Origin of the sequence: Kitasatospora sp. NPDC059462 (assembly GCF_042749955.1) — a bacterium.
Taxonomy (GTDB): Bacteria; Actinomycetota; Actinomycetes; order Streptomycetales; family Streptomycetaceae; genus Kitasatospora.
The window spans coordinates 53,550-107,816 of the sequence record NZ_JBHYUU010000004.1; the positions used below are offsets into that span (position 1 = coordinate 53,550).

The following is a 54,267-nucleotide window of genomic DNA, read 5'->3' on the forward strand; positions in this document are numbered from 1 at the left end:
CCCGGGCCCGCTGCACGGGCTGCGACGCCCCGTTCCCGGCGGGCATTGTCCACAGCCTGTGCAAGACCTGCGAGCTTGAGGCCGACCGGAAGGAGACCGGGCCCAGCGACGCGGCGGGCCTGCTCGCCACCATCCGCCAGCGGCGTGCCAGCGGCGCGCTTGCCAAGGGCGCCCGCTCCCGCTTCCTGCCGGCCGCCGCCTGAGCGCCAGAAGGGTTCGAACATGCACTCCATGCAGATGCCCTGGTACGCCCGGGTGGTCTTCACCGCCGGCCGGCCGCTCGTCCTTGTGGCGGCGCTCGTCATGAGCGTCCCCGGCGAGATCCGGATGGCACAGATCGCGGGATGGCACGGCTGGATTACCTGGCTCATGCCGGTGTCCGTCTCGGTGTACGCCGGAGCCGCAGCCGTCATCTCCGAGCACCGCCGCCGCGTCAAGGCGCCCGGCCGGGCCAGTGCCACGATCGGCGCGGGCGCCGCGCTCGGTCTGGCACTGGCAGCCCAGTTGGTGGCACACCTCTTCGACCAGGGCTACATCACCACCTCGGCCTTCCTGGTGGCGGCGGTCTCCGCGGTCCCCCCGCTCGTGGTGGCACACATGCTGCACATGGCGGCGACTCCCGAGACCGAGCTCTCCGCCGCCGAGCGGATTCACGACCTGGAGGCGCTGCTCGACGCGATGGCGCGAGAGATGGCAGAGGCCCTCGACCGCGAAGGCCGGGAGCTGGTGTCGAAGGCGGCCGGCATCGCCAACGGTTTCGACGAGCTGGCAGAGGAGGCGGCCGACCTGGCAGGCGCGGCAGAGGCCGAGCTGGCAACGGTGCTGGCACCGGGCCCGGCGGCGAAGCGGCAGACCGGCACCCGCCAGGCCATACCAATGGCAGATGTCCGAAAGGCGGTCGCCGCCATCAAGGCGGATGACGACAGGCCACTGTCCGGCCCCGAGCTCGCCATCGAACTCGGCTGCTCGATCCGCTCCGGCTACCGCTACCTCAAGCTGGCACAGGCCGCCTGACCAGCGGATGGTCAACGGCTTTACCGGTCAACACCTTGACTGGTAAAGTCGTTGACCATGGCAAACCATCCTGACCTGGACTTCTCGTACGAGCTTCGCGTTCCTGGCGCAGCAAATGCCGGCGAGGGGTGGGAGACGCCAGCAGCCTCCGAGCACGGCGTGAACTGGGAAGGCACGGTTCACGACCTCGGCAGGCTCGTCCTGGCGGTCTGGCAGCGGGACTGCCCGAAGCGCTACCGCGGCCTGCCGGCCTACGTCGAGGTCCGAAACAACCTGGGCGCCTATGCGGAGATCAACGATCCGACGCCGGCCAGCGAGCCCCTGGCCGCACTTGAGGCGGCGATCGAGGCAAGCCAGATGGCGGACCTCGCGTCGGACATGCGGAGGCAGGAGCTCATGGACGTGATGCGGGACGTGCAGAAGTTCAGCAGCTACTCGCGGAACAACATCGCCCACCGCGTTCGCGGGGTGATGTCTCGGCCGACGGCCTTGAAGGTGCTGAAGGCGGAGCAGCGCGGCGAGTGAGCGGCAGTTCAAGCGTCCGACCTCCGGCTCGCCGCCCTAACTGAGAACCCAGCAGCCCGCCCAGTCCACACCGGACTGGGCGGGCTTCTTGCTGCCTGCGACAGGTTCCGCGCAGGCGCCCTCCGGTCCAACTGTTGAAGGAGCACCATGGAAGAGCCAGCCGGCCCCAACCCGAACGAGACCCTCGGCCGGGCGCACACCGAAGTCACCACCGATATGGGCAGGGTGGAGGCGAAGGTCGCCGCCCTGCTGTCCGCGCTCGGCCTTCCCCTGGCCGTCCTCGCGGCCGTCGTGCCCAACCGCCACCTCCCGACCGCCGTCGCCTTCCTGCTCGGCATCGCGGGCGCCGGGATGGTGGCCGGCGCCGTTGCCGCGCTGGCCGCACTGCTCCCGCTCGGGGTGACCGGCGCGTCGGCGCCGGGGTCGTTCCTGCGCTGGGCCGAATGCGTCACCGCGGACCAGGTGCTCGATGACCTGGCCACCGACCGCCGAGCCGCGCGGCTCATCCAGAGGTCTCAGCTACTACGCCGCAAGTTCCGCATGCTGCGACTGGCCGTTCAGTTCGGTATGGCGGCGGTGGTGTTCCTGGCCCTGGCCCTGGCCGCAGCACTGGGAGGCGCCATGGCGAGGTAGCCCTGAGGGGAGTCCGCCGGCCCCTGAGCGACCCTGGAACCGTGGCACGATCTCAGCGGCTAAGACGTGGCGGTCCGCGAAGCCGGGCACCGGGGGTCATACCCCCACCCCTGCGGGCGGACCGGCCACCCGCTACCCTCGCGCGCGACGTGCGGGCACACTCGCCCCCCCACACCCCCAAAGAGGAACGCGCGCGTAGGGAGGCCCGGGGACCGGCCAGCAGGCCCGGGAAGAGGCCGCCAAGGCCCGTCGCGGGCACCCCCTGCACTGCCTCTGACCTGGGGAAACGTGCCTGGATTTGCAAGAGTGTGACTGGCCCCGTAATGTTCTCCCCGTCGCCACCACGGGACGCCAGCCGGAAGGCGGGCCGACCGGGCGGCAGGCAACGCAAGCGATTGCGAGAGTTGCGAAACACAAGGCCAGCCCACTAGGGTTGGAACCAACGCCGAACCGGGCAACCGAGAACGGACCGCACGAGCGGTGCCGCCGGGGATACGGCAGGCGGGTTTCGCAGCCAGCGATTGCGAGAGTTGCGAAACGGGAGAACGGCCCGATAGGGTCGGACTCGACGCCAACCGGGTCAGACCGGGAGGCACCGAACTTGAGCGTGACGCTCACCCGGCCCCACCCCTTCGGGGGTGGATGTCGCAACCGCCAGCTTGGCGGTGTGGGTGGGTACGCAGGGCGACGGTAGGCCCGAAGATGCGTGATCCGGAGGCGGGGCATCCCGCCTGTGATGGCAGCGTGTTGGAGACGACGCCGAACCCCTGGGGTACAGCCAACGTAACAGGCAGTGGCGCGGATCTTTCGTCCGCAGTCCCGCCCGTACGGCCTTGGTGAAGCCGCGAACCGCCCCGATTCCCGGGGTAGGCGCGGTGGGAAGCTGTCCACGGATGCCCGTGGATGGTGGTGTCAGGGGAACCGTGCGGACTTCAGAGGTCAGGGCTCACCGTTCACATCGAACGGGCCGGAGAGATCCGGCCGGAACGAAGCGAAGCGGCCGGATGAACCGGCCAGTCCTGAGGGTGAGGGACGGTGAGCCCGGCAGTCGGGGTAACCCTGCTGCTGAACCCCGAATCGATCACCCGCCTGATTGTCCGGCCCGTCTTGGGCCGGGGCCCCCCGGACGCCTTGGGCGTAGGTGCGAAGCCACCGGGGGGTTCTAACGGACTGATTGCGAGAGTGTGACTAGTCCGAGCCCGCGCACCGTCCGATGTCGCGGCAGTCCGCCGGTCGAACCGGCGAACCCCTACCTGAGGAGATCCCATGGACTTCATCGTGACCCCCGTCAGCCTGGCCAAGCCCGGCCGGCCGGTGCTGGGTGCGCAGGAGCAGATCGACAACCTGGCCCGGCGGAACTTTGAGCTCGCCCGGAAGTTGGACGCCGCCCGCGTCAAGCTGGCCAAGGCCGAGCGCCGGGAGCTGGTCTGGGCGGAGGTGTCCACCGGCATGCTCGACCGCATCGACACCCTGGAGTCGATGGTCGAGGAGCAGGCGCTGACCATCGCGGAGCTGGACCTGTTCACCAGGGCCCTGGAGGTCGTGGTCTACCGCATCGGTCCGGCGTGAATGCGAGAGTGTAACTAGGCGAAACGCCCCCCTGGGGGGCGTCCGCCCGGGGTGGTGCCCGGGCGCTGATGAGCCAGCCGCTCAACCCCCGAAAGTGAGACAACATGACCTCCGCACGTGCCGACGTGGGCGACGAGGTGTTGGCCGAGTATGCGCTCGGCCTCGACAGCGAGCACGCGAGCTGGCCGTCCTGGCGGTCGTCCTGGTACGACCGTGACCAGGAGCCGACCCACGTGGAGCTGTTCAGCTACACGGAGTACCCCCTCAGCATCATGGACAAGTCCAACTACCGGGTGGCCGAGAGGCTGATCCGGGACGCGGCTGACCCCGACGTCGAAGGTGCGATCGTGCTGAACGAATACGTCGTCGAGGTCGGTGGTTCCGCGGTGCACTACGGCTCGGCGACCACCCTGTACGTCCAGGTGTACGAGGGCGGCTGCGATGCCGGCTGCCCCGGCACGCACACCGACGGCTGCGTGCCGGGGTGCGATCCCCTGCTCGACTACTGCTTCGGCGCGGCCTGCGCTGGGGACTGCCACGGAACGCGCCGGTACACCTCGGCCTTCCGTCAGGGCGTCGCGTTGGCCGAGCAGGTGAAGTGGGGGTACCCGCTGCTCGACGAAGGGGACTACTCCGAGCTGGAGGACGAGGTGTTCGAGGAGAACCTTGAGCTCGCCCTCAACGACGTACGGAGGGAGTTCGCCTTCGACGACGACCACGACCACGAGGCCGTGGTCGACCGCGCCCACCGCGACCTGCGCGAGCTGAAGTACAACGCGTGGTCGGCCGGTGAGGTGTCGCACCGCGACGTGGCTGAGGTGTACGCCCGGCACCGCGCCGCACACTTCGACGACCTGGCGCGGGACTTCCTGCGCGGTGCCATCACGGGCCAGATCGAGCTGATCGCGGCGTGAATGCGAGAGTGTAACTAAGCGAAACGCCCCCTGGGGCGTCCGTCCGGGTGGTACCCGGGCGCTGATGAGCCAGCCGCATCCACACGAAGGAGTCCTTGATGTCCCCCTCCATGGCCGAGCTGATCGAAGCCGTGAAAGCCCACGCCGACAAGCACTACGACGAAGGCGGCTGGGACGTGGTCGTCGAGTGCTACACCGACCGCGAACTGCAGGAGTGGCTGGAGAGCACGGAGTACGGCGCGACCGTCCCGACGACGGTCGAGGAGGCCGTCGCCAGGGTGGCCTCCGCTGTCGGGATCTGGGCGGACTGGCAGGCGGATGCCGCCTTCCACCGACGCCAGGCGCTCGGCGACGAGGCGTAGAGCAGAAGGCGAAACCGGCCGTTGAGCCGGTCGGCCGGGGGTGGTGCCCCGGTCCTGATGATGCCAGCCGCATCCCTCATCACATCGAGGCCAACATGAAGATCCTCCTGCGTAAGGCCTACTACGTCCTCAACCCGTGGGCCGGCCGCCGAGCCGAGCGCGAGGCGTGGCACAAGTTCGGCGACGCCGCGATCGAATTCCTGGACGCCGTCGGCTGCCCGGGATGCGCGCAGGCCGAGCACGACCAGCTTCAGAGGGACGTCGACGAGTTCATCGGCGTGTTCGACGACGGCATGCTCGCGGACTCGCTCGGCGAGCGACTCACCTGCACCGAGGTAGACGCCCTGGCCCGCCTGTTCGCCCGTGCTGGCCACCCCGATGCCGCGGAGCTGTGGCTGAAGTGCCACGCCGAGGGTGACGAGTGGGGCGACCTGCACCGCGACTACAAGGACGAGAAGGACGCCGCCGGGACCGTCGTGGACCTCAGCGGGTACGTCGTCGAACTGGCCGCGTGAGCCAGGAGTTCCGAGGCGAAACACACACGCCTGCCCACAGCGGCCGGCGTGTGTGTCAGGGCGGGGTGGTGCCCGCCTTCTGACGATGCCAGCCGCATCACAACTGAGAGGTCCCCATGTCCGACCAGAACACCTCCATGCTCGCCAAGGTCCGCGCGATCTTGGCCAAGGCCGAGGACCCGGCCGCCTCCCCGGAGGAAGCGCAGGCGTACTTCGCCAAGGCCGCGGACCTGATGTCGAAGTACGGAATCGAGCGCGCCATGCTTGCCGAGACGAAGCCGGAGACGGACAGGCCCACGACCCGGGTGTTCACGGAGAGCGGTTCCTACGTCCTCGACCGCGTCGGCCTGCTCATGAGCATCAACGATGCGCTCGGCGGCCAGTCCGTCCGATGGCGGGTCTGGGACGGCGGTGCGAAGAAGTACGTTCAGCGGGTCGAGCTGCACGGGTACGAGTCCATGCTCGACCGGGTGGAGATGCTCTACACCTCCCTGATACTCCAGGCCTTCAACGGCATGAAGCACGGCTCGCCAGGCATCGGCGAGTCCCCGATCGCCTACCGCAAGACGTGGCTCGCAGGGTTCCGCAACGCGGTCGTTGAGCGACTGGACGCCGCCGAGCACCAGGCCGTCGAGGAGGCTGACCTCGCTCTGCCCTCCGGAGCACGTTCCGCCGAGGTCGTTCTCGCCTCCCGGGAAGAGACGATTCTGGCGATCTTCAAGGCCGCACACCCGAAGGTCCGCCCGGCGCGTCGGCGCCGCCTCACCGGCTCCGGATGGCGTGCAGGCCACAAGGCCGGAACGCAGGCGGACCTCGGAGGCCCCCGCCTCGGCAAGGGGCGCCGTCCCGCCCTGGCGGGGTGAGCGTCGTGACCATGCGGCACACCCTTCGCGGCCCGAGCGGCACGTGGATCGGCACCGGCTTCTTCCACCCCAGGTGGACCCTCGGTGGAGCCCGGTTCGCGTTCCGCCACACCTATCCGGACGGCACCGAACGTCACGTCTGGGTCGACCGTGACGGCCGCGCGCTGATGGTCGGCTGGTTCAAGCCCGGCTGGCGCTCGAACCCCTGACCCCCAGGCCGCCCCGTCGATCGGAGGCGGGGCGGCCTGCTCTCAAAAGGACCAATCATGCCCATCCGCTACCTACTGGCGAACTTCCTCATGACCACCATCGTGGCCGGCGTCGGCTTCTGGCTGGGCGTCGCGCTGCACCCGGACCTCGGCGGCCAGCGCGAAAGCTCCGCGGTCGTCGAGTTCAACTCCGGATTCAGCGACGCCAAGCGCGACGACTGCCAGCAGGGCTTCGCCGCTGCCTGCCGGTGGCTTGACGCCCGCTGACCACCTCCACCTGAAGGACACTCACATGGACAACATCAAGACCGACGCCCGCGAGATTCTGGCGATCCACCGAGAGGTGGACGAGTGGCGCAATGACTACGACCCCGGGTCGCAGGAGTGGTGCACCCTGGTCAACCTCGCGCAGCTGTCGGCCCGACTCGTCTTCAGCCTCCCTGTCGACATGCTCCCGGAGGAGGAGCTGCGTATCCCCAGCCCGTTCGAATACCAGGCGGCCGATGAGCTGCTCGCCGAGCTTGCGGCCTTGGAGGCCCCGGCCAGCCGCAGTTTCGACGTGGCGTTCACCGAGTTCCAGGCCGAGTTCCCCGACGTATGCCTCACCTACTGGGAGCGGTGCGAACTGGACGACGCCGTCGCCGAGGAGGGCGAGCGGCCGAAGCTCGACGCCTCCCAGTGGCTCACGGCCAAGGAGGCGCTGAGGGACGCGGTGTACGAGATCGTCGCCTCGCACTCCCTGCTGATGGACTCCGCCTCCCACGCGATCGAGAACGGAGGCGACCTGTGACCTGGTGCTACGAGCTGTACGTCTGCGAATCGGCCGGCGTCGACCACGGCGACGACTGCGCGCAGTGGACACTCGCTGGCCAGTACTTCGACCACGGCTACCGCGACGCCTTCGTGGCCGCGACTGCGGAGCAGCACGCCGAGGTGCGAACCGTGAGCCCGTTCACCGGCAACACCACCACGCCGTTCCGCCACATCGAGGGCGGCGGCCTGTGCGAGTGGTGCGGTCCGGCGACCGGCCGACGCGGTCCGTGGATGCACACGCCCAACGAGGACCGATTCATGTGCTCGGCCTGCGTCGCCGATGGCGAAGCCTCCCTGGAGGTCATGAACAAGGCCAGCGGCTGGTACAGCAGTCGCTCGTACTGGCCCGTCCTCGAAGGGCCCGGGCTGAGCTGATTGCGAGAGTGTAACTAGCGAAACCCCCGCAAGGGGGTCGGGGCGGGGTGGTGCCTGCCCCCTGACGAGCCAGCCACATCGAAACGAGGACACATGCCCACCACCCTGACCGCCGACGACCCCCGCGTCTGGATCGGCTGCCTGGCCTGCTACAACGACGGCCGCCTGACCGGCGAGTGGTACGACGCCGACACCGCCGACCTGGTCACCCCGGAAGACCTGCACCCCGGGGGGACCGACCACGAGGAGCTGTGGGTCATGGACCACGACGGCTTCCTCGGCCTCCTCGACGGCGAGTGCTCCCCGTCCGAGGCCGCCGCGCTGGCCGAGGTGCTCGCCGAGATTCCATCGTTCGAGCGCCAGCCGTTCGCGGCCTGGTTCAGCGTCTACGGCGGCGGCACCACCGACCTGACCGCCGCGCTCTGCGAGTTCCGCGACGCCTTCTGCGGCGAATGGCCGTCCGAGGCGCACTACGCCCAGGAGCACGCCGAGAGCGGGTTGGACGAGCAGGAGAAGGAGATCTTCACCCGCTGGCCGTTCAACGCCCTCGACTGGGAGCGCGCCGCCGACGAACTGTTCTCCTCCGGCTACGACTCCGAGGACGCGCCAGGAGGAGGCATCTATGTCTTCTACGTGTGCTGACTGGCGGCCCGCCTGCCTGGAGTGCGGCGACGTGCCCGAGCTCCTGGACGAAGACCTGACCTGCGGCCCGTGCCGCATCCGCATCCACCTGAAAGGCCAGACCGTGAAGAAGACCGTCAAGCTCTCGATCGAGCGGACCACCGAGGGGGAGATCGAGCTGGAGCTGACCATCCCCGAGGAGTTCCTGGACGAGGACGGAGAGATCAACGACGACGACGGCCTCTGCGAGTGGCTCAACGACAACCCGCACGAGTGGGACCTGTTGGAGCCGTTCTTCGAGGAGATCCAGGACACCAACGTCCTCGAAGTCCTCAACGCCTACTGAGCCGATCGGACAACCGCGGCGCCCGCCCTGCCTGACAGGACCACGGGCGGGCGCCAGGGCGAAACCCCGGTGGTGAGCCGGGGTCGCGGGGGAGTGGTGTCCCCCGCCTGACGATGCCAGCCGACATCAATCACTCACGAGGATACCCATGAACCACTACGTCTGGTGCGGCCCCTGCGGTCGAACGATCCTCCGCGCCGTCCCGTCCGGCGAGTTCTCCTGCTTCCGCTGCGACGCAACCACGGACCCGGACGTCGACCTTGTCCTCGACGCCGGCCAGACCTGGGGCGTCGACGAGGACGGCCGCCTGTACGGCACCGGGGCGTGGACCCGATGAACTACCGCCTCCGCCTGTCCCTCGACTTCGAGACGCCGGCCGCCGCCCTCGCCTGGTTCGACGAGGCCCAGAGCTCCGGCCTGATCCAGCCCGACGTGGACCTCTTCCACCCGGACGCGCTCGACGCCATCCAACACGGCTACACCGAGCGGGACCTGCTCGTCCGCCGAACCCGCGACCGGATCGGCACCCTGGCGGTCCGCTCGGGCCAGGGGGCACGCCGTGGCCGTTGAGTACGGGAAGTGCACCTGCGGTTGCGGCAAGAGCCGGCTCGTCAAGGTCCGCATACCGGCGATCACCATCACCGTCGACCGGGACCGCTGGGCCGAGGAAGGCGGCTCCACGCCGGACTCCGACGCAGTCCGGAAGACGGTCGTCGACTACGTGTGCAGCTCGGTGAACAGCCTCAGCTGCCTGGAGGCGGCCGAAGCCATCGTCAAGATCGCCAGCAAGTGAGCGCCAGCACGACCGACTTCCCCGACCTGGAGGAGCTGGTCGACCTCTCAATGGAGGAGCTGGAGCAGCTCGCCGCCCCCTGGCCAGCGCGGTGGCTCCTGCCCCCGAAGCCCGGCGATCCGGAACGGGCGGTCTACCTTTTCGCCGGACCCGGCGGACTCGAAGTCGGAGTGCGGGATGTCCTCGGGCGGGACCTCGACATCATCGGCGTTGAGCTGAACCGGGACGCCGCCGCAACGGCTGTCGCGGCCGGCTTCCAGCGCATCGTCGCCGACGTGCGCACCCTCGACCCGACCCACCCGGCCCTGCGCTGGACGCGAGGGCTGATCGTCACCGCGCCCTGCCAGTGCTGGACCCCCGCAGGCAAGCGGGCAGGCCAGGACCCGCGCAACCTCCAGATCCTCGACGACATGTTCGCCTGCGCCTGGGAGGCCACGATCGGCGTCTGGGAGGAGGAGCGGGATTGCGACACCTCGTGCACCGGCGACTGTGACGGGTGCTGGGAAGGATGGTCCGGTCCGATCTACGGCGTGGACGAAGTCCGCGCCATGGCCGCCGAGCTGAGCGACGACAGAATCGGATTGATCGCCGAGGTCGTAATCTGGGGCCTGGCCCTCAGCCGCACCTGGGACGGCTTCGGGTGGATCGCGATGGAGCAGTCCAGCGCGCTGCCGCAGAGCGTCATCGACGGCATCCGCGCGGAGTTCCTGTGCGCCGACTGGCTGACCATCCAGTTCCAGGTGCTCGACGCCGTGGAGTACGGCCTGCCCAGCCGCCGCAAGCGGACATTCATGCTCGCCGCCCGCCATCGGTATCTCGACACCGCCGCAACGCGACTCACCGCCGAGATGCCGGTCATCACCGCGGCAAGAGTGCTGGGCTGGCCGCCTGGCATCAGGGTCAACACGAGGGGCGTCCGCCGGACGGCCGGAGGCAACTGCTGGTCTGCCGACCGGCCGGCCACCGCCATCACCTCGAAGATCCGAGGGTGGTACTGGGAACACGACCCCGCCCGCCGCTTCAGCCTCGACGAAGCGGCCGTCCTGGTCGGCTTCCTGCCCGGCTACCCCTGGACCGGCAGCCGCAGCTCCTGCACCCAACAGATCGGCGACGTCGTCGCGCCCCCGATGGGCTGCGTCGTGATCGGCGCCCTCCTCGGCCTGGCCTGGGAGCCACAGCTCCGGGCCTACCTCGCCAAGCTCCACAACGCCCTGGTGGCTGAGCTCTCGCTCGCCGCCTGACCACGACATACCAACCGAACGGAGAACCATGTCCACCCCCAGCATTCTCACCACCGCACTTCGCCTGCCCGGCAAGCCGGAGCCCGTCGTCGTCACCACGCCGGCCGACCAGCGCGGTGCACAGGGCAAGCACACGAAGGCTGTGCAGCTCGCCCTCGACCTGCCCACCGCCAGCAGCCCCGGCCGTGCGGTGAAGATCGGAGCTAGCCCCCGGCGTGCCCCGAAGCCCAGCAAGACGCACAGCAAGGGCCTGGGCTGGCAGCGCTGGACCGAGTCCGACGGCACCGTGCGCTACGGCATCGCCAGCGACGCGCCTCCGCAGCAGGCCGGGCTCGGCTGGGCCGGGCTCACCGCCCGCACCGTGGTTCCCGCCGACGGCGGCGACGCGTTCGCCATCTACCGCACCGGCCCGGCCGGCTCGGACTGGGCCCGCGAAGGCGACCACGTGGCGATGCGCCCCGCGCTCCTCCAGGACTGCCTCCCCGGCCTGTTCATCAGCGACACCGCGCTCGCCGCCTGACCGCCGCCCGGAGGACACCATGGCCGACAACAACGCCGCTCACACCCTGACCTGCCCGAACTGCAGGTCGACCAACATCACTCTCCACGTCCGAGAGTGGGCCGTCTGCGACACCTGCAAGTACGGCGACCTGTGGGGGCGATTCATGACCTGCAACTGCTGGGGCTACGACTGCATCACCAGCGAGGCCTGACGCCCCGCCCCATTGCGAAAGTGTAACTAGCGAAACCCTCGAAAGGGGGTCGTCGCGGGGTGGCGCCCGCGGCCTGATGAGCAGCCGAATCGGAGGAATCATGAAGACAAAGCCCGTGGCCGTGCTGGAATCGGGCGCGACGACGATCAGTCGCGTCCCGGCAGGAGACGAGCTTCACACCGCCGTCGACCCGTGGGTGACGACATACCGCGTCCAGGGGCCAAGGGTCACGGGGGCCGTTGAGGTCGGCCCGGCCTTCCTGGACTTCGACGGGTGGCGGTTCATGCCCGATGGCCTGTATCTCGCCTACGGACCGGAGCAATACCGGTCGCACGGCGGCTCTCTGGTGATCAACGGCGTGCGACTGGCCGGCGCCCTCAGCGTGCCGGCCGACACCCCGACCCGGTGGGGCATGATCACGATCCGTCGCGCACTCGGGCCGTCGTCGGGTTGGGATTCGAGCGCCCCCGGCGCGACGCAGCGCCGGGCCCGGGAGATCCTCAGGGTGGCCTTTGACGCTCACCTCGCTGACGAACAGCACGCCTACGTGATGGCGGCGGAGCTTGCACGAGCTCGCCGCCCGGCGCGGCTGGGGAGTGCGCGTGAAGCCGCGGCCGGTCTTCGCCGGGAACTGGCGGAGGTCGAAGCCAGGCTGAGCACGGCGACGGACCGACTCCGCGCGATGGAGGGGGACTTCGAGCAGCAGCTCGTTGCGCACGCCCCGGCCTCGAACTGACCTGCGAAGGAGAATCCGCATGAACGGTACCCAGGTGGAGATCCGAGACCTGAAGGCCGGCGACCGCGTGAAGGCCACCGGCAACGACACCCGCGGCCACACCGTCACCAGGAGTGGCACGTTGCTCGCCAAGCCGATGCTGGTGAAGGCCCAGGACTGGGGCACCCGGGTGAAGAAGTGGCGCCTGCACATCGACGCCCCGGGCTCCGAGATCAGCCGGTCCAACTCCGTCACCCTCTGGCCGAACGAGCGCGCCACCCGGCTCGACGGCGGCCAGCATCACCGCCAGGGAGAGAACCGATGAAGAAGACGTACGCCCGCTTCGGGTGCTGGATCACCGAGAGGGCGCTCGCTGCTGGGTATGAAGTCGACCTGCCGTGGTCGGGCGCCCGGTCTCGGCTCGCCGAGGCCGTCGGAGTCGATGCGGGCACCATGAGTCAGATGCTCAACGGCACCCGCCTGCCCGCCTCAAGTCGGTGGGAGGCGGTGGCGCGAACGCTCGGCGTCGCGACTGACGAGCTTGCAGACCAGGTGAAGTGCGCCCGCCGAGAAAGAGCGATTGCTCCCGTGCGCGGGCCCCAGATCGTCGGCCTGGCCGGGCTCGCCCGCTCGGGGAAGGACTCCGCCGCCGCCGCGCTGGTGGAGGCTGGATGGACGCGCCGGGCCTTCGCCGACCCGCTCAAGCGGATGCTCTACGCGCTCGACCCTCTGGTGTTCGGCCGGCGGACTCGGTTGAGGGAGCTGGTCGACGGAATCGGCTGGGACGAGGCCAAGAAGCTCCCTGAGGTTCGGGCCCTCCTTCAGCGGGGCGGCACCGAGGCCGGCCGCGGAGTCCTCGGCGAGGACGTGTGGGTGGACCGGCTGTTCCACGACGTCGACACCTGGACGGCGCCGACCGTCATCACGGACGTGCGATTCCCGAACGAGGCAGACGAGATCCGGTGGCGCGGCGGCCTGGTGGTCCTCGTCGTCCGTCCCGGGCAGGAGCGGATCGGCGAGGCTGACCACGTCAGCGAGTCGGCGCTCGCCGGCTACCTGTTCGACGCCGTGATCGACAACTCCGGCACCCTGGAGCAGCTCGCCGCCAGCATCCGGGGCATCACACAGGGCTGATTGCGAGAGTTGAGAGTCCGCACCCATTGCGATAGTGTGACTAGCGAAAGAGAGGGAAATCCCTTGAACGACACCGTTATCTACGACCCCTTGATCCTCAAGTACCTCCCCGAGGGGACGGAGATCGAGGACGCGGACGGGGACACCGGGACCAAGATCGGGGACGGCTTCGCCGTTGCCGGATGGCGGCACCCGCTGGACGCCGACTGGTTCACCATGCCGGCCACCGTCATCGACCCCGCCCCCGAAACCGTCGAACTCGTCGCCGACCTGTCCAGTGGGCGGGAGTTGCACCCGGTCCTGAAGGAGCTGAGGAGCATCGCCGCCGCCATGCGCGACCGCCTCCGCCAGCAGGAGGACGAACTCGGCGCGCTGACCGACGGATACGGCGACGTCCCCGTCCGGAACCTGGCCCGCTGGGACGAGCTCCAGGCTGACCACCGCGAGGCTGACTCCGCAGCGCTGCTGGAGACCCTGATCCGACTGGAGACGATCACCAGCCCCCGGAGCGGCCCGTGAGGCTGACTCCCCGCAAGGAAGAGATCGACGCGGTGAAGGCGCTGCTGGAGTCGCCCGACTTCGACAGCGCCGACCAGATGGCCAAGGCGGTCATCAAGGAAGTCGGCGAGATCCTCCAGATGCGCGACTGGGTGGCCCTCGTGCACACCTGGTCCGACGGGCACCGCGGACTCAACTGGGCCCCGTTCGGGAGCGAGGTGGAGGCCAAGTCCTTCGCAGACAAGATCGCCATCGGCGGTACCGGGCGCCTCGTCAAGCTCTACTCGCCCGGAGTGATGCTTGCCAACGTGACCAGCAAGAAGGGCTGGAAGGGCTACTGCCAGGACCCCGGCTGCGGCCACGCCCCCTTCACCCACTCCACGGTGAGCGCCGCCCGAGGCGCCTGCCACATCCCCACCTGCCCTTGCGGGCAGTTCCGAAAGTAGACGGAGGTAACCGCATGACGGCCAAGCCCGTCGCCTTCCGGGCCTGCCCCTGCGGCTCGAAGCGCGCCTACGAAGACGAGCACGACGCCCTCAAGGCGCTCGGCAAGGCCCAGGCGAAGCGCGCCAGAGTTGCCGACCGCCGTGGGAGCGGGCGGGGAGTTCGCCAGGAGAACCGCACCTACGAGTGCGAGTACGGCCTCTTCCACCTGACCGCGCAGTCCCGTACCAGCTACCTCGGAGCCGCCGCTTGACCCCGACCGACACCACGAACGGCTGGGGCTGGGTCCGCGGCACCCGGGGCGAGCAGACCCGCTGCTATCCGGCCGGCGTCGTTCCGCCGCCCACCACGGCCGAGGAAACGGTCAAGGAGATCGCCCGACGCCTTGGGCTGCGGCAGGCCGACCCCGAACAGATCCTCGGTCGGCTCGACCACCTTCAGGCGAGCCACCGCGCCGCTCTGCGCGCCGCCGCGCTGGCCCGCTACGGCGGGCGACCGACCAGCGCCTGATGCAGGGCGGAAGCAACCGGCTGCTGACCCCGGAAGAAGTCGCGAAGTGGCTCAAGGTCAGCGAGATCACCGTCAAGAACAAGTACCGCACATGGGGCCTGCCGGCCCAGAAGGTCGGCAGACTGCTGCGATTCCGTGAGCGGGACATCGTGAACTACCTCGACAAGAACTACGGGTAGCACCAGCAGGCTGCACAGCCCCACAAGACAGAGAGGGGCCCATGTGGCCACCGTTTTCCAGCCGTGCAAGGTGGACGAGAAGGACCGCTTCTACCCCTGCGAGAAGGTCCGTTGCGGCCACAAATGGACCGTCCGATACCGGGAGCCGGGCGGACGGACTGCACGTCAGCGCGAGAAGAGCTTCGCCAAGAAGACCGGCCCCGATGGTGCTGACGCCTTCGCCAGCAAGGTCGAGCACGACAAGGGCATGAAAATCTACCTCGACCCCGAACGAGGTGCCATCACCCTCCGCGCGTACGCGAAGGAGTGGATCGAACGACAGATCCTCGCTGAGGCCACCATCCGGAACTACGAGGGTTTCATCCGGAACCACCTTGTACCCCACCTGGGGCGGAAGACGTTGGCCGGCCTCGGGAAGCCCGACTTCGAACGGTTCATCGCGGCCCTTCACCGCAACGGTGAAGGCATGGCGGCCTCGACGATCAACGACCGGATGAAGTTCGTGACGGCCATGATGGAGGCCGCGGTCACCGAGAAGCGGATACCCGACAATCCGGCGGCCGGCGTCAAGATCGTCCGAACGAGCTCCCTCGCTGTGGATGAGGACGAGATCCCGACTCCTGACGAGGTTCATCTTCTCGCGACGAACATTTCCCGGCAGTACCGGTTGTCGATCTACCTGATGGCCGGTGCCGGTGAGCGTCTGAGTGAGGCCCTGGCGTTCTCGACCGAATGCCGGCGCCCCGGATACATCCGAATTCGCTGGCAGGTCAGCGCGAAGGCGAACCGCGGTGACTGCCGCACGACGTTCGTGCCGCTGAAGCACCGGGCGGAAGGCGAGTACCGAGACGTCCCGATCGCCCTCTTCTTGGAGGAGGAGATCGAGGCCCACGACGAGATCTACCGGCCGATCCCCGTCACCTTCAAGGACAAGGGTGGCAAGGAGAAGACGCTCCACGTGTACTTCGCCCCCCGGGACCGGGGCAAGGGGAAGATGCCGACGGCGTCAACCTTCGGCTACCACTTCAGGAAGGCATGCATCGCCGCCGGCCTGGTTGACGCGGAGGGGAATCCGAAGTACACCCCGCACAGCCTGCGGCACTTCTTCGCAAGCGCCGCCCTTGCGAACGGCGTCCCGATTCACGAGGTGTCGCATTGGCTCGGCCACAAGAGCATCAAGACGACTGTGGACATCTACGGCCACCTCGTTCCGGGGGCCTTTCACCGCTGCCGCGAGGTCATGGACAGCGTCCTTCGGCCGGTGCAGGTGGACGTGCAGAACCCGGCCTCCGAGAGCTCCGGGGACTACTGGACGGTCGCGTAGGTGTGCTGACCAGCGGAAACGGTGCTGGAACTGTGCTGACTTGGGCCGCCAGGATCAACGTTTCCGCAGGTCACAGCGTTGCTGTGGACGTTCCGCTTCAACGTCTGACCGTTTCACTGCTTTGAGGTAGATCGATCTGTCACATGCGCAGGTCGGACGGGGCCCGCCTCCCATGAGGCGGGCCCCGATCCCTTCTCCGTGCTGACTTGGTGCTGACTTCTCCGGCTCGTCGCATCCACTTGAGTGGTACGTTATGTGGTACCAGCTGTGGAGGGAGTTCAGTCGATGTCGATCACTGCCAGCGAGGCGCGCAAGGCTCTCTTCCCGTTGATCAAGAAGGTCAACGACGATCACGAGGCCATTGAGATCGTCTCCAAGCACGGGAACGCCGTACTCGTCTCGGCCGAGGACTACGCCGCCCTGCGTGAAGGCTCCTACCTGTTGCGCTCGCCGGTGAACGCCCGCCGCTTGCTCAAGGCGTACGAGAACGCCCTTGGTGGCATTGGGCTTTCCGAGCGGGAGCTCATCGACCCCGACGCGGCGGATGGCGAGAAGGGTGCCGCGTGAGGCTCGTCTTCGAGGAGGCCGGCTGGGAGGACTACACCTCCTGGCTCAAGAGCGACCGCAAGATGCTCGCCCGGATCAACAGGCTCATCGAGGACGTCCTGCGTGACCCGTTCACCGGCATCGGCAAGCCCGAGCCGCTGAAGTACCACTTGCCCGGGGCCTGGTCGCGGCGGATCGACGACGAGCACCGCCTCGTCTACCTGGTCACGGACCGGGAGATCATCGTCCTGGCTGCCCGCTACCACTACTGATCATCAGCTGCGGGTTCGCGTTACCGCGGGTCGCAGCGGTGTTGTGGCAGTTCCGCTTCACCGTGTGACGGTCCTGGCAGGAGGCCGTCCGGCGCGCGCGGGAGCGCGGTCGGGCGGCCTCCCGGCGTTTCCGGGGGTCTCCGGGGAAGGGGCCGGGTGTTCAGCAGGCGAACCCCGGGGAGTTGGAGAAGAACGTCAGGAACGACCAGGTCTGGGCGCCGATGACGCCGTCCACGGTGATGTCGGCGCACACCTGGAAGCGTCTGGTCGCGGCGTCCGTGACGGGGCCGAACTGGCCGTCCACGACGAGTGGTTCCCCGGTCAGGGAGGAATTGAGGTAGCACTGCGCCTGTTTGACGGCGTCTCCCGACGAGCCCTGTTTGAGGGTCGGCCGGGCGGTCGTGAAGTTGCAGCGTTGGGTGGGAGGGGTTTCTGTCGCCATCGGAATTCCTTTGCGATCGCACCCGGACGGGCGGACGGGGCTTCCTGGGGGCTTGTTTCCAGAGAAGCACAGGTCGCCGGGGGGCGCAGCGCGCGCGGGCGGGCCCGGTGGGGCGGGGTCAGGCGACGGTGACGGTGAGGGTGCCGTCGGGGCCCGGGGCGACGGTGAGGGATTCGAGGGTGGCCGCGTGGGCGGTGGGGCGGTGGGCGGCGGCGCGGGGGCCGATGCCGACGACCGGGACGCCGGCGGCGCGGGCGGCGGCGATGCCGGCCTCGGAGTCCTCGAAGGCGAGGCAGTCGGCGGGGGCGAAGCCGAGGGCGGCGGCGCCCTTGAGGAAGCCCTCGGGGTCGGGCTTGCTGGCGCCGACGGACTCGGCGGTGACCAGGACCGGCGGCAGGGGGAGGTCGGCGGCGGCCATCCGGACCCGGGCGAGCGGGGTGTCGGCGGAGGTGACCAGGGCGTGCGGGAGGCCGGCCAGGGCGGCGAGGAAGGCGGGGGCGCCGGGGATCGGGACGACGCCCTCGGTGTCGGCCTTCTCCTGGGCGAGCATCAGGTCGTTCTCGGCGAGGTTGACGTCCATCGGGCGGTCGGGCAGCAGGGCGGCCATGGCGGCCTGGCCCTGGCGCCCGTGGGCGACGCGCAGCACCTCGGCCGGGTCGAGGCCGTGCTCCTCGGCCCAGCGGAGCCAGCAGCGTTCGACCACGGCGTCGGAGTTGACCAGGGTGCCGTCCATGTCGAGGAGCACGGCGCGGGGGGTGAAGGTCGTCGCGGGCATGCGGGCGTCTCCAGGGGTGCGGGGCGGAATGCGAAGGGATTGTTTAATCAGGATACAAAAGATCCCCCTCCGCTTCGAGTGCCTTCAGCCCAGCAGGTGCGCGTTGACCGCCCGGGCCTCCCCGGCCAGCTCGGGCAGCTCCACCAGCTCGACGCCCGCCGCCTCCAGCCGTGCGGCGCCCCGGGTCTCGGCGACGAAGGTGGACGGCTCGCGCCAGGCCACCACCACCCGGGGGACGCCGGCCGCGATCAGCAGCTCGGCGCACGGCACCGGACGCGAGGCGCGCTGCCCGCAGGGCTCCAGCGAGCTGTAGACGGTCGCGCCGCGCAGTCGCGGGTCGTCGGCCGGGAGCTTGCCGAGCGCCGCCTCCTCGGCGTGCTCGTGGCCGTCCGTCTCGCGGCTGAACCCCTCGGCCAGCACCGTGCCGTCGGCGGCCACGACCACCGCGCCGACCGAGAACGCGGTCCGCGAGGGCGGGCAGCGGCGGGAGAGCTCGACGGCCCGGCGCAGGAAGGGCAGATCGGCGGGGCGGGGGCCGGTCGAGGGGCGGGGGTCGGTCACGGGGCGGGCTCCTTCGGGGCGTACCTGAGCAGGACGACATCGCCCACCGTACGGGCCTCCAGCAGCCGCATCCGGCGGGCCGGGCCGCCGGGGAAGTCCGCCGGGCCGACGAACCGCGGCGCCCGCGCCTGGCCGACCAGCAGCGGCGCCACCGCCAGCTGGAGTTCGTCCGCCAGCCCCTGGGCGAGGAACTGGGTGTGCACCCCGCTGCCGCCCTCGACCATCAGCCGCCGCACCCCGCGCGCGCCGAGGTCGTCCAGTACCGCGCCCAGCTCCACCGCCGCGCCGAGTGCCACCACCTCGGCCAGCCCGTCCAGGGTCGGGCGCAGCACGGCGGCCCCGGTGTCCGTGGTGTAGACGAGCCGCTCGCCGCCGGTGTGCCAGAACCGCAGCGAGCGGTCCAGCCGCCCGCTCGCGCTGAGCGTCACCTTCAGCGGGTGCTCCGGACGGCCCGCCGCGCGCCGGGCGGCCCGCCGTCCGGGGTCGTTGACCAGCAGCCGGGGATTGTCCGCGCGCAGGGTGTTGCCGCCGACCAGGATCGCGTCGCCGGCGGCCCGCTCGGCGTCGACCCGGTCGAAGTCGTCCGGGCCGGAGAGCAGCAGCCGCTCGGGGGAGGCGTCGTCGAGGTGCCCGTCGAGCGACATCGCGGCGCTCAGCAGGACGAAGGGGCGCGGCGCGGGCATGGTGGGACCGTTCTGTGAGGCGGCTGCCCGTCCACGGTACGGCGCGGGCCGCGGAGGGGGGCGGGCGAGGGCTGGTGTTCGCCGGACGGCCCGCTGCCGTCGGGGCGGCGTTCGCCGACGGGCCCCACCCTGGTCCGGACCTCGCACCGCCCACCACGTCGAAGGGCAGTCACCGTGTCCCGTCCCTCCCGCCGCCTGCTGCCGCTGGCGGTCGCCACCGCCGCCCTCCCGCTGCTGGCGCTGCCGGCCGGTCCCGCCGCCGCCGTGAGCTACGGCACCCCGACGATCACGTTCTCCACCGCCTACCTGTCCGGCGCGGTCGGCGCCACCGGCGACCCGACGATCACCGTCACCGTCGCCCAGAGCGGCGCCCCGGTCTCCTCGCTCACCGTGGCCGCCACCGCCAGCACCCGGACCGCGGTGGCCCGGACCGGCGACGTGACGGTCGCCGGCACCGGCTCCGCGCGCACCCTCGCGGTCGCCGCGCAGGGCGTCGGCTACACCGACCTCACCGTCAAGGTCACCGGGCTCGGTGGCAAGACCGCGTCGAGGACGCTGCACTACGCGGCCTCGGCGGCGGTGCAGTTCTCGGCGGACAGCCGCTACCTGACGGGCTCCAGCGACGCCTCGGCGGCGGTGGACGCGGGCGGCGGGTACATCGTGGTGGCCGACGACGAGTCCAACGTGCTGCGGCTGTACGACCGCAACGCCTCCGGCGCGCCCGTGCGCACCTGGGACTTCTCCTCGGCGCTCGGCGTCACCAAGGAGATCGACATCGAGGGCGCCACCCGGGTCGGCAACACCGTCTACTGGACCGGCTCGCTGGGCAACAACAAGGACGGCGAGATCAAGACGCCGCGGCACATCGTGTTCGCCACCACCGTGACCGGCTCGGGCGCCACCACCCAGCTCTCCCTGGCCGGTTCCTCCAGCGTCCTGCGCGACGACCTGATCGCCTGGGACCGCGCGCACGGCGACCGCTACGGCTTCGCGGCCGGTGCGGCGGCCGGGCAGGTGCCCAAGCAGATCGACGGCTTCAACGTCGAGGGCCTGGAGTTCGCGCCGGGCAGCACCACCACCGCCTACGTCGGCTTCCGCGCGCCGCTCACCCCGGCCGTCACCGGCGGCCGGGCGCTGATCGTGCCGGTCACGAACTTCCCGTCGCTGTTCAGCGGTTCGCACGCCACCTTCGGCGAGCCGATCGAGCTGGACCTCGGCGGGCTCTCGGTGCGCGACCTGCGGCGCAACGCGCTCGGCCAGTACCTGATCGTGGCCGGCTCCTGGGCGGCGGACGACAACTCCGACCCGTACGCGCTCTACCGCTGGGACGGTCAGCCGGGCTCGCAGCCGGTCAAGCTGCTCGACCTGCCGACCGCCGACGCGGGCGGCTGGGAGGCGGTGCCGGACGTCCCGGACCTCACCGCCCCCGGCGCCCGGGTGCAGCTGATCACCGACGACGGCTCGGCCGTGCTGTACAACGACGGCATCGCGGCGAAGGACCTCACCCAGCCGGAGTTCAAGAAGTCCCGCACCACCTGGTTCACCGTCACCCCGTAACCGCCGCAGGCCGGACGGCCCCCGCGCGGACGCCACGTCGTCCGAGCGGGGGCCGTCGCTCTTCCCGGCGGGGTGGCCGGGCCCGGGCGGCCCGGGCGGTGGCCGCCATGTGAGACGAATCTTCTTGAAATGCGGGACGGGGAGTAGCGTCGGAGGCGTCGAGGAGACCGCCGATCCCGAGGGGGACGTCACCATGACCGCACCGAAGCCCGCCGCCTACACCCATGGCCACCAGGAGTCCGTGCTGCGTTCGCACCGCTCCCGGACGGTCGAGAACTCCGCCGCGTACCTGCGGGACCGGCTGCGGCCCGGGCAGTCCGTGCTGGACATCGGCTGCGGCCCCGGCACGATCACCGCCGACCTGGCCGAACTGGTCGGCCCGGCGGGCCGGGTGGTGGCCGCCGACACCTCGGCCGAGGTGCTGGCCGCGGCCGCCGGGTACGTCGCCGGCCGGGGCCTGGCCAACGTGGTGTTCGAGACCGCCGACGTGCACCGGCTGCCGTACGCGGACGGGGAGTTCGACGTGGTGCACGCCCACCAGGTGCTGCAGCACGTGGTCGACCCGGTCGGCGCGCTGCGCGAGCTGCGCCGGGTCACCGCCGAGGGCGGCGTGGTCGCCGTCCGGGACGTCGACTTCGCGACCATGGCCTGGTACCCGCAGGTGCCCGAACTGGACCGCTGGCTGGAGCTGTACCGGAGGATCGCCCGGCACAACGGCGGCGAGCCGGACGCCGGGCGGCGGCTGCTGTCCTGGGCGAGGGCGGCCGGCTTCACCGACGTCACCGCCACGTCGAGCACCTGGACGTACGCGACGCCCGAGCAGCGCGCGTGGTGGGGCGGGCTGTGGGCCGACCGGATCACGGACACCGCCATCGCGCGGACGGCGGTGGCCGAGGGGTTCGCCGACGAGGCCGAACTGGCCCGGATCGCGGCCGGGTGGCGGGAGTGGGCGGCCGCCGGGGACGGCTGGTTCGCGATGCTGCACGGGGAGGTGCTGGCCGGGCGCTGAGCCGGGGCCCGGCCTTGCGGGAAGGGGGTGGTTCGTGGGGCGGCGAAAGGGTGAGCGGGTGTTCCACCGGATCCGGTAGAGTCGCGCGCCTGTTCCCGTACCTGACGGCCCGCCGCGACGATGCGCCCGCGGGATCCGCGGGTCGTCGTCCTGCCGAGCTGTCGCCCGCCTCCTGCGGGCCGGGGGAGATCGCACGTGTCCAAGCCCGAGTCCGACGCCGCCGTGCCCGAGCCGGTCGAGCCGGTCGAGCGGGTCGCGCTGACCAAGCCGGTGGCCGAGCCCGGATCCCGGCCCGAGCCCGCCGCGGAGACGGTGGCCGAGACGGCGGCCGAGGCGGCGGCCCCCGAGGCCGCGCCCGCCCCCGCTTCGGAGCCCGAGCCCGGCCCCGCCCCCGCCCCCGCTTCCGAGGCGGCCCCGGAGCCGGCCCCCGCGGCGCCGCCCGCGGCCGACCCGTGGGCCACCCCCGTCGGCCTGCTGCCGCCGCCGCCCCCCGGCGCCGAGCAGCCGCACGCCACCGGCTGGGCCGCCGTCACCCCCGGCGCCCACTCCGGCTTCCAGCCCGGTTTCGCCTACCTCCCCGCCCCGACGTCCACCAACGGCTTCGCGATCGCCGCACTGGTCACCGGCCTGCTCTGCCTGTGGCCGCTGGCGCTCGCCTTCGCGATCGTCGCGCTGGTCCAGATGCCCAAGCGCAACGAGAAGGGCCGCGGCCTGGCGGTCACCGGTCTGGTGACCGGTGTGCTCGGGGCGATCGTCACCCTGATCGCGTTCATCGGCCTCGCCGCACTCGGCTTCGAGGAGGAGCGCTACGCGGACGCCCGCCGGGGCCCGCAGGGCTCGGCGAGCATCGAGGACCTGGTGACCGGCGACTGCTTCAACCAGCCGCCGTTCAGCCCCGGTCAGGACGCCGAGTCCGCGAGCATCTACTGGGTGCACGTGGTGCCCTGCACCGCGCCGCACCACGGCGAGGTGGCCGGCTTCACCAACCTCGCGGGCCGCGGCGGCTCCTACCCCGGCCAGAGCGAGATCAGCGCCAAGGCCGCGCAGCTCTGCGGCCCGGTGCGCGACGACTACGCCCTCGACTCCTGGCTCGTCCCCGACGGCATGGGCGGGTCCTACTACTACCCGAGCATCTCCGGCTGGGCCTCCGGCGACCGCCGGGTGACCTGCACCTTCCAGGACGAGACGAAGATGCACGCGGGCAGCGTCCGCACCGACCGGACCAAGCTGACCCAGGCCCAGCGCACCTACCTGGACGCCGTGCTCGCCTACAACGGCGCGCTCGGCGCCGAGCCGGAGGCCGACGTCGACGAGGAGCCCGCGGAGTACCGCACCTGGGCCAGGACGATGGCCACCGCCTCCCGCAAGGAGGTCGCGGACCTCTCGGTCAACGGGGTCGACTGGCCCGCCGGGGCCAAGGCCAAGCTCATCGAGCTGGGTGCGATCAAGCTGGACGCGGCCAACGCCTGGGACGCCGCCGCCAAGTCCACGGACCCGGACACGCTCGCCCGCGAGGTCGGCAAGGCGCAGGCGCTGTCCGTCAAGAGCAGCAAGCTCGCGGTGGACATCCGGCGCGAGCTGGGGCTGTCGACGGGCGAGCAGGCCAGCGCGGTACGGGTCTGAGCGCCCCGCCCCTACCCTGGGCGCCATGGACACCTACCGGGTGATGCGGCAGGACGACAACGGCAACCGCTTCCTGGTCGTCGGGGGCGTCGGGCAGGAGGCGGCGGAGCGGCTCGCGGCCGAGTTCGAGGCGCGCGGCCACAAGCAGCTGTACTGGGTCGAGGCGGAGCCCGCCGGCGCCACGGGGACGAAGGGCCCGCGCGACTGACGGGCACGTCTATAGGGTCTGCGTCCATGGACAGGACCACCGATCACCAGGCGCCCGCCGGCGGCGCGACGGAGAACCGGATCGTCGTCGGCGGCGCGCTGATCCACCGGGGGCGGGTGCTCGCCGCCCGGCGGAGCGCGCCCGCCGAGGTGGCGGGGCGCTGGGAGTTCCCCGGCGGCAAGGCCGAGCCGGGCGAGAGCGAGACCGAGGCGCTGGAGCGCGAGCTGATGGAGGAGCTGGGCGTCCGGGCCAGGGCGCTCACCCGGCTGCCCGGCGCGTGGCTGGTGCGCCCGGGCCTGGAGCTGCGGCTGTGGGCCGCCGAACTGCTCGCCGGGGAGCCGCGCCCGCTGCAGGACCACGACGAGCTGCGCTGGCTCGGCCCGGCCGAGCTGGCCGACGTCGAGTGGCTGGAGCACGACCGCGAGGTCCTGCCCGAGGTCGCCCGCCTGCTGACCGTCTGAACGGCGCCCCGGCCGGTGCGGGCCGGATGGTACCGGCCCGCGCCGGCGAACCGCCGTGCCGCGCGGCGCGAACGACGCGTGGGGGCGACGGATCGGGCAAATCGGAAAAGCCGGTGCGGCCGTCGGGATAGCCTTGGTCCTGCTGGGTATGTCACTTTTCGGCACTATTCGTCACCATCGGTGAGCCGTCCCAGCCGGCGGCGCCGATCCGAGCAGAGCCGGAGGCCCCGTCGGTGTCGAATAGCGGGTTCGGGGGCGGGGGAGCGAGACGGGCGGGCGCCGGAGGGGGCGGCGCGGGAGCCCGCGCCCGGCTGCGCCTCGGTGCGAACCGCGGGTCGGGCGGCCGGGAACGGCCGGCCGGGCGCCGCCGGGGCGAGGGAACGCCCGAGGGGGCGCCGTCCGCCCCGCCGGTGCAGCCCGCCCCGTCCCTCACGGTGCCCGACGCGGCCCCGTCCTCCGGGATGCGCAGCCGCCCCGGCCGGCCCTTCCCCGGCGGCCCGCGCGCCGTCCCCGAGGCCCCCGCCGGGGGCGGCGGGGAGCGCCCCGGGGGCAGCCTCTTCGACGTGGTCAGGGTGGCCATCGCGATCCTGGACACGGCCGGCCGGGTGGTGCTCTGGAGCCCGGCCGCCGAGGACCTGCTCGGCTGGCCGAGCGAGCTGCTGGTCGGCCGCCGGATCGACGAGCTGATCCCCGACGAGGAACAGGTGGCCCGGATCCGGACCGCGATCCAGGACACCCTGCGCCACGGCCGCTGGGCCGGCCCGGCCGAGCTGATCGACCGCGACGGCGTCCCGGTGCTGGTGGACGCCCGGATCTCGCTCCTCGTCGACGGCGACGGCACCCCGTTCCTCCAGGTCAACCTGGCCGGCGCGGACGCCGTCCGGGCGGTGGAGCGGGACCTCGCGGTGCGCGACGCGCTGTTCGAGCAGTCCCCGCTGGGCATCGCCATCCTCGACACCGAACTGCGCTACACCGCCGTCAACCGGACCCTCGCCGAGATGAACGGCGTCGCGCTGGAGGACCACGTCGGCCGCACCACCGGCGAGACCCTGCCCGAGCGGGCCGCCGACGAGATCACCGCGATCCAGCGCCAGGTGCTGGCCACCGGCGAGCCGGTCATCGACGTCACCCTCGCCTCGCCGATCACCGCCCGCTCCGGCTACCGCTCGGTCTCCTACAGCCGGATGACCGACCGCTCCGGCCGGGTCCTCGGCATCTCCGGCACCGTGATGGACGTGACCGAGCGTTACCGGGCGGTGGCCAAGGTCGAGCACGCCCGCCGCCGCCTCTCCCTGCTCAACGAGTTCGGCTCCCGGGTCGGTGACCTGCTGGACGCCTCACGGATCGCGCAGGAGCTGGCCAGTGCGGTGGTGCCCCGGCTGACCGACCACGCCGCCGTCATCCTGCTGCAGGCCGTCGCGCACGGTGACGACCTGCCCCGGCACGGCCACGACCGCCGCACCTCGCTGCTCCAGCTCGGCACCGCCTCCGTCCAGGACGGCCCGGAGGTGGAGGTGATGCTGCGCCGCGGCGCCCGGATCACCTTCGCCGAGGACTCCGCCTGCGGCCGGGTGCTGCGCACCGGCGTGCCCGAGCTGCTCTCCGGCGCCGACCAGCTGAGCGACGTCACCTACGCCGGCGACCCCAAGATGCAGGCCGCGCACGACCTGGGCGTGCACTCGATGCTGGTGGTGCCGCTGCGGGCCCGGGGCATCGTGATCGGCCTGCTGCTGGTCAGCCGGGCCGGCTACCGCGAGGGCTTCGACCGCGACGACCTGGCGTTCACCGTCGAGATGGCGGACCGGGCCGGTTCCTCGCTGGACAACGCCCGGCTGTACGCCCGCGAACGCACCGCCGCCCTCACCCTCCAGCGCACCCTGCTGCCGCAGCAGGTGCCGCAGCCCACCGGCGTCGAGGTCGCCTACCGGTACGTGCCCGGCAGCAGCGGCACCGAGGTCGGCGGCGACTGGTTCGACGTCATCCCGCTGCCCGGCGACCGGACGGCGCTGGTGGTCGGCGACGTGATGGGCCACGGGCTGCGCGCCGCCGCGACGATGGGCCGGCTGCGCACCGCCGTCCGCGTGCTGGCCGCCCTCGACCTGCCGCCCGACGTGCTGCTGCGGCACGTCCACGAGCTGGCCGACGACCTCGCCCAGGGCCCGGACGAGGCGCTGCTCGCCACCTGCGTGTACGCGGTGTTCGACCCGGCCACCGCGACCCTGACCGCCGCCAAGGCCGGCCACATCCCGCCGGTGCTGGTGGTGCCGGGGGAGGGGGCCGAGGGACCGACCCGCGACGGCGGCCCGCTGCCCGGCGGCGCCGGCCGGATCCTGGAGCTGCCCTCCGGCGCCCCGCTCGGGGTCGGCGGCGTGCCCTTCGAGGCCGTCGAGCTGAAGATCCCCGAGGGCAGCCTGCTGGCGCTGTGCACCGACGGCCTGGTGGAGTCCCGGGACAAGGACCTCGACGTCGGTCTGGGCCGGCTGCTCACCGTGCTCCAGGAGCCCTACGCGTCGATCCAGGCGGCCTGCGAGGCGGTGCTGGACACCATGGAGCAGGGCCGCGAGCCGGACGACGTCGCGCTGCTGCTGGCCCGGCTCGGCCACGGGCAGGCCGGCACCCCGACGGCGGGCTGGACGCTGCCCGCCGAGCCGACCGCCGTCTCCCGGGCCCGCCGGCTGGTCCGCGCGACGCTCGCCGAATGGGGCGTCGAGGAGCTGACCGACACCGCGGAGCTGCTGGTCAGCGAGCTGGTCACGAACGCCGTCCGGTACGCCAGCGCGCCGATCGGGGTGCGGCTGACGCTCGGCGGGACGCTGCTGGTGGAGATCTCCGACCCGCTGCCGGACCCGCCGCGCGAGCGGCACGCCGCCGAGGCGGACGAGGGCGGCCGCGGGCTGGAGCTGGTGACCCGGCTGGCCCTGCGCTGGGGGGCCAGGGCGGAGGGGATGGGCAAGGTGGTCTGGTTCGAACAGGGGCTGCCGGGCACCCCCGAGGCGGAGCTGTCGGGCGGCTGAGTCCGGGCCGCCGGCCGCGGCCGGGGGAGCGCGCGCTCCGGCAGGGGGCGCGAGCGTGGCATTGTGGTTGCGCGGGCGGTAGGACAAAAACCTTCGCCCGATCTGATGTTGTGATGTTGAGGGCGTGTGAACGTACCCCTCGATGATGAATACTCGGTCTTCTCGACATCCGGACGGTCGCGGGTTTGGAGGGGTCGGTCCGTGAACAGCACCCCGGCGCGCAATGCGCCGAGCAGCAGCGGTCATGCCGCTGTACCCGGGCAGGCCGGCGCCCAACACGTGCCCGGCCCTGCCCACCACCACCTGCCCGCCCGCGCCCGCGCCCCGCGGCCGGCGGCCGAGGAGCAGCGGTGGGGTGCCGGGGACCCGGGCTCGATCTACGACTACATCCGGGTCGCCACCTTCGCGATCGGCCCCGACGGCCGGATCAGCCAGTGGAGCGACCGCGCGGCCGAGTTCTTCGGGGTCCCCGCCGTCGAGGCGGTCGGCGCCGACCCGGTGACCACCTTCGTCCCGCGCGAGCTCTGGCAGCGCGGGCGCGCCCGGCTGGAGCGCACCCTGGCCGGTGAGGAGTGGGTCGGCACCACCCCGTACCGGCACGCCGACGGCGGCGAGGGCCTCGCCGAGCTCTACCTGATGCCGGACAGCGAGCTGCCCGCCGCCGGCGCCACCTGTCTCGCGGTCGACCTCGGCCGGCTGCGCCGGATCGAGACGGATCTGGCCGCCTCGGAGGCGGTTTTCGGCCAGACCCCGACCGGGTTCGTCCTCTTCGACGAGCGGCTGCGCTTCCAGCGCGTCAACGACGCCTTCGCCTCCGGCATGGGCCTGGCCCCCACCGACCTGGAGGGCCTCACCCCGCACGACATCTTCCCCGGCTCCGAGGCCGACCGGCTCACCGCCGCCCTGCGCAAGGTCCTCGCCAGCGGCGAGCCCGTCTTCGACCTGCGCTTCCACGCCGCCGTGCCGACCCGCGAGGGCAACCGGCTCTGGGCCGTCTCGCTCTACCGCCTCAACGGCGCGGCCGGCCAGCCGATGGGCGTCGCCGGACAGGTCTCCGACGTCACCAGCCGGCACGTCGCCGAACGCGAGGCCGACGGCGTGCGCCGCAACCTCGCCCTGCTCAACGAGGCCAGCGCCCACATCGGCTCCACCCTCGACCTGGAGACCACCGCCAAGGAACTGCTGGACGTCGTCGTCCCGCCGTTCTGCGACCTCGCCACCGTCGACCTCTACACCGCGCTGCTCTCCGGCGAGACCGTGCCCAGCGCCGGCCGGCTCGGCGACACCGTGCTCACCGACGGCAGCGGCGAACTGCGCCGGGTCGCCGTCTCCAGCGTGGTCGGCGGCGCCTCCTCGGTGCTCGGCTCGGTCACCGGCCTGCCCATCGCCGAGGCCGGCGGCACCCTCTGCTACCCGCGCCGCTCCCCGCACGCCCGGGCGCTGCGCACCGGCCGCAGCGTCGTCCCCGAGCCCGGCCCCGACCCGCTGCTGCGCTCCACCCTGATCGTCCCGCTGGTCGCCCGCGACCAGGTGCTCGGCCTGGTCCAGCTCTCCCGGGCGATCGGCAGCGAGCCCTTCGACGCCCGCGACGTCGCCATCGCCGAGGAACTCGTCGCCCGCGCCGCCGTCTGCATCGACAACGCCCGGCTCTACCGCCGCGAGCACGAGCGCGCGCTGATCCTCCAGCGCAGCCTGCTGCCCCCGGGCAACCCGGTCGCCAGCGGCCTGGAGATCGCCTGCCGCTACCTGCCCAGCAACAACAACACCGAGGTCGGCGGCGACTGGTTCGACGTCATCCCGCTGCCCGGCAACCGCACCGCCCTGGTCATCGGCGACGTCATGGGCCGCGGCCTGCGCGCCGCCGTCGCCATGGGCCAGCTGCGCACCGCCGTCCGCACCCTGGCCATGCTCGACCTGGAGCCCGGCGAGGTGCTCGCCGCGCTCGACGAGATCGCCCGCGGCCTCGGCGACGACACCGCGCCGACCGGCCGCTCCAACCCGTACGGGCGGCTCACCTCCAGCGCCGACGAGGAGGCCCGCGAGGTCTACCTGGCCACCTGCGTCTACGCGGTGTACGACGCGGTCACCCGGCGCTGCACCTTCGCCAACGCCGGCCACCTGCCGCCCGTCCTGCTCGGCCCCGGCGAGCCCGCCCGGATGCTGGACGTCCCGCCCGGCCTGCCGCTCGGCGTCGGCGGCGAGCCCTTCGAGGAGGTCGAGCTGACCCTCCCGGACGGCGCGGTGCTCGGCCTCTACACCGACGGCCTGGTGGAGAGCCGCAAGCACCAGCTGGACGAGGGCCTGAAGGCCTTCCGCACCGCGCTGTCCGACGAGGGCAAGAACCTGGAGGACCTCTGCGACCACGTCCTCGGCGAGCTCAACCCGCACCACGGCGAGGACGACATCGCCCTGCTGATGGCCAAGGTGCACGCCTTCCCGGACGACGCCGTCGGCCAGTGGTTCCTGCCGCCCGAGCCGACCTCGGTCTCCAAGGCCCGCGAGTACGCGTGCAGCTGGCTGCTCGCCCGGGGTCTGGACGAGCTGGTCGACACCACCGAGCTGCTGGTCAGCGAACTGGTCACCAACGCGCTGCGGCACGGCCGGGGCGAGATCCGGCTGCGGCTGCTGCGGGATTCGACCATGGTGTGCGAGGTCTGGGACGACGGCTACGCCCAGCCCCGGCAGCGGCGCGCCCACGAGACCGACGAGGGCGGGCGCGGACTCCAGCTGGTCAGCCTGCTCGCCGAACGCTGGGGCAGCCGGCGCACGCCCAAGGGCAAGATCGTCTGGTTCGAGCTGGGGCTCTAGCCGGCGCCCGCCCCGGACGCGGAGCGGGTGACATGCGCCCGACCGGGTGCTGTCGCCCGCCGGGCCGCCGTGTCGGGGCCGCCGGGCGCGCGGGGGCGGCGTTCCATGGCCGCCATGCGCGCCCGCCTCCCCGTCGCAGCCGCCGCCCTGCTGCTCGCCCTCGGTGTCACGGCCGGCTGCCTCGGCGGCCCCGACCCGGCCCGCCCCGGCCGGACGCCCGACCCCGCGCCGCCCGCCCCGGCCGTCGTCACCGGGGACCTCGGCCCGGCCGACCGGGCCGCCGTCCGCGACGGCGGCACCCTGCGCTGGGCCGTCGACGCCGTCCCGGCCACCCTGAACGTCCACCAGCCCGCCGCCACCCCCGAGTCCGCGCTGCTGGCGCACGCCCTCTACCCCGCGATGTTCCGGCCGGACGCGCACGGCGAGTGGACGCCCGACCCGGACTACCTGGCCGCCGCCGAGTCCACGCCGCCCGGACAGCTGCCCCAGGTGGTCACCTACCACCTCAACCCGCACGCCGTCTGGAGCGACGGCACCCCCCTCTCCGCCGCCGACTTCATCGCCCAGCGGGCCGCGCTCTCCGGCCTCGACCCCGCCTCCACCGCCGTCGGCCCGGCCGGGTACGCGGCCGTCGACTCGATCGCCCGCGGCGCCGACCCGCACGAGGTGAAGGTCACCTTCCGCCGGCCCTGCGGAGAGTGGCAGGCCCTCTTCGGCCCGCTCTACCCCGCCGCCGAGACCGCCACCGCCGCCGCCTTCGGCCGCCCGCTGCCCGGCGGCACCGCCCACCCCACCGCCGGCCCGTTCCTGGTCGACGGGTACGACCCGGCGGGCGGGCGGGCCACCCTGGTCCGCAACCCGTTCTGGTGGGGCGAGCCGGCCAAGGCCGACCGCATCGAGTTCCTCGCCGTCCCGGCCGAGCGGCGGACCGAGGAGCTGGCCTCGGGACGGCTCGACCTCGCCCCGCTGACCACGGCGGTCGAGCACGCCGGTGCCGACCCCGCCGAGGCCCTGCGGCGCGCCGGGACGCTGCCCGGCGTCACCCTGCACCGGGCCGCCGGGGCCGGCCTCGTCCAGCTCACCCTGAACGCCGCCCGCGAACCGCTCACCGACCCGGCGCTGCGCCGGGCGCTGGCCCGCGCCGTCGACCGCCGGCACGCCGCCGGGGCCGCGCTGGCGCCGTTCGGGCTGCCCGCCGCACCGCTCGGCCACCACCTGCTGGCCGGCGACCAGCCCGGCTACCGGGACGACGCCGACGCACTGGGCGGCGCCGACCCCGGGCGGATGCTGGACGAGGCCGGCTGGAGGCGCCCCGCCGCCGGCGCCACCCGGACCGGGGCCGGCCGCGAACTGGCGCTCACCCTGCTGGTCCCGGCCGGCTCCGCGACCCTGCGGCGGGCGGCCGAGGCGGTGGCGGCGGACCTCGGTACGGCCGGGGCGGCCGTCCGTGTCACCGAGGCGCCGGCGGACGCCTTCGTCCGCGACCACCTGGCCGCCGGCGACTACGACCTCGCCCTGTTCGCCTGGCCGGCCGGACCCGCCCCGGCCGACGAGCAGCGGCCCGTCTACGCCAAGCCCCGCCCCGGCCCGGACGGCGCCCCGGTGGCGGGCCGCAACTACGCCCGGGCCGGGACGGAGGAGATCGACCGCCTCTTCGAACGCGCCGCCGCCGAGCCCGACCCGCCCGCCCGCCGGGCCCTGCTCCAGGAGGCCGACGTGCGGATCTGGCAGCTGGGCCACTCGGTGCCGCTGTTCCAGCGCCCGGAGGTGCTCGGGGTGCGCACCGGCGTCACCGGCGCCGGCGTCCGGGGCCTCGGCCGCCCCCGCCTCCAGGACCTGGGCTGGGCGGAGGAGCGGCGGACCGCCGCGGGAGGGGCGGCGGACCGGGGCACCGAGGTCACCGGGTGAAGGGCGGGTGAACGGGGTGTGATCCCCACCCCGCGCTTCCTGCCCGTTTCGGCCCAGCTGGGCGGTTCCCCGTACCATAGGAGGAAGCCGTGGCATGTCCTGCCCGGCGGGTGGACCGGTAGTAGCAGGCGGAACGGGTGGTGGCGGCCGACAGGGGTCGCAAGTGCGCGTCACGCAGCCGGGCGCCGTAACCCACGATTCCGGGAGAATCTGCTAGGCATGCCCACGCGCAATGACATCCGTAACGTCGCCATCGTCGCCCACGTCGACCACGGCAAGACCACCCTGGTCGACGCCATGCTGAAGCAGGCCGGCGCCTTCGCCGCCCACCAGCAGCTCGACGACCGGATGATGGACTCCAACGACCTGGAGCGCGAGAAGGGCATCACCATTCTCGCGAAGAACACCGCAGTCAAGTACCACCCGAAGGACGGTGGCGCGCCGATCACCATCAACATCATCGACACCCCGGGCCACGCCGACTTCGGTGGCGAGGTCGAGCGCGGTCTGTCGATGGTGGACGCGGTCGTCCTGCTGGTCGACGCCTCCGAGGGGCCGCTGCCGCAGACCCGCTTCGTGCTCCGCAAGGCGCTCACGGCGCGGCTGCCCGTCATCCTCTGCATCAACAAGACCGACCGTCCGGACGCCCGGATCGACGAGGTCATCAACGAGACCTACGACCTGTTCCTCGACCTGGACGCGGACGAGGACCAGATCGAGTTCCCGATCGTCTACGCCTGCGCCCGTGACGGCGTCGCCTCGCTGACCAAGCCGGAGAACGGCACCGTTCCCGCCGACAGCGACAACCTGGAGCCGTTCTTCTCCACCATCCTGGAGCACGTCCCGGCCCCGACCTACGACGCCGACGCCCCGCTGCAGGCGCACGTCACCAACCTGGACGCCGACAACTTCCTCGGCCGCATCGCGCTGCTCCGCGTCGAGCAGGGCGAGCTGCGCAAGGGCCAGACGGTGGCCTGGATCAAGCGCGACGGCTCCATCTCCAACGTCCGCATCTCCGAGCTGCTGATGACCGAGGCGCTCACCCGCAAGCCGGCCGAGGTGGCGGGCCCCGGTGACATCTGCGCCGTCGCCGGCATCTCCGACATCATGATCGGCGAGACCCTCGCCGACACCGAGAACCCGATCGCGCTGCCGCTGATCACGGTGGACGAGCCGGCCATCTCGATGACCATCGGCACCAACACCTCGCCGCTGGTCGGCCGGGGCGGCAGCGGCAAGGGCGCGGACGCCAAGTCCGGCGCCAAGGTCGACCGCAAGGTCACCGCCCGCCAGGTGAAGGACCGCCTGGACCGCGAGCTGATCGGTAACGTCTCGCTGCGCGTCCTGGACACCGAGCGCCCGGACGCCTGGGAGGTGCAGGGGCGCGGTGAGCTGGCGCTGGCCATCCTGATCGAGACCATGCGCCGCGAGGGCTTCGAGCTGACCGTCGGCAAGCCGCAGGTGGTCACCAAGGAGGTCAACGGCAAGACCCACGAGCCGGTCGAGCGCCTGACCGTGGACGTGCCCGAGGAGCACATGGGTGCCGTCACCCAGCTCATGGGCATCCGCAAGGGCCGGATGGACAACATGTCCAACCACGGCTCGGGCTGGGTCCGGATGGAGTTCGTCGTGCCGTCCCGCGGTCTGATCGGCTTCCGGACCGAGTTCCTGACCAACACCCGCGGCACCGGCATCGCGCACTCGATCCACGAGGGCCACGAGCCGTGGTTCGGCCAGCTCACCACCCGCAACAACGGCTCGCTGGTCGCCGACCGGGCCGGTGTGGTCACCGCCTTCGCGATGACCAACCTCCAGGAGCGCGGCGTGCTCTTCTGCGAGCCGGGCACCGAGGTGTACGAGGGCATGATCGTCGGCGAGAACTCGCGCTCCGACGACATGGACGTCAACATCACCAAGGAGAAGAAGCTCACCAACATGCGGTCCTCGACCGCCGACGTGGCCGAGTCGATCGTCCCGCCGCGCAAGCTCTCGCTGGAGCAGTCGCTGGAGTTCTGCCGCGAGGACGAGTGCATCGAGGTGACCCCGGAGACGGTTCGCATCCGTAAGGTCGTCCTGGACCAGAAGGACCGCGGCCGGACCGCTTCGCGCGCGAAGAAGGCGTGATCACGGCGCTCTGAGCCCCTCCGGCGGTGCTTTGGCCGGAAACGTTCGCCCCCCTTTCCGATGGAGAGGGGGGCGAACTTTTTCAACTACTCCACGCTGTCGACGCGCGTATAAACGGAATAGCGCCTACCACGCCAAGGTGTCCGCTGAGCGAACGTGACAGTCCGTCATTCATGACGACTGTCCGGTTGATGCCTGTCTGAGTATGTCTCATATGTCCGATTTTCGAAACTTACCGACCGTTCATGTGACCTAATTGAGATCGGCAGTGGTCACTTTCGTGTCCGTGCGTGACACATAGTGGGTGCAGTCAGGCTCGGGTCAAGGGTTAACGCGCAGGGGTGCGCGCCGAAACCACGAGCGCGGACGGCACGGCGGACCGGACCAACCGCCCGCGGTGCTCTCCTCGTTGGAAAGTCGAATTCAGGAGGCATCCCCCCATGCGTGGTGCAACCCAGACCAAGTGGATCGTCGCGGCGACCGCGATCGCCCTCGCGGCGACCGCCTGCAGCACCAGCTCGAAGAGCGACGACAAGGCGTCCTCCGGCGGCGGCACGATCGCCGTCCAGCTCGGTGAGCCGCAGCACGGTCTGATCCCGCAGAACACCGCGGAGTCCGAGGGTGCCGAGGTCCTGAACGCGCTGTTCGCCGGCCTGGTCGAGTACGACAACAAGACCAACGAGCCGAAGCTGCGCGTCGCCGAGTCGATCGAGTCCCCGGACAGCAAGGTCTGGACGATCAAGCTGAAGGACGGCTACACCTTCCACAACGGCGAGGCGGTCACCGCCCAGTCCTTCGTGGACGCCTGGAACTGGGGCGCCAACCAGGACAACGCCGCCGAGGGCCTGCCCTTCTTCGCCAAGATCGACGGCTCCGCCGACCTGGCCCCGGGCAAGGACAAGAAGCCGACCACCGACAAGCTCAAGGGCCTGCAGGTCGTCGACGACAAGACCTTCACCGTCACCCTGACCAACCCGTTCTCCCAGTTCAAGACCATGCTGGGCTACAACGCCTTCTACCCGCTGCCGAAGGCCTTCTTCGCGGACAAGAAGTCGTTCGAGGACGCCCCGATCGGCAACGGCCCGTTCCAGATGGACGGGAAGTGGGAGCACAACCAGCAGATCAAGGTCAAGCGCTTCGACAACTTCCCCGCCGCGGACGGCAAGGCGAAGCTGCAGGGCGTCACCTTCAAGATCTACGACAAGCTGGAGACGGCGTACAACGACCTGCGCGCCGACAACATCCAGGCCACCGACAAGCTCCCGATCTCGGCCATGGGCACGGTCAAGGGCGAGTTCGGCGACCGCTACATCTACAAGCCGGAGTCCGGCGTCGGTTACATCGGCTTCCCGATCTCGACCAACCCGGCCGCGTACGGCAAGCCGGAGATCCGCAAGGCGATCTCCATGGCGATCGACCGCGAGCAGATCACCAAGACCATCTTCTCGGGCACCCGCGTCCCGGCCGACGACTTCATCAACCCGCTGATCCCGGGTTACCGCAAGGGCGCCATGGGCGACGCGGCCAAGTACGACCCGGCCAAGGCCAAGCAGCTGTTCGACACCGCCGGCGGTGTCCCGAACAACACCATCGAGCTGGGCTACAACGCCGACGGCGGCCACAAGGAGTGGATCGAGGCCGTCGCCAACCAGCTGAAGAAGAACCTGGGCGTCGAGGTCACCACCAAGCCGTTCGAGAAGTTCGGCAAGATCCTGGACGCGCTGGGCGAGAAGCAGTACTCCGGTGCCTTCCGCATGGCGTGGTCGATGGACTACCCGTCGATCGAGAACTACGAGCGTCCGATCTTCTCCAAGGTCGCGATCGACAACGGCTCGAACTACGGCGGTTACGTCAACGAGCAGTTCGAGTCGCTGCTGGACCAGGCCGACCAGGCGAAGACCCCGGAGGAGGGCCTGAAGCTGTACCAGCAGGCCGACGACGTCCTGATCCAGGACCTGCCGTACATCCCGGTCTACACCTACATGTCCTCCGCCGCGTACTCGAAGAAGATCAAGAACTTCGACACCGACGCCCAGGGTCGCATGAACCTGGACGAGGTCGAGCTCGCCGGCTGATCTGAGACGCAGACGATAGGGGGCGGGTGGACCGGACCACAGTCCGGCTCCGCCCGCCTCCCTTCCTTGTCCGAAAGTGTGGAGGTCTGATGGGCCGCTATGTGATCCGCCGACTGATACAGGCGATCCCTGTTCTGATCGGTGCGACATTCCTGATCTACTTCGTCGTGTTCTCGCTGCCCGGTGACCCGGTGCAGGCGCTGGCCGGCGAGAAGCGAGCCGACCCGATCGTCGCGGAGATGATCCGCAACAAGTACCACCTGAACGACCCGTTCATCGTTCAGTACTGGAACTACATCACCGGTGTCTTCCAGGGCGACCTGGGCGAGAGCCTGACCGGTCGCTCGGTGAGCGAAATGATCGGCGAAGCGTTCCCGTACACCATGAACCTCGCCCTGGTCGCCTTCGTCTTCGAGGCGGTCATCGGTGTCGCGGCGGGTGTGCTGGCGGCCCTGCGCAAGGGGAAGTTCCTGGACCAGCTGGTCCTCATCAGCACCCTGCTGGTCATCTCGATCCCGGTCTTCGTCACCGGCTTCGTGCTCCAGCTGGTGCTCGGCGTCAAGCTGAAGAACGACTACGGCATCGAGATCTTCGCGGTCTCGTTCAACGAGGAGGACGGGCTCCGCGCCTACCTGCTCCCGGCCCTGGTGCTGGCCTCGCTGTCGCTGGCCTACGTCGCCCGACTGACCCGCACCAGCCTCATGGAGACCATGCGCACGGACTACGTCCGCACCGCGGTCGCCAAGGGCCTGAAGCGCCGTCGGGTGGTCGGCCGGCACGCCCTGCGCAACGCGCTGATCCCGATCGTCACCTTCCTGGGTGCCGACCTCGGCGGTCTGATGGGCGGTGCGGTCATCACCGAGAAGATCTTCAACATTCACGGCATCGGCGGTCTGCTCGCCCAGTCCGTGTACCAGAAGCAGGGGACGATCATCGTCGGCGTGGTCACGCTGCTGGTGCTGATCTACCTGGTCACCACCCTGCTCGTGGACCTGCTGTACGCCGTGCTCGACCCGAGGATCCGCTATGAGTGACACCATCACCAAGGACGCCGAGACCCAGCCGGGGGACAACCGGCCCGAGGCCGGCCAGGGCAAGACCGAGAAGCCGGAGCGCGTCGCCAGCCTCTGGACCGACGCGATGCGCGACCTGCGCCGCAACCCGGTCTTCATCATCGGCGCCGTGCTGGTCTTCTTCCTCGTGGTCATCTCGATCGCCCCGGGCCTGTTCACCGACGGCAGCCCGTTCGACGGCAACGCCTGCGACCTGGCCAACTCCCTGAAGCGTCCGAGCACCGACCACTGGTTCGGCTACGACGTCCAGGGCTGCGACGTCTACACCCGCACGGTGTGGGGCGCCCGCAACTCGATCATCGTCGGCATCGTGACCACCCTGGTGGTCACCGTGGTCGGCGCCCTGCTCGGCCTCTGGGCCGGCTGGAAGGGCGGGATCGTCGACTCGATCCTGTCCCGCTTCACCGAGATCTTCTTCTCGATCCCGCTGCTGCTCGGCGGCATGCTGATCATGTCGATGATCCCGTGGGCCGGTAACGCCTACAGCGTCTCGCTGGTGATGGCCGTCCTCGGCTGGCCGCAGATCTTCCGCATCATGCGCGCCTCCGTGCTGGCCAACAAGAACAACGACTACGTGATGGCCGCCCGTGCGCTGGGTGCCGGATCGGGCCGGATCACCTTCCGGCACATCCTGCCGAACGCCATCGCGCCGGTCATCGTCGTCGCCGCGATCTCCCTGGGCGTCTACATCGGCGCCGAGGCTGCCCTGTCCTACCTGGGCATCGGCGTCCAGCCGCCGCAGATCTCCTGGGGCCTGATGATCAGCGACGCCTCGGTCCGCTTCCTGGACGCGCCGCACGTCCTGCTCTTCCCGTCGGCCGCGCTGTCCATCACCGTGCTGGCCTTCATCATGCTCGGCGACGCGGTGCGCGACGCCCTCGACCCGAAGCTCCGCTGAGAGAAGAGGTGACGACCCGATGACCACCGTGATCGAGAAGAACCAGAAGAACGGCCGCCTGGAGGTCGGTACCCCGCTGCTGGAGGTCAAGGACCTCCACGTGGAGTTCCACACCCGGGACGGCGTCGCCAAGGCCGTGAACGGCGTCAACTACTCGGTTGCCGCCGGTGAGACCCTCGCGGTGCTCGGCGAGTCCGGCTCCGGCAAGTCGGTGACCGCCCAGACCATCATGGGCATCCTCGACATGCCGCCCGGCAAGATCTCGCAGGGCCAGATCCTCTTCCGCGGGCAGGACATGCTCGCCATGAAGGAGGAGGAGCGCCGGCAGATCCGCGGCCAGAAGATCGCGATGATCTTCCAGGACGCGCTGTCCTCGCTGAACCCGGTGATGACCGTCGGCGCCCAGCTCGGCGAGATGTTCCGGGTGCACCGCGGCGCCTCCAAGAAGGAGGCCCGGGAGAAGGCCGTCGAGCTGATGGAGCGGGTGCGCATCCCCGCCGCCAAGCAGCGCGTGGGCGACTACCCGCACCAGTTCTCCGGCGGCATGCGCCAGCGCATCATGATCGCCATGGCGCTCTCCATGGAGCCCGACCTGATCATCGCCGACGAGCCCACCACCGCCCTGGACGTCACCGTCCAGGCCCAGGTGATGGACCTGCTCGCGGAGCTGCAGGACGAGTACAACATGGGCCTGATCCTGATCACCCACGACCTCGGCGTGGTCGCCGACGTCGCGGACAAGATCGCCGTGATGTACGCCGGCCGGATCGTCGAGACCGCCCCGGTGCACGACCTGTACGCCAACCCGGCGCACCCGTACACCAAGGGCCTGCTCCGCTCCATCCCGCGCCTGGACCAGAAGGGCCAGGAGCTGTACGCGATCAAGGGCCTGCCCCCGAACCTGCTCAAGGTCCCGGCCGGCTGCGCGTTCAACCCCCGCTGTGACGTCGCCACCGACGTGTGCCGCACGGAGATCCCGAAGCTGCACCAGGTGACCGACAAGGACGGCAAGGAGCTCACCGGCCGCCGCAGCGCGTGCCACCTCTGGAAGGAGACCCTCCATGGCTGAGCCCATCCTGGAGGTCAAGGACCTGGTCAAGCACTACCCGCTGACCCAGGGCATCCTGTTCAAGAAGCAGGTCGGCGCCGTCAAGGCCGTCGACGGCGTCTCCTTCGAGCTGGCGAGGGGCGAGACGCTCGGCATCGTCGGCGAGTCCGGCTGCGGCAAGTCGACGCTGGCCAAGGTGCTGATGCACCTGGAGCGGGCGACGTCCGGCCAGGTGCTGTTCAAGGGCGAGGACATCACCAAGCTGTCCGGCGCGGGCCTCAAGGCCGTCCGCCGGAACATCCAGATGGTGTTCCAGGACCCGTACACCTCGCTCAACCCGCGCATGACGGTCGGCGACATCATCGGCGAGCCCTTCGAGATCCACCCCGAGGTGGCTCCCAAGGGCGACCGCCGCAAGGCCGTCCAGGACCTGCTGGACGTCGTCGGCCTCAACCCGGAGTACATCAACCGGTACCCGCACCAGTTCTCCGGCGGTCAGCGCCAGCGCATCGGCATCGCCCGCGGCCTGGCGCTCAAGCCCGAGATCATCATCTGCGACGAGCCGGTCTCCGCGCTCGACGTGTCCGTCCAGGCCCAGGTGATCAACCTGCTGGAGCAGCTCCAGAACGAGTTCGAGCTCTCCTACATGTTCATCGCCCACGACCTCTCGATCGTCCGGCACATCTCCGACCGCGTCGGCGTGATGTACCTCGGCAAGATGGTCGAGATCGGCACGGACGAGGAGATCTACGAGAACGCCACCCACCCGTACACCCAGGCGCTGCTCTCCGCGGTGCCGGTGCCGGACCCGGAGGCGCGCGCGAACCGCGACCGGATCATCCTGACCGGTGACATCCCCTCGCCGGCCAACCCGCCGTCCGGCTGCCGCTTCCGCACCCGCTGCTGGAAGGCGGAGGAGCGCTGCTCGACCGAGGTCCCGCTGCTCGCGGTGCCCGAGGTGCTGAGCGGCCCGGCCAAGCACCAGTCGGCGTGCCACTTCGCCGCCGTCCGGGAGACGGCCGCGGCCTGACCGCCCGACCGTTCCCGCCCGGAGGGGCCCGTCGCCGTTCACGGCACGGGCCCCTCCGGCGTCGGCGCGCCCGCGTCCGCCGGGGCGTCAACCGAGGCCGCGCCGGTGCACCCGTCCGGGGGTTCCCCGCTCGCGCCGCCGGGCGGCCGCGCTTCTCATGGGGTGTGATGCGTCACACACCTTGAGGAGGGACCTCCATGCCCGTGGCCACCCGTGCTCGATGGGTCCTCGCCGCAGCGACGTCCGTGGCCCTGGTGGCCAGTGGATGCAGCAGCAGCAGCGACGGGGGCGGCAGCAGCGGCTCGTCGGACACCAGCAAGACCTTCAGCTACCAGAGCAGTGAGCCGCAGAACGCGCTGCAGCCCGCGAACGCCAACGAGACCGGCGGCGGGCGCATCCTGCAGAACCTCTTCAAGGGTCTGGTCGACTACGACCCCGAGACCGCGAAGATCCGGATGCAGGCCGCGGACAAGATCGAGACCAGTGACTCGCAGACCTTCAACGTCACGCTGAAGGACGGCTGGAAGTTCCACGACGGCACGCCGGTGCACTCCAAGAACTTCGTGGACGCCTGGAACTGGGGTGCGACCAGCACCAACAACCAGATCAACAGCTCCTGGTTCTCCGACATCGAGGGCTACCAGGACGTCCACCCGGCGAGCGGGCAGCCGACCGCGGCCAAGATGTCCGGACTGACCGTCACGGACGACCTGCACTTCACCGTCAAGCTGAGCCACAAGGTCTCGTACTTCGAGTACAAGCTCGGCTACATCGCCTTCTCGCCGCTCCCGGACGGCTTCTTCAACGACCCCACCGGGTACGGCCAGAAGCCGGTCGGCAACGGCGCCTACCAGTTCGTCAGCTGGGACCACAACCAGCAGGTGGTCACCAAGGCCTTCGCGGACTACCAGGGCGTGGACAAGCCGAAGAACGGCGGCATCGTCTTCAAGATGTACAGCACCGCCGAGGCCGCCTACGCCGACCTGCAGTCCAACAACCTGGACGTGATGGACCAGGTGCCGCCCTCGGCGCTGGCCACCTACAAGAGCGACCTCGGCGACCGGGCGATCGACGCCCCGCAGGGCGCCATCCAGAACATCGGCTTCACGCTCTACCAGGCCGACTGGGCGCCCCCGGAGAAGGCCAAGGTCCGCCAGGGCCTGTCGATGGCGATCGACCGCGACACCATCACCAAGACGGTGCTCCAGGGCTCGCGCAAGCCGGCCACCGCCTGGGTCGCCGAGGGCGTCGAGGGCTACAAGGACGGCCAGTGCGGTGACAACTGCAAGTTCGACCCGGCCAAGGCCAAGCAGCTGATCACCGAGGGCGGCGGCGTCCCCGGCAACAAGCTGACCATCACCTACAACGCGGACGGCGGCCACAAGGAGTGGGTCGACGCGGTCTGCAACTCGATCCGGCAGAACACCGGCGTGGACTGCGTCGGCGACCCCAAGCCGGACTTCAAGACCGCCCGCGCGGCGATCACCGGCCACCAGATCAACGGCGCCTTCCGCACCGGCTGGGTCCAGGACTACCCGCTGAACGCCAACTTCCTCGCCGACGTGTACCGCACCGGCGCGGCGTCCAACGACTTCGGGTACAGCAACCCGCAGTTCGACCAGCTCGCCACCCAGGCCGACGAGGCGTCCAGCGTCTCCGACACGGTGACCGGCTACCAGCAGGCCGAGGCCGTGCTGGCCCAGGGCATGCCGGCCATCCCGCTCTGGTACTACCGCACCAACTCGGGCTACTCCACCAAGGTCCAGAACGTGAAGTTCGACTCCTTCGGCAACCCGGCCTGGACCCAGGTCGAGGTCAAGGGCTGACGAGTCGCCCCGCGCAGGCCCCGCCCTTCTCCGCACGGAGGGCGGGGTCCGGGCACTCGACCACTTCTCCAGGAGGGAGGCTCGGATGGGCAGTTACGTGCTGCGGCGGGTGCTGCAGATGATCCCGGTGTTCTTCGGCACCACGCTGCTGATCTTCCTGATGGTCTACACGCTGCCGGGTGACCCGGTCGCGGCGCTGTTCGGGGAGAAGGCCGCCGACCCCGCCGTGGTCGCCAACCTCAAGCACAAGTACTACCTCGACCAGCCGATCTGGAAGCAGTACCTGCACTACATGGGGAACCTCTTCCAGGGCGACTTCGGCACCAGTTTCACCGGCCGCCCGGTCTCCGACATCATGGCGGACGCCTTCCCGGTCACCATCCGGCTGGCCCTGCTGGCCTTCGCCTTCGAGATGATCTTCGGACTGCTGCTGGGCCTGGTCTCCGGACTGAAGCGCGGCAGCGCGCAGGACACCGTGGTCCTGATCCTCACCCTGCTGGTGATCTCCATCCCGGTCTTCGTCCTGGCGTACATCGCGCAGACCGTCTTCGCGACCAACCTGGGCTGGGTCACCCCGACCGTCCAGGACTCCCGGGACCTCTCGCAGCTGATCCTTCCGGCGATCGTGCTGGGCTCGCTGTCGCTGGCGTACGTCGCCCGGCTCACCCGCACCTCGATCGGCGAGAACCTGCGGGCCGACTACATGCGCACCGCGGTGGCCAAGGGCCTGCCCCGGCGCACCATCGTCTCCCGTCACCTGCTGCGCAACTCGCTGATCCCGGTGGTCACCTTCCTCGGCACCGACCTCGGCGCGCTGATGGGCGGCGCGATCGTCACCGAGGGAATCTTCAACGTGCAGGGCGTCGGCAACGTCCTCTACCGGGCGATCAACCAGAAGGAGGGGCCGACCGTGGTCGGCATCGTCACCGTGCTGGTGATCGTCTACCTGGTGGCCTCCCTGGTCGTCGACCTGCTCTACGCCGTCCTGGACCCGAGGATCCGCTATGCCTGACGTCCACGACGAGAGCTCCTTCGAACCGCATCCCAAGCCGGGGGTGGACCACTTGGACTACGCCGGCGAGCAGGGCATGGCGGTCGAGCAGGAGACGCTGATCGAGCCCGACCCGGAGAAGCGGGAAGAGGCCCGCAGCCTCTGGGGCGACGCCTGGCGGGACCTCCGCAAGCGGCCGATCTTCCTGGTCTCGGCGGTGCTGATCGTGCTGCTGATCGTGATGGCGGTCTTCCCCTGGGCGTTCACCGACGCCGATCCGCGCAAGGCCGACCTGGTCAACAACTACCTCAGGCGGCCGGACTGGTCGGACTTCTTCGGCGCCGGCTGGTTCGGCTACGACGGCCAGGGCCGCTCCATCTACGCCCGGGTGGTGTACGGGGCGCGGGCCTCGATCACCGTCGGCATCTTCGTGACCGCCACGGTCACCGTGCTCGGCGGGCTGACCGGGATGGTGGCCGGCTACTTCGGCGGCACCGTGGACGCGCTGCTCTCCCGGATCATCGACATCTTCTTCGGCATCCCGCTGCTGCTCGGCGCGCTGGTGCTGCTGAACGCCTTCTCCACCCGCACGGTGTGGACCGTGGTCGTCGCGCTGGGCGTGCTGGGCTGGACCCAGATCGCCCGCGTGATGCGCGGCGCGGTGCTGACGGTCAAGCAGTCCGACTTCGTGGTGGCCGGCAGGGCGCTCGGGGCGGGGACCGGCCGGCTGATGTTCCGGCACATCCTGCCGAACGCGGTCGCCCCGGTGATCGTGGTGGCGACCATCGCGCTGGGCGGCTACATCGCCACCGAGGCGACGCTGAGCTTCCTCGGCATCGGTCTGCAGGACCCGACGATCTCCTGGGGCATCGACATCTCCTCCGCCCAGAAGGTGATCCGCACCGCCCCGTTCGTCCTGTTCTTCCCGGCCGCGGCGCTCTCCATCACCGTGCTGGCCTTCATCATGCTGGGCGACGCGGTGCGCGACGCCCTCGACCCGAAGCTGCGATGAGCGAGGGGACGCATCGTGACCACAGCAGTCGATAGCGGCAAGGCGCGGCAGGAGGAGCCCTACCAGGGGCCGCTGCTCGACGTCCGCGACCTGCACGTCGAGTTCGTGACCCGGGACGGGGTGGCGAAGGCGGTCAACGGGGTCAACTACAGCGTCCGGGCCGGGGAGACGCTGGCGGTGCTCGGCGAGTCCGGCTCCGGCAAGTCGGTGACCGCGCAGGCGATCATGGGCATCCTCGACATGCCGCCGGCCCGGATCCCCCGGGGTGAGATCCGCTTCCGCGGCCAGGACATGCTGAAGATGGACAAGGAGACCCGGCGCAAGGTGCGCGGGCAGAAGATCGCGATGATCTTCCAGGACGCGCTCTCCTCGCTCAATCCGGTGCTCACCGTCGGCTTCCAGCTCGGCGAGATGTTCCGCGCCCACCACGGCAGTTCGCGCAAGGCGGCGAAGGAGAAGGCCGTCGAGCTGATGGAGCGGGTGCGGATCCCCGCCGCCCGGCAGCGGGTCAACGACTACCCGCACCAGTTCTCCGGCGGCATGCGCCAGCGCATCATGATCGCCATGGCGCTGGCGCTGGAGCCGGACCTGATCATCGCGGACGAGCCGACCACCGCGCTGGACGTCACCGTGCAGGCGCAGGTGATGGACCTGCTCGCGGAGCTGCAGGACGAGTACCACATGGGGCTGATCCTCATCACGCACGACCTGGGCGTGGTCGCGGACGTCGCCGACAAGATCGCGGTGATGTACGCGGGCCGGATCGTGGAGACGGCGCCCGTGCACGAGCTGTACGCCCGCCCGGCCCACCCGTACACCCGGGGGCTGCTGGACTCGATCCCGCGCCTGGACCAGAAGGGCCAGGAGCTGTACGCGATCAAGGGGCTGCCGCCCAACCTGCTGCGGATCCCGCCGGGCTGCGCGTTCAACCCGCGCTGTCCGCGCGCCCAGGACATCTGCCGGCGGGAGGTGCCGGAGCTGTTCCCGGTCACCGAGGACGACGGCACCGAGCTGGCCGGGCGGGGCAGTGCCTGCTTCTTCTGGAAGGAGACGCTCCATGACCGTTGACGGGACCGGTGCGGTCGAGTCGCCGGCGGAGGCCGCCTTCGAGCAGGAGGTGGCGCGCGGCGAGCCGATCCTCGAAGTCCGCGACCTGGTCAAGCACTTCCCGCTGACCAGGGGCGTGCTGTTCAAGAAGCAGGTCGGCGCGGTGAAGGCGGTCGACGGCGTCTCCTTCGACCTCATGCAGGGGGAGACGCTGGGCATCGTCGGTGAGTCGGGCTGCGGCAAGTCGACGCTGGCCAAGGTGCTGATGAACCTGGAGCCGGCCACCGGCGGCTCGGTGCGCTACAAGGGCGAGGAGATCTCGCGGCTCTCCGGGGCCGGGCTGAAGGCGGTGCGGCGGAACATCCAGATGGTGTTCCAGGACCCGTACACCTCGCTGAACCCCCGGATGACGGTCGGGGACATCATCGGTGAGCCGTTCGAGATCCATCCCGAGGTGGCGCCGAAGGGGGACCGCCGCAAGGCCGTCCAGGACCTGCTGGACGTCGTGGGCCTCAATCCGGAGTACATCAACCGGTACCCGCACCAGTTCTCCGGCGGTCAGCGCCAGCGCATCGGCATCGCCCGCGGCCTGGCGCTCAAGCCGGAGATCATCATCTGCGACGAGCCGGTCTCGGCGCTGGACGTCTCGGTGCAGGCGCAGGTGATCAACCTGCTGGAGCAGCTGCAGAACGAGTTCAACCTCTCGTACATGTTCATCGCCCACGACCTCTCGATCGTGCGGCACATCTCCGACCGGGTCGGCGTGATGTACCTCGGCAAGCTGGTGGAGATCGGCAGCGACCGGGAGATCTACGACCACGCCACCCACCCGTACACCCAGGCGCTGCTGTCCGCCGTGCCGGTGCCCGACCCGACGGCACGCGAGAACCGGGACCGGATCGTGCTGGCCGGCGACGTGCCCTCGCCGGCCAACCCGCCGTCCGGCTGCCGCTTCCGCACCCGCTGCTGGAAGGCGCAGGAGAAGTGCGCGGTGGAGGTCCCGCTGCTGGCGGTGCCGGGCTGGCTGAGCGGGCCCGCCGCCCATGAGTCGGCCTGCCACTTCGCGGCCGAGCGCGACCCCGCCGAGCACGACCGGCCCGAGCACGACCGGCCCGAGCCCGACCGGACCGAGTCCGACCCGGGGGAGCGGGGCGGTCCGGAAACCGGTTGACACCGGGGCCAGGCCCCGTCACGGAGCGCGTCCTCCTCCCGGAGGGCGCGCTCCCGCGTTTGTCCACCCGTCGACCTGCGGTAATTCCGCCGGGCCGGGCCGGCCGGGCGCCGAAATAGCTCGTCACGCTTCGTAAATATTCGAATACCGGCACATCGGGTCCGTTATCCGGAAAGCGGAGCCGTCAATTCCGTGCGCGATATGGCGGAATTTGCCGAGTATTGTCATGGCTTGGTCTCGGCCTGTAATTGAAAAGAGATGTGACGGCGATTCCACCGAAGGGGTCGGTTGATCGATAGTTGCTCTGCGCGTATCAGTGGTCACCTCGCCAGCTGTGCGGATCGGCCCTGAGATGTCGACCCCCGCCGTGCCCGGCACCCCGGGCGGCGGGGCGCCGTTCGTTCGTAAGCCCCTAAAACGAGGAGCAGTTGAATGAGGCTCACCAAGACGATGCGCTGGACCGCGCTGGCGGCGTGCACCGCGCTCGCGATCTCCGCCTGCAGCACCGGCAGCGACAAGAAGTCCTCGGACGGGGCGAACGGGCCGGGCAAGAAGGGCGGCTCGATCAGCATCCAGTCGGGTGAGCCGCAACACGGGCTGATCCCGCAGAACACCGCGGAGTCCGAGGGTGCCCAGGTCCTGGCGCAGGTCTTCGCCGGCCTGGTGGAGTACGACCGGCAGACCAACGAGCCGAAGCTGCGCGTCGCCGAGTCGATCGAGTCCCCGGACAGCAAGGTCTGGACGATCAAGCTCAAGGACGGCTTCACCTTCCACAACGGCGAGGCGGTCACCGCCCAGTCCTTCGTGGACGCCTGGAACTGGGGCGCCAACCAGGACAACGCCGCCGAGGGCCTGCCGTTCTTCGCCAAGATCGACGGCGCCGAAGAACTCTCCCCGGGCAAGGGCAAGAAGCCGGCCACCGACAAGCTCAAGGGCCTCAAGGTCGTCGACGACAAGACCTTCACGGTCACCCTGAGCGCGCCGTTCTCGCAGTTCAAGGTCATGCTCGGCTACACCGCCTTCTACCCGCTGCCGAAGGCCTTCTTCCAGGACAAGAAGGCCTTCGAGGAGTCCCCGATCGGCAACGGCCCGTTCCAGATGGACGGGAAGTGGGAGCACAACCAGCAGATCAAGATCAAGCGCTACGAGAATTTCCCGGAGTCGGCCGGAAAGGCCAAGCTGGATTCCGTCACGTTCAAGATTTACGACAAGCTGGAAACGGCCTACAACGACCTGCGGGCCAACAACATCCAGATCACGAACAAGCTCCCGATCTCGGCCATGGGCACGGTCAAGAACGAGTTCGGCGACCGCTACATCTACAAGCCGGAGTCGGGCGTCGGCTTCATCGGCTTCCCGATCGCCACCAACCCGGCCGCGTACGGCAAGCCGGAGATCCGCAAGGCGGTCTCCATGGCGATCGACCGCGCGGCGATCACCGAGCGGATCTTCTCGGGCACCCGCATCCCGGCCGACGACTTCATCAGCCCGATCGTCCCGGGCTACCGCAAGGGCGCCATGGGCGACGCGGCCAAGTACGACCCGGCCAAGGCCAAGCAGCTGTTCGACGCCGCCGGCGGTGTCCCGAACAACACCATCGAGCTGGGCTACAACGCCGACGGCGGCCACAAGGAGTGGATCGAGGCGGTCGGCAACCAGCTGAAGAAGAACCTCGGCGTCGAGGTCACCTTCAAGCCGTTCGAGAAGTTCGGCAAGATCCTGGACGCGCTGGGCGAGAAGCAGTTCTCCGGCGCCTTCCGGATGGCCTGGCAGATGGACTACCCGTCGATGGAGAACTACCTGCGGCCGATCTTCTCCAAGGTCGCGATCGACAACGGCTCCAACTACGGCGGCTACGTCAACGAGCAGTTCGAGTCGGTGCTCGCCCAGGCCGACCAGGCGAAGAGCCTGGACGAGGGCCTGAAGCTGTACCAGCAGGCCGACGACATCCTGATCCAGGACCTGCCGTACATCCCGGTCTACACGTACATGACCTCCGCGGCCTACACCAAGACCGTCAAGAACGTGGTCGTGGACGCCCAGAACCGCATCGACCTGGCCAACGTCGAGCTGGCCTGACCGCCCCCCAGCCCGACCGGCGCGTCCTGACGGGCGGCGCGGGCAACCCCCGCGCCGCCCGGCTCCGGCGTGCCCCCACCACGAGGAGACCGCATGGGCCGCTATGTGGTCCGCCGGATCATCCAGGCCATACCTGTGATCCTCGGCGCGACATTCCTGATCTACGCACTGGTCTTCCTGCTGCCTGGTGACCCCATCACGGCACTGGCCGGTGAGAAGCGGCAGGACCCGGCGGTCGTCCAGGTCCTCCGTGACCGGTACCACCTGGACGACCCGTTCTTCATCCAGTACTGGGACTACCTGACCGGCCTGTTCAAGGGCGACTTCGGCGAGGACTACCGCGGCAACCAGGTCGTCGACGTGATGCAGCGGGCCTTCCCGTACACCATCAACCTGGCGCTCACCGCGCTGGCGATCGAGATGGCGGTGGGTGTCACCGCCGGCGTGGTCGCCGCCCTGCGGCGCGGCAGGTTCATCGACAACGTGGTGCTGATCTCGACCCTGATGGTCATCTCGATCCCGGTCTTCGTGATCGGCTTCGTGCTCCAGCTGCTCCTCGGGGTGAAGCTCAACACCGACTACGGCATCGACTTCTTCCCGGTCTCCTTCAACGAGGACGCCGGGTTCCGGTCCTATCTGCTGCCCGGCTACGTCCTCGCCTCGACCTCCCTGGCGTACGTGGCCCGGCTCACCCGGACCAGCCTGATCGAGGTCATGCGGGCGGACTACGTCCGGACGGCGGTCGCCAAGGGCCTCAGCCCGCTGCGGGTGGTGGTCCGGCACGGGCTGCGCAACGCGCTGATCCCGATCGTCACCTTCCTGGGCATGGACCTCGGCGGCCTGATGGGCGGTGCGGTGATCACCGAGGGCATCTTCAACATCCCCGGCGTCGGACACCAGCTGTTCCAGTCCGTCTACCTGCGGGAACGCACCATCGTCGTGGGCATCGTGAGCGCCCTGGTGATGGTCTACCTGTTCGCCAACCTGGTGGTCGACCTGCTGTACGCCGTCCTGGACCCGAGGATCCGCTATGAGTGAGCCGACGAAGAGCGAGAACGCGAGTGGGGCGGTCCCCGGGCAGCGCGGCGGCGGGACGGCCGTGGGCAAGGGCGGCAAGGACGGCAAGGGCGGCGAGCGGGTCGCCAGCCTCTGGAGCGACGCCTGGGCGGACCTGCGCCGCAACCCGCTGTTCCTGATCGGCGGGTTCCTGGTGCTGTTCATGGTGGTGCTCGCCGTCGCTCCCGGGCTGTTCACCGACGCGGACCCGCGGTCCGGCGGCTTCTGCAACCTGGTGGACTCGCTGAAGCGGCCCAGCGGCGACCACTGGTTCGGCTTCGACGTCCAGGGCTGCGACATCTACACCCGGACCATCTGGGGCGCCCGGAACTCGATCATCGTCGGTCTGGTGACCACCACCCTGGTGGTCCTGGTCGGCGGTGTCCTGGGCCTGTGGGCCGGCTGGATCGGCGGCTTCGGCGACAGCGTGCTGTCCCGCGTCACCGAGATCTTCTTCGCGATCCCGCTGCTGCTCGGCGGCATGCTGATCATGTCGACCTGGGGCAAGGGCAACGCCTGGACGGTCTCCGCGGTGATGGCCGTGCTCGGCTGGCCGCAGATCTACCGGCTGATGCGTTCGGCGGTCCTGGCCAACAAGCACAACGACTACGTGGTGGCGGCCCGGGCGCTGGGCGCCGGCACCGGGCGGATCGTCAGCCGGCACATCCTGCCGAACGCCGTCGCCCCGGTGATCGTGGTCTCCACCATCAACCTGGGCGTCTACATCGGCGCCGAGGCCGCGCTGTCCTACCTGGGCATCGGCATCCAGTCCCCGGCGATCTCCTGGGGCCTGATGATCAGTGACGCGCAGGCCCGCTTCCTGAACGCCCCGCACGTGCTGCTCTTCCCGGCCGCCGTGCTGAGCATCACCGTGCTGGCGTTCATCATGCTCGGCGACGCGGTGCGCGACGCCCTCGACCCGAAGCTGCGCTGAGGAGGGCCGCGGACCATGACTGACATGACCAAACCGGCGAAGGACGGCGCGGGCCGGGACGCGGTGGAGGTGCTGGGGGCGCGCCGGGAGAGCCTGGCGCCCGGGACCCCGCTGCTGGAGGTCGACGACCTGCACATCGAGTTCCACACCCGGGACGGCGTCGCCAGGGCCGTCAACGGGGTGAGTTACGCGGTGTCGGCGGGGGAGACGCTGGCGGTGCTCGGCGAGTCCGGCTCCGGCAAGTCGGTGACCGCGCAGGCGATCATGGGCATCCTCGACATGCCGCCGGGACGGATCACCGCGGGCTCGATCCGGTTCCGGGGCCAGGACCTGCTCACCATGGCCCCCAAGGCCCGGCGGGCGGTGCGCGGACGGAAGATCGCGATGATCTTCCAGGACGCGCTCTCCTCGCTCAACCCGGTGCTCAGCGTCGGCTACCAGCTCGGCGAGATGTTCCGGGTGCACCAGGGCGCCGGCCGCAAGGAGGCCAAGGAGAAGGCCGTCGAGCTGATGGAGCGGGTGCGCATCCCCGCCGCCCGGCAGCGGGTCAACGACTACCCGCACCAGTTCTCCGGCGGCATGCGCCAGCGCATCATGATCGCCATGGCGCTGGCGCTGGAGCCGGACCTGATCATCGCGGACGAGCCCACCACGGCCCTGGACGTCACCGTGCAGGCCCAGGTGATGGACCTGCTGGCCGAACTCCAGGCCGAGTTCAACATGGGCCTGATCCTGATCACCCACGACCTGGGCGTGGTCGCGGACGTCGCCGACAAGATCGCAGTGATGTACGCGGGCCGGATCGTGGAGACGGCGCCCGTGCACGAGCTCTACGCACGCCCGGCCCACCCGTACACCCGGGGCCTGCTCAACTCGATCCCGCGCCTGGACCAGAAGGGCCAGAACCTCTACGCCATCCAGGGCCTGCCGCCGAGCCTGCTGCGCATCCCGGACGGCTGCGCGTTCAACCCCCGCTGCGACCGGGCCCAGGACGTCTGCCGCACCGAACCCCCGCGCCTGACGGCGGTGCTGGACGCCCAGGGGGCCGACCTGCCGGGCCGCCGGAGCGCCTGCCACTTCTGGAAGGAGACCCTCCATGGCTGAGCCCATCCTGGAGGTCAGGGACCTGGTCAAGCACTACCCGCTGACCCAGGGCATCGTCTTCAAGAAGCAGGTCGGCGCGGTCCGGGCGGTGGACGGCGTCTCCTTCGACCTGGGCAAGGGCGAGACGCTCGGGATCGTCGGCGAGTCCGGCTGCGGCAAGTCGACGCTGGCCAAGGTGCTGATGCACCTGGAGAAGGCCACCGCGGGCCAGGTGCGGTTCAAGGGCGAGGACATCACCCGGCTCTCCGGGGCCGGGCTGAAGGCGGTGCGGCGGAACATCCAGATGGTGTTCCAGGACCCGTACACCTCGCTGAACCCCCGGATGACGGTCGGCGACATCATCGGTGAGCCCTTCGAGATCCACCCCGAGGTGGCTCCCAAGGGCGACCGCCGCAAGGCCGTCCAGGACCTGCTGGACGTCGTCGGCCTCAACCCGGAGTACATCAACCGCTATCCGCACCAGTTCTCCGGCGGCCAGCGCCAGCGCATCGGCATCGCCCGCGGCCTCGCGCTCAAGCCCGAGATCATCATCTGCGACGAGCCGGTCTCGGCGCTGGACGTCTCGGTGCAGGCGCAGGTGATCAACCTGCTGGAGCAGCTCCAGAACGACTTCCAGCTGTCCTACATGTTCATCGCCCACGACCTCTCGATCGTGCGGCACATCTCCGACCGGGTCGGCGTGATGTACCTCGGCACGATGGTCGAGATCGGCACGGAGGAGGAGATCTACTCCCACCCGACCCACCCGTACACCCAGGCGCTGCTCTCCGCCGTCCCGGTGCCCGACCCGACCGGGCGGGAGGGCCGGGAGCGGATCCTGCTCACCGGGGACATCCCCTCGCCGGCCAACCCGCCGTCCGGCTGCCGCTTCCGCACCCGCTGCTGGAAGGCCGAGGAGCGCTGTGCGACCGAAGTGCCGCTGCTGGCCGTGCCGTCGGCGCTGAGCGGACCGGCCGCGCACGAGTCGGCCTGTCACTTCGCGGAGGTGCGGGACGTGATCGGCTCGGGCTGAGTGCGTCCACGAGGGCCCGGGGCCCCGGAGTCCGGCCGGACTCCGGGGCCCCGGCCGTGCGGCGGGGGCACACGGGGGAAACGTCACTTCTGGTAGCCGACGTTCTCCCACACGATGTCGGACAGCCCCTGGGCGCCGATGTTGGCGAGGTCGGCGCGGGCGCCGAACAGCTGCGGGCGCTGGTAGAGCGGCAGCATCCCGGCCACCTTCCACAGCTCGCCGTCGGCCTGGTTGATGGCCTCGAAGGTGCCGGCCGCGTCGGTCGCCGCGGCCGCCCGGTCGAACGCGGCGTCCACCGCGGGGCTGCCGGCCTGGGAGTGGTTGGTGCCGCCGTTGGTGGCGAAGTTGGTCCGGTTGCCGCTGGCCGGGAACGGTGTGCCGAACAGCGAGTAGGCGGCGATGTCGAAGTCCCGCCGGTTGACGTACTTGTCGAAGAACTCGTTGGGGCTGGCGGTGACCGTGGTGACCTTGACGCCGACCTCCTTGAGCATCCCGGTGGCGACGGTGGCCTCGTTCTGGGCCTGGGTGACGCCGGCCGGGATGACCATCCGCAGGTTGAGCTCCCTGCCGTCCTTGCGGCGGACGTCGCCGTCGAGCTTCCAGCCGGCCCCGTCGAGCTTGCGGGCCGCCTCGGCCGGGTCGTAGCGGCTGAGGCCGAGGGAGTTGTCCCGGTAGGCGTTCTGGTTGGCCACCAGCAGGTGGTTGTTGAGGGTGACCGTGGGCCAGTCCAGCCCGGCGAGGTCGGAGCGGGCGATGGTGTCCCGGTTGATCGCCTGGAAGAGCGCCTGGCGGACGACCGGGTCGGTGAGCGCGGGGCTGCGGCTGTTCAGCGTGAACTGCCGGAAGTCGGGCCCGCCGGCCCGCCGCACGGCGGCGCCCGAGGTGCTGCGGATCAGCTGGTAGCCGGCCACGTCCGGGCCGTTGTTGAACAGGTCGAGTTCACCCTTGTTGAAGGCGGCGGCCATCGTGTTGGGCACCATGGCGCGGAACACGATCCGGTCCAGCAGCGGTCTGTCGCCCCACCAGGCCGGGTCGGCGACCAGGGTGACGGTCTGCGCGGCCCGGTCCATCCGCTCCACCTTGAACGGGCCCGCGGTGACCGGGATCGCCTCCAGGTAGGCGGTGTTGAACAGCTCGGGGGTGGCGACCTTGGAGGCCGGCAGCAGCGGGGCGTTGGCGGCGCCGTTGAACATCGACTGCCACTCGGAGTACGGCCGCTCGAAGACCATCACGGCCTGGTAGTCGTCCTTGCCGCGCTCGACCGCGGAGACCTGCTCGAAGCCGGTGCTGCTGGCCGCCCGGTACGCCGGGTCCTTGCCGTTCAGCGCCCGCCAGTTGGCCTCGATGTCGCGCCAGGTGATCGGCGTGCCGTCGGACCAGCGGGCCTTGGGGTTCAGCGTCCAGACCACGACCTGCCGGCCGTCCCGCTGCTCGGCGTGCGCGTCCTGCAGATAGGCCGGGTTGGGGGTCTGGGTGCCGGCCGCGTCGGAGCGGAAGAAGGTCGGCAGCAGCGGCTTCATGACGGCGATGGTGGAGGTCTCGCCGCCGTCGGTCTGGATCGGCGACCACTGGCTGGAGTACTGGGGGATCGCCATCCGCAGGGTGCCGCC

The 54,267-nt window shown here is 70.5% G+C and carries 59 protein-coding genes, 7 other RNA genes and 1 pseudogene (2 of these 67 running past the window's edge); 63 read left to right on the forward strand and 4 right to left on the reverse strand.

What is annotated here, in order from left to right; genetic code table 11:
- The 39 genes from ACFXAM_RS02140 to ACFXAM_RS02330 form a co-directional block, all read left to right on the forward strand.
- On the forward strand, nucleotides 1–203 hold the final stretch of the coding sequence (locus tag ACFXAM_RS02140) for a hypothetical protein (RefSeq protein ID WP_380287068.1). Its footprint begins 733 nt before the window's first position; the window shows 203 of its 936 coding nt (coding positions 734–936); the start codon falls outside the window, past its left edge; the stop codon is at nucleotides 201–203.
- A 19-nt stretch (nucleotides 204–222) separates the two neighbouring features.
- A complete protein-coding gene (locus tag ACFXAM_RS02145) occupies nucleotides 223–1,014 on the forward strand; it encodes a hypothetical protein (protein ID WP_380287069.1) in 792 nt (263 codons plus the stop codon).
- A 57-nt stretch (nucleotides 1,015–1,071) separates the two neighbouring features.
- Nucleotides 1,072–1,539 (forward strand): hypothetical protein, encoded by a 468-nt coding sequence (locus ACFXAM_RS02150; protein WP_380287070.1) that lies wholly within the window; start codon nucleotides 1,072–1,074, stop codon nucleotides 1,537–1,539.
- Nucleotides 1,540–1,686: 147 nt separating this feature from the next.
- Complete coding sequence (locus tag ACFXAM_RS02155) at nucleotides 1,687–2,172, forward strand: Pycsar system effector family protein (protein ID WP_380287071.1); 486 nt, start codon at nucleotides 1,687–1,689, stop codon at nucleotides 2,170–2,172.
- Nucleotides 2,173–3,438: 1,266 nt separating this feature from the next.
- Entirely contained in the window at nucleotides 3,439–3,741 is a 303-nt protein-coding gene (locus tag ACFXAM_RS02160) for a hypothetical protein (protein ID WP_380287072.1), read from the forward strand.
- Nucleotides 3,742–3,757: 16 nt separating this feature from the next.
- Nucleotides 3,758–3,824: hammerhead ribozyme type II (locus ACFXAM_RS02165), an RNA gene on the forward strand.
- Nucleotides 3,825–3,845: 21 nt separating this feature from the next.
- Entirely contained in the window at nucleotides 3,846–4,655 is an 810-nt protein-coding gene (locus ACFXAM_RS02170) for a hypothetical protein (protein ID WP_380287073.1), read from the forward strand.
- Between the two features lie 16 nt (nucleotides 4,656–4,671).
- An RNA gene (locus tag ACFXAM_RS02175) (hammerhead ribozyme type II) lies at nucleotides 4,672–4,734 on the forward strand.
- A 19-nt stretch (nucleotides 4,735–4,753) separates the two neighbouring features.
- The gene (locus ACFXAM_RS02180) at nucleotides 4,754–5,017 is read left to right on the forward strand and encodes a hypothetical protein (protein WP_380287074.1); all 264 of its coding nucleotides are present in this window, start codon (nucleotides 4,754–4,756) and stop codon (nucleotides 5,015–5,017) included.
- Between the two features lie 6 nt (nucleotides 5,018–5,023).
- Nucleotides 5,024–5,090: hammerhead ribozyme type II (locus tag ACFXAM_RS02185), an RNA gene on the forward strand.
- A gap of 22 nt (nucleotides 5,091–5,112) precedes the next feature.
- A complete protein-coding gene (locus tag ACFXAM_RS02190) occupies nucleotides 5,113–5,532 on the forward strand; it encodes a hypothetical protein (RefSeq protein WP_380287076.1) in 420 nt (139 codons plus the stop codon).
- A 13-nt stretch (nucleotides 5,533–5,545) separates the two neighbouring features.
- Nucleotides 5,546–5,630, forward strand: an RNA gene (locus ACFXAM_RS02195) — hammerhead ribozyme type II.
- Between the two features lie 18 nt (nucleotides 5,631–5,648).
- On the forward strand, nucleotides 5,649–6,395 hold the full coding sequence (locus ACFXAM_RS02200) for a DUF2786 domain-containing protein (RefSeq protein ID WP_380287077.1): 747 nt from the start codon (nucleotides 5,649–5,651) through the stop codon (nucleotides 6,393–6,395).
- 11 nt (nucleotides 6,396–6,406) lie between these two features.
- On the forward strand, nucleotides 6,407–6,604 hold the full coding sequence (locus tag ACFXAM_RS02205) for a hypothetical protein (RefSeq protein WP_380287078.1): 198 nt from the start codon (nucleotides 6,407–6,409) through the stop codon (nucleotides 6,602–6,604).
- Nucleotides 6,605–6,661: 57 nt separating this feature from the next.
- A complete protein-coding gene (locus ACFXAM_RS02210; protein ID WP_380287079.1) occupies nucleotides 6,662–6,871 on the forward strand; it encodes a hypothetical protein in 210 nt (69 codons plus the stop codon).
- Nucleotides 6,872–6,896: 25 nt separating this feature from the next.
- Nucleotides 6,897–7,394 carry a hypothetical protein gene (locus ACFXAM_RS02215; RefSeq protein WP_380287080.1) on the forward strand — a complete coding sequence of 166 codons (498 nt, stop codon included), beginning with the start codon at nucleotides 6,897–6,899 and terminating at the stop codon, nucleotides 7,392–7,394.
- On the forward strand, nucleotides 7,391–7,792 hold the full coding sequence (locus ACFXAM_RS02220) for a hypothetical protein (protein ID WP_380287081.1): 402 nt from the start codon (nucleotides 7,391–7,393) through the stop codon (nucleotides 7,790–7,792). The genes ACFXAM_RS02215 and ACFXAM_RS02220 overlap by 4 nt, the downstream gene beginning before the upstream one ends.
- A gap of 15 nt (nucleotides 7,793–7,807) precedes the next feature.
- An RNA gene (locus ACFXAM_RS02225) (hammerhead ribozyme type II) lies at nucleotides 7,808–7,871 on the forward strand.
- A 14-nt stretch (nucleotides 7,872–7,885) separates the two neighbouring features.
- Nucleotides 7,886–8,434, forward strand: a complete 549-nt coding sequence (locus ACFXAM_RS02230; protein ID WP_380287082.1) for an antirestriction protein ArdA — start codon at nucleotides 7,886–7,888, stop codon at nucleotides 8,432–8,434.
- A 31-nt stretch (nucleotides 8,435–8,465) separates the two neighbouring features.
- Complete coding sequence (locus ACFXAM_RS02235; protein WP_380287083.1) at nucleotides 8,466–8,759, forward strand: hypothetical protein; 294 nt, start codon at nucleotides 8,466–8,468, stop codon at nucleotides 8,757–8,759.
- A 56-nt stretch (nucleotides 8,760–8,815) separates the two neighbouring features.
- Nucleotides 8,816–8,885, forward strand: an RNA gene (locus tag ACFXAM_RS02240) — hammerhead ribozyme type II.
- 22 nt (nucleotides 8,886–8,907) lie between these two features.
- Nucleotides 8,908–9,096 carry a hypothetical protein gene (locus ACFXAM_RS02245; RefSeq protein WP_380287085.1) on the forward strand — a complete coding sequence of 63 codons (189 nt, stop codon included), beginning with the start codon at nucleotides 8,908–8,910 and terminating at the stop codon, nucleotides 9,094–9,096.
- A complete protein-coding gene (locus tag ACFXAM_RS02250) occupies nucleotides 9,093–9,329 on the forward strand; it encodes a hypothetical protein (RefSeq protein ID WP_380287086.1) in 237 nt (78 codons plus the stop codon). The genes ACFXAM_RS02245 and ACFXAM_RS02250 overlap by 4 nt, the downstream gene beginning before the upstream one ends.
- Nucleotides 9,319–9,552 (forward strand): hypothetical protein, encoded by a 234-nt coding sequence (locus ACFXAM_RS02255; RefSeq protein ID WP_380287087.1) that lies wholly within the window; start codon nucleotides 9,319–9,321, stop codon nucleotides 9,550–9,552. The genes ACFXAM_RS02250 and ACFXAM_RS02255 overlap by 11 nt, the downstream gene beginning before the upstream one ends.
- The gene (locus tag ACFXAM_RS02260; protein ID WP_380287088.1) at nucleotides 9,549–10,793 is read left to right on the forward strand and encodes a hypothetical protein; all 1,245 of its coding nucleotides are present in this window, start codon (nucleotides 9,549–9,551) and stop codon (nucleotides 10,791–10,793) included. Before ACFXAM_RS02255 ends, ACFXAM_RS02260 begins: the two co-directional genes overlap by 4 nt.
- Nucleotides 10,794–10,821: 28 nt before the next feature.
- Nucleotides 10,822–11,313: a hypothetical protein gene (locus ACFXAM_RS02265; protein WP_380287089.1), complete on the forward strand. Its 492-nt coding sequence runs from the start codon at nucleotides 10,822–10,824 to the stop codon at nucleotides 11,311–11,313.
- Nucleotides 11,314–11,332: 19 nt separating this feature from the next.
- Nucleotides 11,333–11,506, forward strand: a complete 174-nt coding sequence (locus tag ACFXAM_RS02270) for a hypothetical protein (protein ID WP_380287090.1) — start codon at nucleotides 11,333–11,335, stop codon at nucleotides 11,504–11,506.
- Between the two features lie 27 nt (nucleotides 11,507–11,533).
- An RNA gene (locus tag ACFXAM_RS02275) (hammerhead ribozyme type II) lies at nucleotides 11,534–11,596 on the forward strand.
- 10 nt (nucleotides 11,597–11,606) lie between these two features.
- Nucleotides 11,607–12,242, forward strand: coding sequence for a hypothetical protein (locus tag ACFXAM_RS02280; RefSeq protein ID WP_380287091.1), 636 nt, complete (start codon nucleotides 11,607–11,609; stop codon nucleotides 12,240–12,242).
- 19 nt (nucleotides 12,243–12,261) lie between these two features.
- Nucleotides 12,262–12,546 (forward strand): hypothetical protein, encoded by a 285-nt coding sequence (locus tag ACFXAM_RS02285; RefSeq protein ID WP_380287092.1) that lies wholly within the window; start codon nucleotides 12,262–12,264, stop codon nucleotides 12,544–12,546.
- A 263-nt stretch (nucleotides 12,547–12,809) separates the two neighbouring features.
- The gene (locus ACFXAM_RS02290; protein WP_380287093.1) at nucleotides 12,810–13,355 is read left to right on the forward strand and encodes a hypothetical protein; all 546 of its coding nucleotides are present in this window, start codon (nucleotides 12,810–12,812) and stop codon (nucleotides 13,353–13,355) included.
- Between the two features lie 63 nt (nucleotides 13,356–13,418).
- Nucleotides 13,419–13,874 carry a hypothetical protein gene (locus tag ACFXAM_RS02295; protein ID WP_380287094.1) on the forward strand — a complete coding sequence of 152 codons (456 nt, stop codon included), beginning with the start codon at nucleotides 13,419–13,421 and terminating at the stop codon, nucleotides 13,872–13,874.
- Nucleotides 13,871–14,299, forward strand: a complete 429-nt coding sequence (locus ACFXAM_RS02300) for a hypothetical protein (protein ID WP_380287096.1) — start codon at nucleotides 13,871–13,873, stop codon at nucleotides 14,297–14,299. The genes ACFXAM_RS02295 and ACFXAM_RS02300 overlap by 4 nt, the downstream gene beginning before the upstream one ends.
- 14 nt (nucleotides 14,300–14,313) lie before the next feature.
- Nucleotides 14,314–14,550 carry a hypothetical protein gene (locus ACFXAM_RS02305; RefSeq protein ID WP_380287097.1) on the forward strand — a complete coding sequence of 79 codons (237 nt, stop codon included), beginning with the start codon at nucleotides 14,314–14,316 and terminating at the stop codon, nucleotides 14,548–14,550.
- Complete coding sequence (locus ACFXAM_RS02310) at nucleotides 14,547–14,807, forward strand: hypothetical protein (RefSeq protein ID WP_380287098.1); 261 nt, start codon at nucleotides 14,547–14,549, stop codon at nucleotides 14,805–14,807. The genes ACFXAM_RS02305 and ACFXAM_RS02310 overlap by 4 nt, the downstream gene beginning before the upstream one ends.
- Nucleotides 14,807–14,986 carry a helix-turn-helix domain-containing protein gene (locus tag ACFXAM_RS02315; protein WP_380287099.1) on the forward strand — a complete coding sequence of 60 codons (180 nt, stop codon included), beginning with the start codon at nucleotides 14,807–14,809 and terminating at the stop codon, nucleotides 14,984–14,986. Before ACFXAM_RS02310 ends, ACFXAM_RS02315 begins: the two co-directional genes overlap by 1 nt.
- A gap of 70 nt (nucleotides 14,987–15,056) precedes the next feature.
- Nucleotides 15,057–16,310 carry a tyrosine-type recombinase/integrase gene (locus ACFXAM_RS02320; RefSeq protein ID WP_380287100.1) on the forward strand — a complete coding sequence of 418 codons (1,254 nt, stop codon included), beginning with the start codon at nucleotides 15,057–15,059 and terminating at the stop codon, nucleotides 16,308–16,310.
- 285 nt (nucleotides 16,311–16,595) lie between these two features.
- The gene (locus ACFXAM_RS02325; protein ID WP_344325967.1) at nucleotides 16,596–16,877 is read left to right on the forward strand and encodes a type II toxin-antitoxin system prevent-host-death family antitoxin; all 282 of its coding nucleotides are present in this window, start codon (nucleotides 16,596–16,598) and stop codon (nucleotides 16,875–16,877) included.
- Nucleotides 16,874–17,128, forward strand: coding sequence for a Txe/YoeB family addiction module toxin (locus ACFXAM_RS02330; RefSeq protein ID WP_380287101.1), 255 nt, complete (start codon nucleotides 16,874–16,876; stop codon nucleotides 17,126–17,128). Before ACFXAM_RS02325 ends, ACFXAM_RS02330 begins: the two co-directional genes overlap by 4 nt.
- A 160-nt stretch (nucleotides 17,129–17,288) precedes the next feature.
- Here ACFXAM_RS02330 and ACFXAM_RS02335 read toward each other — a convergent pair whose 3' ends face one another.
- From ACFXAM_RS02335 to ACFXAM_RS02345, 3 genes and pseudogenes are all read right to left on the reverse strand, one after another.
- Entirely contained in the window at nucleotides 17,289–17,570 is a 282-nt protein-coding gene (locus ACFXAM_RS02335; protein ID WP_380287102.1) for a peptidoglycan-binding protein, read from the reverse strand.
- 118 nt (nucleotides 17,571–17,688) lie between these two features.
- Nucleotides 17,689–18,345 (reverse strand): HAD-IA family hydrolase, encoded by a 657-nt coding sequence (locus ACFXAM_RS02340; RefSeq protein ID WP_380287103.1) that lies wholly within the window; start codon nucleotides 18,343–18,345, stop codon nucleotides 17,689–17,691.
- An 84-nt stretch (nucleotides 18,346–18,429) separates the two neighbouring features.
- Nucleotides 18,430–19,589, reverse strand: a pseudogene (locus ACFXAM_RS02345) (dihydrofolate reductase family protein).
- 174 nt (nucleotides 19,590–19,763) lie between these two features.
- On the opposite strand from ACFXAM_RS02345, the gene ACFXAM_RS02350 reads away from it, so the two are divergent.
- The 24 genes from ACFXAM_RS02350 to ACFXAM_RS02465 all read left to right on the forward strand — a co-directional run bounded on the left by ACFXAM_RS02350 (nucleotide 19,764) and on the right by ACFXAM_RS02465 (nucleotide 52,657).
- Nucleotides 19,764–21,146, forward strand: a complete 1,383-nt coding sequence (locus ACFXAM_RS02350) for a hypothetical protein (protein WP_380287104.1) — start codon at nucleotides 19,764–19,766, stop codon at nucleotides 21,144–21,146.
- A 193-nt stretch (nucleotides 21,147–21,339) separates the two neighbouring features.
- A complete protein-coding gene (locus tag ACFXAM_RS02355) occupies nucleotides 21,340–22,155 on the forward strand; it encodes a methyltransferase domain-containing protein (protein ID WP_380287105.1) in 816 nt (271 codons plus the stop codon).
- A 195-nt stretch (nucleotides 22,156–22,350) separates the two neighbouring features.
- Nucleotides 22,351–23,778 carry a DUF4190 domain-containing protein gene (locus tag ACFXAM_RS02360; protein WP_380287106.1) on the forward strand — a complete coding sequence of 476 codons (1,428 nt, stop codon included), beginning with the start codon at nucleotides 22,351–22,353 and terminating at the stop codon, nucleotides 23,776–23,778.
- Nucleotides 23,779–23,803: 25 nt separating this feature from the next.
- A complete protein-coding gene (locus ACFXAM_RS02365; RefSeq protein WP_380287107.1) occupies nucleotides 23,804–23,986 on the forward strand; it encodes an SPOR domain-containing protein in 183 nt (60 codons plus the stop codon).
- A gap of 26 nt (nucleotides 23,987–24,012) precedes the next feature.
- Nucleotides 24,013–24,447: a (deoxy)nucleoside triphosphate pyrophosphohydrolase gene (locus ACFXAM_RS02370; RefSeq protein WP_380287108.1), complete on the forward strand. Its 435-nt coding sequence runs from the start codon at nucleotides 24,013–24,015 to the stop codon at nucleotides 24,445–24,447.
- A gap of 461 nt (nucleotides 24,448–24,908) precedes the next feature.
- Nucleotides 24,909–27,461, forward strand: coding sequence for a SpoIIE family protein phosphatase (locus ACFXAM_RS02375; RefSeq protein WP_380287109.1), 2,553 nt, complete (start codon nucleotides 24,909–24,911; stop codon nucleotides 27,459–27,461).
- Nucleotides 27,462–27,662: 201 nt separating this feature from the next.
- Nucleotides 27,663–30,269, forward strand: coding sequence for a SpoIIE family protein phosphatase (locus ACFXAM_RS02380; protein ID WP_380287111.1), 2,607 nt, complete (start codon nucleotides 27,663–27,665; stop codon nucleotides 30,267–30,269).
- A gap of 114 nt (nucleotides 30,270–30,383) precedes the next feature.
- On the forward strand, nucleotides 30,384–32,177 hold the full coding sequence (locus ACFXAM_RS02385; protein ID WP_380287112.1) for an ABC transporter family substrate-binding protein: 1,794 nt from the start codon (nucleotides 30,384–30,386) through the stop codon (nucleotides 32,175–32,177).
- 219 nt (nucleotides 32,178–32,396) lie between these two features.
- A complete protein-coding gene (gene typA, locus ACFXAM_RS02390; protein ID WP_380287113.1) occupies nucleotides 32,397–34,301 on the forward strand; it encodes a translational GTPase TypA in 1,905 nt (634 codons plus the stop codon).
- 440 nt (nucleotides 34,302–34,741) lie between these two features.
- Nucleotides 34,742–36,376, forward strand: coding sequence for an ABC transporter substrate-binding protein (locus ACFXAM_RS02395; RefSeq protein WP_380287114.1), 1,635 nt, complete (start codon nucleotides 34,742–34,744; stop codon nucleotides 36,374–36,376).
- A gap of 89 nt (nucleotides 36,377–36,465) precedes the next feature.
- Entirely contained in the window at nucleotides 36,466–37,410 is a 945-nt protein-coding gene (locus ACFXAM_RS02400; RefSeq protein WP_380287115.1) for an ABC transporter permease, read from the forward strand.
- Complete coding sequence (locus ACFXAM_RS02405; RefSeq protein WP_380287116.1) at nucleotides 37,403–38,347, forward strand: ABC transporter permease; 945 nt, start codon at nucleotides 37,403–37,405, stop codon at nucleotides 38,345–38,347. Before ACFXAM_RS02400 ends, ACFXAM_RS02405 begins: the two co-directional genes overlap by 8 nt.
- Before the next feature lie 19 nt (nucleotides 38,348–38,366).
- Nucleotides 38,367–39,416, forward strand: a complete 1,050-nt coding sequence (locus ACFXAM_RS02410; protein ID WP_380287117.1) for an ABC transporter ATP-binding protein — start codon at nucleotides 38,367–38,369, stop codon at nucleotides 39,414–39,416.
- Nucleotides 39,409–40,425: an ABC transporter ATP-binding protein gene (locus tag ACFXAM_RS02415; RefSeq protein WP_380287118.1), complete on the forward strand. Its 1,017-nt coding sequence runs from the start codon at nucleotides 39,409–39,411 to the stop codon at nucleotides 40,423–40,425. The genes ACFXAM_RS02410 and ACFXAM_RS02415 overlap by 8 nt, the downstream gene beginning before the upstream one ends.
- A gap of 197 nt (nucleotides 40,426–40,622) precedes the next feature.
- On the forward strand, nucleotides 40,623–42,251 hold the full coding sequence (locus tag ACFXAM_RS02420; RefSeq protein ID WP_380287119.1) for an ABC transporter substrate-binding protein: 1,629 nt from the start codon (nucleotides 40,623–40,625) through the stop codon (nucleotides 42,249–42,251).
- A gap of 85 nt (nucleotides 42,252–42,336) precedes the next feature.
- Nucleotides 42,337–43,263: an ABC transporter permease gene (locus ACFXAM_RS02425; protein WP_380287120.1), complete on the forward strand. Its 927-nt coding sequence runs from the start codon at nucleotides 42,337–42,339 to the stop codon at nucleotides 43,261–43,263.
- A 76-nt stretch (nucleotides 43,264–43,339) separates the two neighbouring features.
- A complete protein-coding gene (locus ACFXAM_RS02430) occupies nucleotides 43,340–44,254 on the forward strand; it encodes an ABC transporter permease (RefSeq protein WP_380287136.1) in 915 nt (304 codons plus the stop codon).
- A gap of 15 nt (nucleotides 44,255–44,269) precedes the next feature.
- Nucleotides 44,270–45,322 (forward strand): ABC transporter ATP-binding protein, encoded by a 1,053-nt coding sequence (locus ACFXAM_RS02435; protein ID WP_380287121.1) that lies wholly within the window; start codon nucleotides 44,270–44,272, stop codon nucleotides 45,320–45,322.
- Nucleotides 45,312–46,472: an ABC transporter ATP-binding protein gene (locus ACFXAM_RS02440; RefSeq protein WP_380287122.1), complete on the forward strand. Its 1,161-nt coding sequence runs from the start codon at nucleotides 45,312–45,314 to the stop codon at nucleotides 46,470–46,472. The genes ACFXAM_RS02435 and ACFXAM_RS02440 overlap by 11 nt, the downstream gene beginning before the upstream one ends.
- A 432-nt stretch (nucleotides 46,473–46,904) precedes the next feature.
- Complete coding sequence (locus ACFXAM_RS02445; RefSeq protein ID WP_380287123.1) at nucleotides 46,905–48,551, forward strand: ABC transporter substrate-binding protein; 1,647 nt, start codon at nucleotides 46,905–46,907, stop codon at nucleotides 48,549–48,551.
- 93 nt (nucleotides 48,552–48,644) lie between these two features.
- Nucleotides 48,645–49,589, forward strand: coding sequence for an ABC transporter permease (locus ACFXAM_RS02450; protein ID WP_380287124.1), 945 nt, complete (start codon nucleotides 48,645–48,647; stop codon nucleotides 49,587–49,589).
- Nucleotides 49,582–50,541 carry an ABC transporter permease gene (locus ACFXAM_RS02455; RefSeq protein WP_380287125.1) on the forward strand — a complete coding sequence of 320 codons (960 nt, stop codon included), beginning with the start codon at nucleotides 49,582–49,584 and terminating at the stop codon, nucleotides 50,539–50,541. Before ACFXAM_RS02450 ends, ACFXAM_RS02455 begins: the two co-directional genes overlap by 8 nt.
- Nucleotides 50,542–50,556: 15 nt before the next feature.
- Nucleotides 50,557–51,645 (forward strand): ABC transporter ATP-binding protein, encoded by a 1,089-nt coding sequence (locus tag ACFXAM_RS02460; RefSeq protein ID WP_380287126.1) that lies wholly within the window; start codon nucleotides 50,557–50,559, stop codon nucleotides 51,643–51,645.
- Nucleotides 51,638–52,657 carry an ABC transporter ATP-binding protein gene (locus ACFXAM_RS02465; protein WP_380287127.1) on the forward strand — a complete coding sequence of 340 codons (1,020 nt, stop codon included), beginning with the start codon at nucleotides 51,638–51,640 and terminating at the stop codon, nucleotides 52,655–52,657. Before ACFXAM_RS02460 ends, ACFXAM_RS02465 begins: the two co-directional genes overlap by 8 nt.
- An 83-nt stretch (nucleotides 52,658–52,740) precedes the next feature.
- Here ACFXAM_RS02465 and ACFXAM_RS02470 read toward each other — a convergent pair whose 3' ends face one another.
- Nucleotides 52,741–54,267, reverse strand: partial view of an ABC transporter family substrate-binding protein gene (locus tag ACFXAM_RS02470; RefSeq protein ID WP_380287128.1) — the 3' portion only. The gene runs 192 nt beyond the window's last position; 1,527 of the gene's 1,719 nt are visible here — the last part of the coding sequence; its start codon lies beyond the right edge, outside the window — the gene reads right to left on this strand; the stop codon is at nucleotides 52,741–52,743.

What these genes read in the sequence shown, in the direction of transcription:
- ACFXAM_RS02145 (WP_380287069.1), top strand. Translation starts at nt 223, where the DNA reads ATGCACTCCATGCAGATGCCCTGGTACGCCCGGGTGGTCTTCACCGCC.
- ACFXAM_RS02150 (WP_380287070.1), top strand. Translation starts at nt 1,072, where the DNA reads ATGGCAAACCATCCTGACCTGGACTTCTCGTACGAGCTTCGCGTTCCT.
- ACFXAM_RS02155 (WP_380287071.1), top strand. Translation starts at nt 1,687, where the DNA reads ATGGAAGAGCCAGCCGGCCCCAACCCGAACGAGACCCTCGGCCGGGCG.
- ACFXAM_RS02160 (WP_380287072.1), top strand. Translation starts at nt 3,439, where the DNA reads ATGGACTTCATCGTGACCCCCGTCAGCCTGGCCAAGCCCGGCCGGCCG.
- ACFXAM_RS02170 (WP_380287073.1), top strand. Translation starts at nt 3,846, where the DNA reads ATGACCTCCGCACGTGCCGACGTGGGCGACGAGGTGTTGGCCGAGTAT.
- ACFXAM_RS02180 (WP_380287074.1), top strand. Translation starts at nt 4,754, where the DNA reads ATGTCCCCCTCCATGGCCGAGCTGATCGAAGCCGTGAAAGCCCACGCC.
- ACFXAM_RS02190 (WP_380287076.1), top strand. Translation starts at nt 5,113, where the DNA reads ATGAAGATCCTCCTGCGTAAGGCCTACTACGTCCTCAACCCGTGGGCC.
- ACFXAM_RS02200 (WP_380287077.1), top strand. Translation starts at nt 5,649, where the DNA reads ATGTCCGACCAGAACACCTCCATGCTCGCCAAGGTCCGCGCGATCTTG.
- ACFXAM_RS02205 (WP_380287078.1), top strand. Translation starts at nt 6,407, where the DNA reads ATGCGGCACACCCTTCGCGGCCCGAGCGGCACGTGGATCGGCACCGGC.
- ACFXAM_RS02210 (WP_380287079.1), top strand. Translation starts at nt 6,662, where the DNA reads ATGCCCATCCGCTACCTACTGGCGAACTTCCTCATGACCACCATCGTG.
- ACFXAM_RS02215 (WP_380287080.1), top strand. Translation starts at nt 6,897, where the DNA reads ATGGACAACATCAAGACCGACGCCCGCGAGATTCTGGCGATCCACCGA.
- ACFXAM_RS02230 (WP_380287082.1), top strand. Translation starts at nt 7,886, where the DNA reads ATGCCCACCACCCTGACCGCCGACGACCCCCGCGTCTGGATCGGCTGC.
- ACFXAM_RS02245 (WP_380287085.1), top strand. Translation starts at nt 8,908, where the DNA reads ATGAACCACTACGTCTGGTGCGGCCCCTGCGGTCGAACGATCCTCCGC.
- ACFXAM_RS02250 (WP_380287086.1), top strand. Translation starts at nt 9,093, where the DNA reads ATGAACTACCGCCTCCGCCTGTCCCTCGACTTCGAGACGCCGGCCGCC.
- ACFXAM_RS02265 (WP_380287089.1), top strand. Translation starts at nt 10,822, where the DNA reads ATGTCCACCCCCAGCATTCTCACCACCGCACTTCGCCTGCCCGGCAAG.
- ACFXAM_RS02270 (WP_380287090.1), top strand. Translation starts at nt 11,333, where the DNA reads ATGGCCGACAACAACGCCGCTCACACCCTGACCTGCCCGAACTGCAGG.
- ACFXAM_RS02280 (WP_380287091.1), top strand. Translation starts at nt 11,607, where the DNA reads ATGAAGACAAAGCCCGTGGCCGTGCTGGAATCGGGCGCGACGACGATC.
- ACFXAM_RS02285 (WP_380287092.1), top strand. Translation starts at nt 12,262, where the DNA reads ATGAACGGTACCCAGGTGGAGATCCGAGACCTGAAGGCCGGCGACCGC.
- ACFXAM_RS02305 (WP_380287097.1), top strand. Translation starts at nt 14,314, where the DNA reads ATGACGGCCAAGCCCGTCGCCTTCCGGGCCTGCCCCTGCGGCTCGAAG.
- ACFXAM_RS02315 (WP_380287099.1), top strand. Translation starts at nt 14,807, where the DNA reads ATGCAGGGCGGAAGCAACCGGCTGCTGACCCCGGAAGAAGTCGCGAAG.
- ACFXAM_RS02325 (WP_344325967.1), top strand. Translation starts at nt 16,596, where the DNA reads ATGTCGATCACTGCCAGCGAGGCGCGCAAGGCTCTCTTCCCGTTGATC.
- ACFXAM_RS02335 (WP_380287102.1), bottom strand. Translation starts at nt 17,570, where the DNA reads ATGGCGACAGAAACCCCTCCCACCCAACGCTGCAACTTCACGACCGCC.
- ACFXAM_RS02340 (WP_380287103.1), bottom strand. Translation starts at nt 18,345, where the DNA reads ATGCCCGCGACGACCTTCACCCCCCGCGCCGTGCTCCTCGACATGGAC.
- ACFXAM_RS02355 (WP_380287105.1), top strand. Translation starts at nt 21,340, where the DNA reads ATGACCGCACCGAAGCCCGCCGCCTACACCCATGGCCACCAGGAGTCC.
- ACFXAM_RS02365 (WP_380287107.1), top strand. Translation starts at nt 23,804, where the DNA reads ATGGACACCTACCGGGTGATGCGGCAGGACGACAACGGCAACCGCTTC.
- ACFXAM_RS02370 (WP_380287108.1), top strand. Translation starts at nt 24,013, where the DNA reads ATGGACAGGACCACCGATCACCAGGCGCCCGCCGGCGGCGCGACGGAG.
- ACFXAM_RS02375 (WP_380287109.1), top strand. Translation starts at nt 24,909, where the DNA reads ATGCGCAGCCGCCCCGGCCGGCCCTTCCCCGGCGGCCCGCGCGCCGTC.
- ACFXAM_RS02385 (WP_380287112.1), top strand. Translation starts at nt 30,384, where the DNA reads ATGCGCGCCCGCCTCCCCGTCGCAGCCGCCGCCCTGCTGCTCGCCCTC.
- typA (WP_380287113.1), top strand. Translation starts at nt 32,397, where the DNA reads ATGCCCACGCGCAATGACATCCGTAACGTCGCCATCGTCGCCCACGTC.
- ACFXAM_RS02395 (WP_380287114.1), top strand. Translation starts at nt 34,742, where the DNA reads ATGCGTGGTGCAACCCAGACCAAGTGGATCGTCGCGGCGACCGCGATC.
- ACFXAM_RS02400 (WP_380287115.1), top strand. Translation starts at nt 36,466, where the DNA reads ATGGGCCGCTATGTGATCCGCCGACTGATACAGGCGATCCCTGTTCTG.
- ACFXAM_RS02405 (WP_380287116.1), top strand. Translation starts at nt 37,403, where the DNA reads ATGAGTGACACCATCACCAAGGACGCCGAGACCCAGCCGGGGGACAAC.
- ACFXAM_RS02410 (WP_380287117.1), top strand. Translation starts at nt 38,367, where the DNA reads ATGACCACCGTGATCGAGAAGAACCAGAAGAACGGCCGCCTGGAGGTC.
- ACFXAM_RS02415 (WP_380287118.1), top strand. Translation starts at nt 39,409, where the DNA reads ATGGCTGAGCCCATCCTGGAGGTCAAGGACCTGGTCAAGCACTACCCG.
- ACFXAM_RS02420 (WP_380287119.1), top strand. Translation starts at nt 40,623, where the DNA reads ATGCCCGTGGCCACCCGTGCTCGATGGGTCCTCGCCGCAGCGACGTCC.
- ACFXAM_RS02425 (WP_380287120.1), top strand. Translation starts at nt 42,337, where the DNA reads ATGGGCAGTTACGTGCTGCGGCGGGTGCTGCAGATGATCCCGGTGTTC.
- ACFXAM_RS02430 (WP_380287136.1), top strand. Translation starts at nt 43,340, where the DNA reads ATGGCGGTCGAGCAGGAGACGCTGATCGAGCCCGACCCGGAGAAGCGG.
- ACFXAM_RS02440 (WP_380287122.1), top strand. Translation starts at nt 45,312, where the DNA reads ATGACCGTTGACGGGACCGGTGCGGTCGAGTCGCCGGCGGAGGCCGCC.
- ACFXAM_RS02445 (WP_380287123.1), top strand. Translation starts at nt 46,905, where the DNA reads ATGAGGCTCACCAAGACGATGCGCTGGACCGCGCTGGCGGCGTGCACC.
- ACFXAM_RS02450 (WP_380287124.1), top strand. Translation starts at nt 48,645, where the DNA reads ATGGGCCGCTATGTGGTCCGCCGGATCATCCAGGCCATACCTGTGATC.
- ACFXAM_RS02455 (WP_380287125.1), top strand. Translation starts at nt 49,582, where the DNA reads ATGAGTGAGCCGACGAAGAGCGAGAACGCGAGTGGGGCGGTCCCCGGG.
- ACFXAM_RS02460 (WP_380287126.1), top strand. Translation starts at nt 50,557, where the DNA reads ATGACTGACATGACCAAACCGGCGAAGGACGGCGCGGGCCGGGACGCG.
- ACFXAM_RS02465 (WP_380287127.1), top strand. Translation starts at nt 51,638, where the DNA reads ATGGCTGAGCCCATCCTGGAGGTCAGGGACCTGGTCAAGCACTACCCG.